Raw genomic sequence first — 57,671 nt, 5'->3', positions numbered from 1 at the left:
TATTACATGTCATTGAAGAACGTCTAACCAATAATGAACGTAAATTAAAAGAGTTATTTGAAGAGCTCTATCGTGTCCGTGAAGAACGTATTATTGAAATTAAGGACATGACCAGTGATTATTTAAAATCACTTGAAAGCGCAATGTCGATACGTGATTATTTATCCTATATTTGGACGGTCACTTATGGTGCATCCCTACTCCTTAATTCGACGCATTATCAAAAATCAATCGGTTCACGTGAACGTTTAATCAAGCTATATATTAATCAGGCGCTGATGACGCCAGATAAAATTTCAGCCGTATAAAATTGATTGAGAAATAAAAAAGCCGAACAACTTTTCGGCTTTTTTATATATTGCACAATATCTAAGTTATGCAATCACAGGTGGGAAACCATCTTCGGTTAAAGCGCTAATCAATTGCTCTGCACTAGCACTGGATTCAACCTCAACTAATTTAGTGGCTACATCAATAGTGACCGTTGCATTTTCATCTAAGTCTTTAATCGTTGCTGTCACGCTACGTGCGCAACCACCACATGTCATATTATCAATACGAAATTTCATGCTGTTCATCCTTCTTTTCTAATAACAACACTATAAACCTTGCCACGATTGTAAGGTCAAGCGGGTTTAAATCTTTGCTGTATGGCAGCACTCAGCCATGCCCGTTTCGATTTGATTTAAAATCGTACAATCGGCTTGATCATTACCGGCACAGCCATCGACGGACTGTTGCAAGATCTCAACCATGGCCTGTAAGTCTGCGATTTTTTGATTTAAGGTCTGGATGTGTTTTAACGCCAATGCTTTAACTTCTACACTTTGCCGACTTTGATTTTTCCAAAGCCCAAGTAAATCTTTCATTTGTTCAGAAGAAAAACCTAAATCACGCGCATGTCTTAAGAAACTCAAGGTTTTAATATCGGCTTCCGAGTAAATTCGATAGCCTGCATCAGTGCGCTGCGCATTATTTAACAGCCCAATCGATTCATAATAGCGGATCATTTTTGCAGAAATGCCCGATGCTTTCGCTGCTTGTCCAATATTCATCTCAAGACTCCTGAAAAACTGGCCCTTTAAATGCTTTTAAACGCAAGGCATTCGACACAACAAACACCGATGAAAGTGCCATTGCACCTGCTGCGAACATAGGTGAAAGCAGTATGCCAAAGAATGGATATAACACACCTGCAGCGACAGGAATCAATGCTGCATTGTAAATAAATGCCCAAAATAGGTTTTGGCGAATATTATTCATCGTCGCTGTGCTCAGTGCGATTGCTGTCGGTACCATTTGTAAATTACCCGACATGAGCACCACGTCCGCAGCCTCTATCGCCACATCTGTCCCTGTACCAATCGCCATGCCCACATCTGCTTGCGCAAGTGCAGGCGCATCATTAATACCATCGCCCACAAAACATACAACACCATGTTCTTTTTGCAATTTTTGTACAAATTGCACTTTTTGATCTGGCATCACTTCAGCAATCACATGATCAATTTTCAACTGTCGTGCTATCGCAGTGGCAGTGTGTCGGTTGTCACCTGTAATCATGGCCACTTTCAGTCCTAAATCATGCAAAGCTTGAATGGCTGCGAAGGTTGTGGCTTTGATCGGGTCGGCAACAGCAACAATGGCAGCAAGCTGTTGATCGATCGATACATAGAGCGGGGTTTTCCCTTCATTGCCCATGCGTTCCGCCAGTGATGAAAAGATTTGTGTATCTAAACCAAGTTTATGCATCAAATGATCTGCACCGATATAAATGCTTTGTCCTTCAACAACCGCCTGAATCCCCGCACCAGTCACGGAATCAAACTGTTCAACCTCTAAAAGTTGCACTTGCATCTCTTTCGCAGCTTGAACAATGGCATAGGCAATCGGATGCTCAGATTTCTGCTCTACAGAGGCCAATAACTGAAATACGCGATCTTTATCAAAAGCTTCAGTGACTTCAAAATCAGTCAGTTTAGGTTTACCTTCCGTCAATGTCCCTGTTTTATCAACTGCAACCACTTGTGTATTTTTGAGTTGTTGTAAGGCTTCACCTTTACGGAACAAAACTCCAAGTTCTGCACCACGCCCTGTACCGACCATGATAGATGTTGGCGTTGCCAAACCCATTGCACATGGGCATGCGATGATCAGTACTGCTACAGCATTGACTAAGGCATAGGTTAAACTCGGTTCAGGTCCAACTACATACCAAACTAAATAGGTGATCAAGGCCAACGCCATCACCACCGGTACAAACCACAACGTGACTTTATCCACCAAAGCTTGAATCGGTAATTTTGAACCCTGAGCTTGTTCAACCATATGGATAATTTGTGCCAAAACAGTATCTTGACCTACCGCAGTGGCTTGTATTTTCAAGGCCCCATTTTGGTTAATCGTTCCACCGACAACTTGATCACCGGCTTTTTTCTCGACAGGAATTGGCTCGCCACTGATCATGGATTCATCAATATAACTGTTCCCAGACACTACAGCACCATCGACTGGGCAACGTTCACCAGGCCGAATTTCAATCAACATACCTGTTTTAACATCACTAATCGGCAAATCTATATAGCTACCAGATTGCTCAACACGTGCTGTTTTGGGCTGCATGCCGACTAAGTATTGAATAGCTTGCGATGTTTTACCTTTGGCTTTCGCCTCCATAAAACGCCCCAAAAGAATCAACGCCACAATTACTGCGGCTGCTTCAAAGTACACATGAACGGTACCTTGCGGTAATAATTGCGGAGCAAACGTGGCAACACAAGAAAAACTATAAGCAGATAAAGTCCCGACTGCGACCAAAGAATTCATATCTGGGGCAAGTCGCGCAAGTGCTGGTATGCCATGCTGATAAAAGCGTCTTCCGGGTAGGATTAACACCAAAGTAGTTAATATAAACTGAATATACCAACTATTTTGTGTCCCTAAATTATGTGCAATAAAATGATGAAAAGCTGGAATCATGTGTGATCCCATCTCCAAGATAAAAACAGGAACAGCGAGTACCAATGCGATGATTAAATCACGTTTGAGTAACCGAGCTTCGTCGGCTTTTTTTTCTGCCATTGTCGGTTGTTGCTGCGTAGCAACGGTCGCATTGTATCCCGCTTTTTTTACTGCCGCGATCAATTCTTGTGTTTTTGAAACTGGCGCCTGAACAAAGGCTTTTTCACTGGCTAAATTTACCGTTGCTTTACTGACACCGTCTACAGCGTTTAAGGCTTTTTCAACCCGTGCTACACATGAAGCACGGGTCATACCGTCAATATTTAATTCAATATTGGGCTGTGCAATATGAAAACCTGCTTTTTCTACGGACTTCGCCAATGCAGAATTTTCAACAGATGCCAATGCCGTAATTGTGGCTTTTTCAGTTGCCAAATTCACTTTTGCATCGATGACTTCTGGAACTGTCTTTAAGGCTTTTTCAACACGTGCAACACACGATGCGCAAGTCATTCCTTCAATTTCAAGTTCAATCTGCTTTTGTGCAACGCCAAAACCTGCCTTTGCAACGGCCTGAATTACAGCAGAATAATCCACATTTTTATCACTCTGAACATGTGCTGTTTCAGTGGCTAAATTCACTTGAGCATCAGTGATGCCATCGACTTTTTTTAAGGCTTTTTCCACCCGTGCCACACAAGAAGCACAGGTCATCCCTTCAATAGCAAGTATGCCATCAAAAAGTTTGCGTTCTGTCGAATCTGTCATGGCAACATCCCAATCATATGTGCTTGTTTTAGGCTATAGCTTAAACTTTACCACAATGGGAAGGTCAAGTTTTTCTGACTCACAGCAAGGCTTTTCTTTAAGGTATAAAGAATTGCGAAGATTTAAAAACATAATCAATAATATTGAATAATGATTATTCAATTAGTTTATTTTTCTGATATTAAAACTACACATTTCCTCATTATTCAGTAAGATAGAGATTCGTGACCGCCAAACGAATTACTCTCTTTCGCATGTACAAACTGTCGAACATTTGCTTTAACTGCGCATATTTGTGTGCTTTTTTATTTTTAATTTTAAGTTGGAGTCTAGATCATATTGATGTTTGGCTCACTCAAGTGGTTATCCCTGCTGTCACGATATGCATACTCTTAGGCTTCCTGTTTAAATACATCGCTCGAAAGTTAGGACATGAACCACCTAAACGAAAAATTAAACAACAAAATGCCAAAAACGATGATCAAGACGCGGCTTAAGACACTTATAAATAACAAAATCATCAATAAAAAAGCCCATTCAAATGAACGGGCTTTTTTTCATGTCAGAATTATTAGTCAGCACTAATATCTTCAAATAAAACTGAAGAAAGATAACGTTCACCGCCGTCTGGTAAAATAACAACAATGGTTTTGCCTGCATTCTCAGGACGTGCAGCAAGTTTTGCCGCAGCAGCCATTGCAGCACCACTAGAGATACCCACTAAAATACCGTCATGAGTAGCCGTTTTACGCGCCCACTCAATTGCTTCAGCACTTTCAATACCGATCACTTCATCAACTAGGTCTAGATCTAAGTTACCCGGAATAAAGTTAGCACCAATCCCCTGAATTTTATGCGGCCCAGGAGTCAGTGTTTCGCCTTTTTTCGCTTGGGCAATAATCGGAGATTCAGCAGGTTCTACCGCAACAGAATAAAGCGGCTGATTTTTCACTTTTTCAAAATAACTTGAAATGCCCGAAATCGTACCACCTGTACCCACACCCGATACTAAAATATCGACTTTACCACCGGTCGCTTCCCAAATTTCTGGGCCAGTGGTCAATTCATGAATTTTAGGGTTTGCAGGGTTTTCAAATTGTTGTGGTAAATAATACGTTTCCGGATGTTCAGCAACGAGGCGCTGTGCTTCTTCGACCGCACCTTTCATGCCTTTTGCAGGTTCGGTCAATACGAGATTTGCACCAAAAGATTTTAATACCTTACGGCGTTCGATACTCATACTTGCTGGCATGGTTAATGTAATTGCATAACCTTTCGCTGCTGCAACAAATGCCAAAGCAATCCCTGTATTACCACTTGTAGGTTCTACAATATGCATACCCGGTTTTAATAAACCTTTTTCTTCTGCATCTGCAATGAGAGCTGCACCCACACGACATTTCACAGAAAATGCTGGGTTACGGCTTTCAACTTTAGCCAAGACCGTTGCTTCTGACTGAATCGCACGATTAATACGAACTAAAGGTGTATTACCAATCGCTTCAGCGTTATTACTATATACTGCGATACCTAAATTACTCGTTGCTGGAAAAGCTGAATCTGTTGTCATGACTATTTATCCCTTGTGTATTTATTGAATACGATCTTTAGATGATACAATTATTTTCAAAGTGTGCATGATTTTTTAAGCTAATGTCTTATATTGATGTGCATTTTGTGAAAGCTTGCACTAAAATCAAGCAATAAATTTAACTGATTAACTAAATTTAAACTTATAAAAATTAATGATATTTGATTTCATAAAAAACCATAGAAATTGTCTTATTTATTCAATGTATTAAGCCGTGATATCCGTATACTTGAGCTGTTGTTAATCGTATGGACATATCCAATGAATACCGATCTGGAAATCACTACTATGCGTGATTCTGCCGAATTAGTCGTGGGCGTTTTAAAGTCGCTGGCAAATACGGATCGTCTACTAATTTTATGTCATCTAGCACAGCAAGAATTGAATGTGTCTCAGATTGAAGAAATCACTGATATTAAACAGCCAACCCTCTCACAACAACTGATGATGTTACGCAAAAGTGATGTTGTGACCACGCGTCGTGATGGAAAGCAAATTTATTATTCAATTAAAGATGCAAATTTAGTTCAAGTTCTCAATACTCTTTACCAATTGTATTGCAACCAATCTTATAAATAACACTCAGTTATTTTAAAATTTCAAGCCAGACATGCTGTTCTTGCACCACTATAGATGAATTATCGCAATGGACAGCAATTCAATACCTTAATTTACCCTCCAGACTTCTTTTAAATATCAATAATTATTTCGCATATCCTAAGCTTTAAATCAGCTCATACTTTTCATTAATTCATTTAAAATGATGGCTTCTTAAATATCCCCTTAAATTTCCTGCAATATTGTACGGTCAAAATTTATTGCACAAGACTTCTTAGCATTTTTTATGCATAATATATATGAAATTGTGATTTAGATAAGTTTATGTCAGATTTAAAACCTCATTTCTTACAGAAATTTCCTGCTTGGCAGTGGTTACAGCACTACAGCACTGTGAAATTTAAATCTGATGTACTTGCTTCGCTGATCGTGATTGCCATGTTAGTCCCTCAAGGTATGGCGTATTCCATGCTGGCAGGTTTACCCCCAATCATGGGTTTATATGCCAGTATTTTACCGATGATTGTCTACGCACTCATTGGTGGAAGCTCAACCTTATCGATTGGCCCTGTGGCAATCATTTCGATGATGACTTTCGCCACGCTCAATCCGCTATTTGAAGTTGGTTCGCCTGTTTATATTGAAGCCGCTACACTTTTGGCCTTAATGGTCGGGCTGATTTCTCTTATGCTAGGTGTACTACGTTTTGGTTTTTTAATTCAGTTGATCAGTCATCCTGTCATTAAAAGCTTCATTATTGCTTCGGCACTGCTCATTGCACTTGGTCAGTTTAAGTTTCTTGTCGATGTCCCGCTAAAAGCCAACAACATCCCTGAGTTTGTTTTAAGTCTGTGGGAATACCTGAGTTTAACTCACTTTGCTTCACTCATCTTTGGTGTGCTGGCCATACTGTTTTTAATCTATGTACCAAAAATGTTGGCCACTCAATCAATTCAATCTCGATTCGGCTCTACTGCCTTTCTAAGTAAAGCACTTCCATTGATACTCGTGGTGATCTCAATTGCATCGGTGATGTTATTTGACCTGCAAAATGTCGGCATTAAAACCGTCGGTGAAATTCCTTCAGGTTTTCCACCCTTAAGCTTTCCACATTGGAACTGGGAACTGGTACAAACCTTACTGCCCGGTGCAACAATGATTGCCATGATCAGTTTTGTTGAGTCACTGTCTATTGCCCAAGCCACTGCCTTACAACAACGAAGCCAACTCAACAGTAACCAAGAGTTGGTCGCTCTAGGTTTAGCCAATCTAAGCGCTGGGGTTAGCTCCGCCTTTCCTGTGACAGGTAGCTTATCGCGTACAGTGGTTAATGCAGATGCAGGTGCGAAAACACCGATGGCTGGCGTGTTGTCGTCATTGCTGATTATCGTTGTCAGTCTCTACTTCACTGGGTTTTTCCAAGACTTACCCTTAGTGATCTTGGCGGCCACGATTATTGTTTCTATTTGGAAATTAGTCGACTTTAAACCTTTTGTGGATACATGGCGTTATTCAAAAGCTGACGGGATTGCGATGTGGGTGACCTTTTTCGGTGTGGTGTGTATCGACATTTCTACGGGTCTCATTATTGGTATTATTTCTACCTTTATTCTGTTGTTATGGCGCATTAGTCGTCCACATATTGCGGTGATCGGTTTAGTCGAGGGCACACAGCACTTCCGCAATGTACAGCGCCATCATGTCTATACCGCACCACATATTCTCTCGCTCCGTATAGATGAAAATATCTCGTTTTTAAATGCAAATACGCTTAAAGGTTTCCTGATCAATGAAGTCAGTGAAAATATTGACCTAGAACATGTTGTTATCAACTGCTCAAGCGTCAGTTCAATTGACCTCAGTGCCTTAGAAATGTTGGAAGATTTAAATGCTGAATTATCAAAATTAGATATTCGACTGCATTTTTCCGAGGTCAAAGGTCCTGTCATGGACAAATTGCAGCACTCAAAATTACTCACGCATTTGAGTGGTCAAATTTTTCTCACCCACTATCAAGCCGTTACTGAGCTTGCGACAGCCAGTTCTGAGTACCAAATTTAAAGGCCTATTAGCTCACTGTTTAATCAATGCGAATTTGATAAACAGTGAGTTTTGAAGGGTTTACATTTTAATACACAAAAATAGATTATAAAAAACAAAGGTTTATTTTTAAATTAAATTATTTTTTAAGCATTCCACATTTTCGTATAAAATACAGGGCTAATTTTCATCATTTTGTCATTGTAATTCTGACAAGGCTCTCCTATGTTTTCAGCATTTACACGCTTGAGTTTAGTAACCCGAATTATTATCGCCATTATTTTAGGTGTATTGGTTGCTGTCGTCGCTCCGAGCGTTGCACCCTATTTAAGTTTGCTTGGTGATTTATTCATTAAGGCATTGAAATCCGTAGCACCGATACTGGTCTTTGTACTTGTACTGTCATCCATTGCAAATTTCAAAGTGGGCAGCAGTAATTCTTACATTAAACCGATTATGTTGATGTACGCTATTGGTATGTTCCTTGCTGCTTTAAGTTCAGTAGTAGCAAGCCTTTTATTCCCAAGTACATTAATTCTTGATGTTGCTGCAGAAAACCTTGTGCCGCCAGGCAGTCTTGCTGAAATATTGAAAAACTTATTATTAAGTTTTGTCGCAAACCCTGTTACAGCAATTTCTGAAGCAAATTTCATTGGTATTTTGGCTTGGGCTGTTGCCTTAGGTATTGCATTTCGTCATGCATCAGAGAACACCAAAGTCTTTTTATCTGACGCTGCTGATGCAGTGAATAAAGTAATCCGTTTAGTGATTAACTTTGCACCTGTCGGTATCTTTGGTTTGGTTGCTGTTACATTTGCCGACTCAGGTTTGAAAACACTGATCAGCTATGCACACTTACTTGCAGTCTTAATTGGTACCATGTTCTTTGTTGCCTTGGTCGTCAATCCACTAATGGTGGCATTTATGACCCGCTCAAATCCGTTCCCATTGGTTTTCCAATGTTTACGTGAAAGTGGTATCACTGCATTCTTTACGCGTAGTTCTGCTGCAAACATTCCTGTAAACCTTGACCTTGCGAAGCGTCTTGGTGTCCCAGAATCGACTGCAAGTGTTGCAATTCCACTTGGTGCTGCAATCAACATGGCAGGCGCATCGGTCACAATTACAGTCCTCACACTAGCAGCAGTTCATACTTTGGGCATTTCTGTTGATTTCAGCACCATGTTGATTTTATCAGTCGTTGCTACCGTTTCTGCATGTGGTGCTTCAGGTGTTGCTGGTGGTTCATTGCTGCTTATTCCAGTGGCTTGTGGCCTGTTTGGTATTTCAAGCGATATCGCGATGCAAGTTGTTGCCATTGGTATGGTCATTAGTGTACTTCAAGATTCAACTGAAACAGCTTTAAACTCTTCGACTGACGTATTATTTACAGCTGCAGTAGACCGTGGTTTAAGATAATATCTTGATATTGGATACTTTTTAAGGCGAGGCCATGCCTTTTCAAACTTTACCGCTTTGGATACAACTGGGTGCTTTTTTTCTCGCAGTGAATGCAGGAATGATTAATGTACTCGGGCTGGTGACGATCTTGCACCAGTCGGTATCTCACATGACGGGTAATGTCAGTATGTTAGCCATGGCCTTCATTGCATGGCAGCCAGCTACGATTATTTATTTGATTTTAGTCTTGCTCTGTTATGTGATTGGCTCATTTTATAGTGGGCTTATTCTTGGAAATAGTCACTTTAGCTTAACCCGACGTTATGGCGTCCCATTAAGCTTGGTGGCTTTTTTTATTGTCCTGTGTTGGCTGCTATTACCCTATTTTCCACGTTATGCTTTGCTTTGGGCATGCGTGGCGATGGGGGTACAAAATGCAATGGTCAGCCACTATAAAGGCACCATTATTCGTACCACACACCTCTCTGGTGTTTTGACGGACTTAGGTTTGGCTTTGGGTTATAAAGCTCGTGGACTTTCGGTTGAGTCTAAACGTGTGGTCTTACATTTATTAATTTTAGCGGGATTTATCGTCGGTGGCATACTTGCCAGTTGGCTTTATCCTTATTTAAAATTAAACGCATTCCTGATTCCTGCCGCACTCAGTTTAGTCATGAGCGCAGTATATTGGATCATCTATTTTCATTATCGACATATACACGATTAGTTGGAACGTACTATGGTTAAAAATGCATTACAGGCGCAACTGCTTAAAGCAGGTCTGGTCGATAATAAAAAGGCAAAAAAATTGTCTAAACAAGCCGTACATGAAAAACGTACTGGTGAAAGTAAAGATGCTGAAATCAAGGCGAAAATTGAGCAAGATCAGCAGCAGAAAATGGCCAAAGATCATGCTTTAGAGCAAGATCGTAAAGCCGTTTTGCAAGAAAAAGAATTAAAAGCTGCCATCATGCAAATGATTAATCAGCATAAAATTCGTGATACCGATGGCGAATCGACCTATCAATTTATCGATGATGCCAAGATTAAAAAGCTTTATATCAATCAGCAAATTTATAATGCCCTGGTTGCTGGCAGTCTTGTTATTGCACGTGAAAATAGCAACTATGCTTTTTTACCAAAAGAATTAGCCGACCGTATTAATGCGAAAATGGAAGGCTTTATTATTGTGAATAATTCTGAAGTCAATGAACAAACCACGGATGAAGAAGATCCATATGCAGCTTATGTAATTCCTGATGATTTAATGTGGTAAGCATTTCATATCGCTAATGAAGCTCCTAATTAGGGGGCTTTTTTTAGCTCAACATTTATTTATTTTAGTTCATCAATTAGGTTATACCTTCAAAAAATCATTTTTAGCACAAAATAAGTAACATTATGGACTATACATGTCGTAACTCCGTAAAGTTTACGAGTATAAAATTGCTTATATAATCATCATAATTACAATAGTTTGATCATTAAACCTTTCATTTACTTCAATAAGAGTAGGATAATTTTGGAAAAATTTCAGTTCATTAAAAATATTCAAGACTGGTCAGATCAATATCCGTGGCTAGAAATGCTGACTTCGCTCAGTCTTATTATTATTTTTGCCATTATCGCAAATTTTATCGCCAAGCAAATTGTGGTACGTGGTATTCGTAAGCTCGTGTCTAAAATGGCCTTTAGCCACAGTCAAATTTTGTCAGAACATAGTGTGATTAAACGCTTTGCCAACATTGTTCCAGCAATTGTAATCTTAAATGGCATAACCACAGTCCCACATTTATCTGTGAAGTTTATCTCAATCGTTCAAATGGCTTGTCAGGCCTTTATCTTCCTGACCATTGCTTTAGCCATTTCTGAATTACTAAATATTTTTAATCTGATTTACCAACGTAATCCAAAATCTAGAAACAAACCGATTAAAGGCTATTTGCAGTTGGTCAAATTGATTATTTTTTTGGTGTGTGGCCTGATGATTTTAGGTACTTTCTTGAAAAAAGATGTATTTACATTACTCGCAGGCTTTGGTGCTATGGCGGCCGTGCTCATGTTGGTTTTTCAGAACACCATTTTGTCACTGGTGGCTTCGGTACAAATTTCTTCTTATGACATGGTGCGAATTGGTGACTGGATTGAGATGCCTTCGCTTAATGCGGATGGCGATGTCATTGATATGTCATTACATACTATTACCGTGCAGAACTTTGATAAGACCTTTACCACGATTCCAACCAATAAACTGGTGACTGACACCTTTAAAAACTGGCGTGGTATGGCACAGTCTGGTGTGCGCCGCATCAAACGCTCGCTTTATATTGATCAAAGCTCTATTCATTTCATGACTCAGGATGAGCAAAACAAACTCAAAGAATTTTTATTATTAGATCAATATCTTGATCATAAGCATGAAGAGCTTGCTCAGTTTAATCAGCAACTTTCAAATCAATCGAAATATAATCAGCGCCGTTTAACCAATCTTGGGACCTTTCGTGCCTATGTAGAATTCTACTTACAACAGCATTCAGGCATTGCCCAACACCAAACGATTTTGGTGCGTCAGTTACAACCCACGAGTGAGGGCATACCTTTAGAGATTTATGCTTTTAGTAAAACCATTGCATGGAAAGATTATGAAGCGATTCAATCTGATATCTTTGACCATCTGATTGCAATCACACCTGAGTTTGGTCTTAAAATCTATCAAGCCCCTTCTAGTGCCGATTTTAAAGCCCTCGTTCAACCAAATGTTGATAAAAGCTAAGACTTAATTGCGCATCTCCCCATGTATATTTGAAGAAGAAATTCTTTAGGTTAAAGAATTCACAATGTCGATTGAATATATATTGGGGGCGTTTTCTTTAAAAGCTATTCGACATCTGCTAGTGCTTGTTTATCGCGCAATGCAAGGATTTAGAGCAGGCTAGATAAATGCGCTGATCGTATAATTTCCTAAAAATATAATGCATCTGAAACAACTAAAAATAATTAACTGATGTTACGCACATAACAGTAATTTCACATTTTAAAAATGATTTTTAATTCTATTCGACGGAGTCTTACATCTAGGGGGTGAATAAAGGGATTAGCCTTCGGCTGGAGGTACTTTTGTTTTGGCAAAAGCACCCAAAACCATTGTCATCCGCAAAACTCGTTCACTAGCGTCAAATTATTCAAAGTATCGCAAAAACATTTTTGATTAGAAGAAGTGCTGTCTCAAACACTTGCGGATGACGTTACCGCGTATCATACTTTTATTTAAATCAAATTACGCTTCTGGTGTTACTGCGTAACATCAGTAATTAAAAAAACCCAAACAAATACTATACAAATGTAGACAATTTTAGATACTATTTGTTAACAGTTGCATAAAAACGCTTCTAAAATAGGAACTTGATCATGGAAGGCCTCAATCAACCTTCTCAGAAATCAGTTAAAAACGAATCACAATTACTCATTGAATCGATGAATCGCACTTCTGCCAAACATACGCTCATACAGGCAGAAGCATGTGACCTAGAGAATCGTGTCCGTATTGAGCGTGCTTTATCCGACCCGATTGCACGTATTCCGGCACAGTTTAAAAATGCTTATTACAAGTTTTTGTACTATAACCAGAAAGACTATTTAAAACAGGTCAACTATTTCGCTCAATTGGCCTTTTTAATCTATTTTTGGGCAGATCACTATGTGCTGCCAGACGTAGAAATGCTTTCAGGTGTGATTCGTATCATTGCCATTATTGGTGCATTTAGCCTGAACTATGTTCTGTTTAAATATATCAAACAGATTAAATTGCTCGATTTGATTTTGCCACTCTCCACTTGCCTTTCAGCGATACTCTGGTTTGAGATATTACTTCAGTCGCAAAATGAACTGGTGCATAGTTATCAATATGCTGCCATTATTTTGATTGTATTGGGTAATTTAAGTATTCATGTGCATTTTCGCCCTTCGATCATCACCTCTGCCATGATCTCGGCAGCGATCCTTTTTGGCGCATGGCGCATTAATGATTTTGGTGATTTTACAATATTTTTATTGGTGTACGTTCCTGTGCTGCTGTTCAGTATGTATATCTGCTGGAACTCTACGCTCAACTCTCGTAAAACGTTTCTAAGAGCGCTGCTAGATGACTGGAACTTTCATACCCTGCGCAAAATTGCCCATACGGATGAATTAACCCAGTTAAGCAATCGTCGCCAATTTGTACATGCTGCAAATAAAAAAATCCAAGAAACCCCTATGACGGTCTGTACCAGTCTTTTGATTTTTGATGTCGATCATTTTAAAGCGATTAACGATCAATACGGACATGATGTCGGCGATCAAGTGTTATGCCAAATTGCTGAAATTGCACGGAAAGAAATGCGTTTTTACGATATATTGGCGCGTTTCGGGGGTGAAGAATTTATTGTACTTTTGCCTTATACCGTCCCAGAAGATGCATTAAAAATTGCTGAACGGTTAAGACATAAAATGGAACAATACCAGTTTTATATAGATGGTCAATTGGTGAAATTTTCGATCTCCATTGGTGTTTCCAAAATTGACCCTAACCACGCCAAACTTGATCAGTTAATTAAACAAGCCGATATTGCTCTATACGAAGCAAAACGCCAAGGTCGTAATCGGGTTGTACATTTTAATTCTATGAACTTTTGCAGCCAAGCTTTTAAGTAAATAAACAAATCAAAATGGAGAAAAACCAGCGAATCCATTACACTCAGAGCTGAAGAAAGAAAGATTAATTACAGCAAAATTCTCAGGTTATCTGCATGCTTAAATGGTTTGAAAATTTAGTTGACGCTTATCCTGAACAGGACTTGAATAAACCATTGCCGACAAAATTTTTCCCCTTTGTATGGCAAGCTGCGACGGGTGTAAAAAAATACCTATTGTTATTGGTACTCTGTACAGCAGGTGTAGCGAGTTTTGAAGCACTGCTTTATTCCAAAATTGGCGAATTAGTCAATTGGATCAGTAAGTCTCAACCTGAAACCTTTTTACAGCAGCACCAGACGAATCTGACCATTTTAAGCTTTATTTTATTGGCAAATATCTTCTTTTCTTGCCTTCAAACCATTATTAAACATCAGATTCTATATAGCACCTTTCCAATGCGCCTACGTTGGAGATTTCATAACTTATTACTGAAACAAAGTTTAGATTTCTTCCACAACGACTTTGCAGGTCGTTTATCTGCCAAAGTCATGCAAACTTCACTGGCTGTACGTGAGTTTTGGATTATTCTTGGTGACATGTTGGCCTATGTCTTCATTTACCTGATTTCGATCACCGTGATTTTAGGTGCTATATCGCCACTGTTGATTGTTCCATTATTACTTTGGCTGGCTTTATTTATTGGTTCTGCATGCTATTTCATCCCAAAATTAAGCAAAATTTCAAATGAACAAGCCAATGCACGCGCAGTAATGACTGGTCGTGTCACCGATGCCTACACCAATATTCAAACAGTGAAATTATTTGCCCATGCGGGCCGTGAAAGCCAATATGCCAAAGCCTCAATGAAAGAATTTATGGTGACGGTGTATAAGCAAATGCGACTTGCTGCAAAATACAACATCGCGACGAATTTGCTGATCATTGTTTTATATGGTGGCGTACTTGGAACAGCCGTTTGGCTCTGGATGGATGGTCAAGCTGAGCTTGGGGTCATTGCAGCAGCGACCGCCATGATTTTAAAACTCAGTAGTATTTCCGAGTTTATGATGTGGCAAACATCTGCCCTATTTGAAAATGTCGGGACCATTCAAGATGGGATGAAAACTATGGGCCGCCCAATTCATATTCAAGATAAAGCTGATGCAACCGACTTAAAAGTACAGCAAGGCGAAATTAAATTTGAAGATGTCAGTTTTGCTTATAATGATAAAAAGGTCATCAATCAATTTAATTTAACCATTCGACCAGGTGAAAAAATCGGTATAGTCGGGCGTTCAGGTGCCGGAAAATCGACATTAATTCAACTTTTACTCCACTTTTATGATATCAATCATGGTCGTATTTCGATTGATGGCCAAAATATAGAAGATATTACTCAAGATAGCTTGAGAAAAAATATTGCTTTGGTGACCCAAGACACCTCGTTATTGCATCGCACGGTTGAAGAAAATATTAAATATGGCCGTCCGAATGCGACTGATGAAGAAATGTATGATGCAGTACGCAAAGCGAAAGCTGATGAATTCATTCCTCAATTGATCGATTTACGTGGTCAACGTGGCTATGACGCATTTGTTGGTGAACGTGGTGTTAAATTATCTGGCGGTCAGCGTCAACGTATTGCAATTGCTCGAGTATTTTTAAAAGACGCACCAATTTTAATTTTAGATGAAGCCACAAGTGCGCTCGATTCAGAAGTCGAAGCTGCGATTCAATCGAGTTTAGATGATTTGATGCAAGGCAAAACTGTGATTGCCATTGCGCATCGACTGTCAACAATTGCGCAAATGGATCGATTGATTGTCTTGGATCAAGGACGTATTGCTGAGCAAGGCACCCATGAAGAGCTTGTCGCTTTGAATGGTATTTATGCACACTTGTGGCAGCGTCAAACCGGTGGATTTTTAATAGAACAACATAAAGTAGAATCAAAGGAAGATGAAAATGCTGTATCTGGAAGACCTTAAAGTTGGTGATCACTTTAGCAGTCGTGAATATGAAATGACTGTTGAAGAAATCAAGCAATTTGCCAACGCTTTTGATCCTCAGGAATTTCATACAGATGAAGTCAAAGCCCAACAGCACCCGATCTTTCAAGGATTAGCGGCAAGTGGTTGGCATACCGCTGCTGTAACGATGCGCTTATGGACTGAATGTTTCCCTGTGGCTTATGGCTTAATTGGCTCTGAGTCAAGTCTGCGTTGGCCGCGCCCAACACGTCCGGGAGATAAAATTCGTGTAGAAGTTGAAATATCTGCAATTACTCCGTCGAAAAGTAAGACAGACCGCGGCATTGTGACCTATGTTACGCAAGCGCTTAATCAGCACAATGACGTTCTTTATATGTCTACGACCAAAATTGTGGTCTTTTCCAAAGATTTTAAACCGAATTAATCCTTAACGGCCTACTTTACAACGCTAAGGTAGGCCGCTATAAATAGTTGAGCCTAGTCAGTTTGTCCAACAATTTTTGTGGGATACAACACGGAATCATGCCAATATAACCTTGAACAGAAGAAAAACCCGCATTGCAACGGAACGCTATGAAAACAATTAATTCCCGTCAGGATCAGGGTATTCCCGGAGTGTATGGATTGCTCCTTTTAGATGTGGTCTCTCGATGGGGCTACACTGCAGAAACATTATTTAGTCCCTTCGGATTAAACAGCGAACAATTGGCTGAACCAGATTTCCGTATTCCAACACCCATCGCCAATCAATTGGTAGAGCACGCACTACGTTTAACTGGTGAGCCAACATTAGGTTTTCATTTAGGCAACCAAATGCGCATCTCGATTCATGGTTTTATTGGCTATGCCATCATGACGGCGAAGGACATAACCGATGCCTTAGTCTTGGCAAACCGTTTTATTCAGTTACGCATGCCCTTTTTACAGCTTTTTTTCTCGACTTTTGGAACCAAAGCGACTGTTCAACTACAAACCGACGTTACGATAGAGCCTTTACGTACTGAGATTTCAATTGCCTTAATTTTTGGCATGATCAGCATGGGCAAAGCAATTACCGGTGTGGATTATTCTGCTGGTGAAATTGATTTTGATTTCCCTCAACCTGAAGGTTTTGAGCGGTTTATTGCCAAATATCCACGGCACCAATTTAGATTTGATCAGCCACATCTCTTACTTAGTTTTGATAAGCAATATTTAACCAATAAATTGGTCCATGCAGACCCGATTGCCAGTCAAATCGCCATTAATCAATGTGAAGCTGAACTTTCTGCTTTGGGCGAACGCCACCGTATTGCCATGCGCGTTCGTGACATTTTAACCAACTCTGAGCAGCACTATTTAAGTATTGAAAGTGTTGCTGAACGGCTACACATGTCCGATCGAACCCTTAAACGCCAACTTGCTGCCGAAGGGACTTCATTTTCAACATTGGTTGACGAAGTTCGCTACCGTCATGCTACTTCGCTTCTATCACGGACTGATTTTACCTTAGAGCAAATTGCTGATGAATTAGGCTATAGCGATGTCGCCAATTTTAGCCGTGCTTTTAAGCGTTGGAGTGGTCGTAGCCCAAGCAATTGGCGTAAAGATCCGTACTTATAAGTCTTTTGTTTTACCTAAAAAGCATGTATAACTCATGCCAAAAATGAATTTAATGGATTTAAGGAGTTATCAATGAATCATCCTTCAGATTTAAAGTACGCAAGTACACATGAATGGGTGCGAATTGAAGGTGACCTTGTTGTTACAGGCATTTCTGATCATGCACAAGACGCATTGGGTGATTTAGTTTATGTTGAAGCACCAGATGTGGGCCAACATATCACTGCTGGTGAACAAGCGGGTGTGGTCGAGTCGGTAAAAACCGCTTCTGATATTCATGCACCGATTTCTGGTGTGGTTGTTGAAGTCAATCCAGACCTTGAAGATGATCCTGATTTTGTAAACGATGCACCTTATAGCAAAGGTTGGATTTATAAAATTAAACCAGACAATATGGCTGATGTAGATGCTTTATTGACCAGCGAACAATACGAAGCTGGTCTGTAAATATTTCTAATATCTAAAAAATCAGCCCTCAGGCTGATTTTTTTATTTCAATTTGATAGCTAAATTGGCTTATATACCATTTGCATGAATATGCAGCTTATATTTCTTCCGAAGCTTCGGTGCTTTCAGGTTCTTCTTTCTTTTCTTCAACCATACTAAACGATTGCGCAGCCGCTGAAGTACCATTTGCACGTGAACTTTTTAGTTTAATTTGCAAACGTAGTTCATTGGTTGAATCAGCATTTCTTAAGGCCTCTTCATAAGAAATTGCGCCGTCATTATATAAATCAAATAAAGCTTGGTCGAAAGTTTGCATCCCAAGTTCACGAGATTTTGCCATGATCGCTTTTAATTCATGAAACTCACCTTTCAAAATCAAATCTGAAATAAGCGGCGTGTTTAACATGATTTCAACGGCTGCACGGCGTCCTTTACCATCTTCAGTCCGGATTAAACGCTGCGAAACAATCGCTTTCATATTGCTCGATAAATCCATAAGCAATTGATTTCTTCGCTCTTCTGGGAAGAAGTTAATGATTCGATCTAGGGTTTGATTGGCATTATTTGAATGTAGCGTACCTAAACATAAATGCCCTGTTTCAGCAAAGGCAATCGCATGTTCCATAGTCTCGGTGTCACGAATTTCACCGATTAAAATCACATCTGGCGCTTGTCGTAGTGTATTTTTCAAAGCGTTATGCCACGAATGACTATCTACACCAACTTCACGATGCGTAATCATAGATTTTTTATGCTTATGCACATATTCCACTGGGTCTTCAACAGTGATGATATGCCCTGCGCTGTTTTCATTTCGATAATCAATCAGCGCCGCTAAAGAGGTTGATTTTCCTGAACCTGTTCCCCCAACCACTAAAACCAAACCACATTTTTCCATAATTACATGCTTAAGCGAAGCCGGTAATTTAAGTTTTTCAAAATTTGGAATTTCTGCGGTAATGGTACGAATGACCATACCTACATGTAACTGTTGCTGAAATACATTGACACGAAAACGTGAAACGTTTGGCACACTAATCGCAAAGTTACATTCTAATTCTTTCTCAAATTCTTTGCGCTGCTTCTCATTCATCAAACTATAGGCGAAAAGCTTTGTTTTCTCAGCATCAAGCGCTTGCTGCCCAAAAGGTTTCATCATGCCTTGATGTTTAATACTTGGTGGAAAATCTGCCGTAATAAATAAATCAGAACCACCATATTCAACCACTTTTGTTAACATGTGGAACATAAAACGGCGTGCTTCTTCCAACAATTCAGCAGTGTACATCAACTTCCCCAATATAAAATTTCAAACACCCAAGCACAGATTGTCATTATTTCAGGCGCTGTATTGGGCTTAGATATTATTGTGCATAAAAAGTGTGATTCACTCAAACATAAAATACTGAATTATCAGTATATATTCTAGGAAATATGCCATTTTTCAATTTTTATATCGCAGTAAACAATAAAGTAAATTTCAAAATAAAAGCCTTAGAACAATCAATGTTCTAAGGCTTTGGGCTAAATCAATTCAGACTGAGTATGCTCTGGATTGTTAAGCACTACGTTTGATTTGTGATGCACGAAGTTCATTCGCAACCTGTTGAATCAAATCAATGGTTTTGTCCCAACCTAAGCATCCATCTGTTACAGATTGACCATAAGTCATGTCACAACTAATTTTTTGATTACCATCCACTAAATGACTTTCCAACATCACACCACGCACTTGGGTATGCTCACGCTCCGCAACAATTGTGCGTAATACTTCAGGTTGCTTCATTGGGTCTTTATGGCTATTACCATGACTACAATCGATCACTAAAGCTGGTAAATCGCCTTTTACTTTACTGCGAATTTTGTCTATTTCAGCCAAACTATAATTTGGACCTATATTGGAGCCACGTAAAATCAAATGTGCTTGCGGGTTGCCAACAGATTCTAAAACACACGGTAAGCCAGTTTGACTCATACCTAAAAACTGGTGTGGATGCGAAGCAGATTGAATAGCATCTAGAGCAATTTGGATTGAGCCATCTGTACCGTTTTTGAAACCGATGCTGTATGGCATATGACTTGAGATTTCACGATGAATTTGTGATTCGCTGGTACGCGCACCGATTGCACCCCAAGCCAAAAGGTCATCAAAATAACCCGTCGCCATTGGGCTTAAAATTTCAGAGGCGATCGGCAAACCCATTTCAATAATTTGTAAGTACAGCTCACGTGATTTTTCTAAGCCCAACTGCATATTAGATGAACCATCTAAACTTGGGTCATACATATAGCCTTTCCAGCCCACTGTAGTTCGTGGTTTCTCAATGTATGCGCGCATCACAAGAAAAATTTGATCTGAAACTTGTGTCTGTAATTGTTTTAATTTTTCGGCATATTCCAAAGCAGCAATTGGATCATGAATTGAACATGGGCCTGTAATAATCATTAGACGCGGATCTTGACCCGTCAAAATATTTTGAATCGTTACACGATGTGCAGCAATTTGTTCCGCTGATTGAGCAGATAAAGGTAATTGTTGTTTCAGTTGATGAGGCAAGCTCAAAAGTATTTCTTTCGACTGCGTAGATTTCTGTTGAATTTCTGAATTTTGAGTTTGTTGTAAAGCTGTATTTAGCGCATTCATTGGTTTTATTCCTTTGGACTGTGTACACAAACAGTCCGATCTTTTATCTGAGCGTTATGGGACTTTGGGACTTCAAGGCTTTAGACATAGACTGACTAAAGTAAAACCAATAACCGTTGCTAAAATATGAATTTTTTACTGTAAACATGAGATTTCTCCAAAAATATTATAAAAATCAAGACATAAAAAAACCTGATCAGGGTTGCCGATCAGGTATAAACTTGGTGGGCAACCTTTTTCATGCCCGAACGCGTTCAGGCAATTATCTAAACTGCCAAAAGTAATAATATGCGTTTGAGATTAAAGGTTGCTTTAACATCTTGATTTCATCAAAAAGTATCTGTCTGAAAATTAAAATACGCTGTATTCAGCAGTTTGACAATAGTTTTTTGCTATTTTGTTGTATTAAATAACTCTACTTTCAATTATTGCGACCTACTTTTAAAATTTGATGTATTGATTAATAAATAAACATTTATTAGACTGCACAACATTAGGCTGTCTTAAGCTTTTTTCCATTTATTTTTAATTCGAGTATTTGCCAATGAAGTAAGCCCTGTTTTTTTCATCATCAAATCCATTTTTTTGATGTGCGAACACATGGCTAATGACTTCGACTGCATTTTCTCAAATATTGTCTTTTTTATAGAATAAAATTAGTTATTTGTATTGCGCATCTTTGCTATCGCAAGGTGCATCTATGACTCAAACAGCTTGTACAATTTCCCAATTAAGTTTGGAATTTCCTTCTAAAACACTTTTTAAAAACCTGAAATTTAACCTCAATCAACAACAACTTTCGGCATGTATTGGTCGCAATGGTTTAGGAAAGTCCTGCATCCTTAAAATCTTACATGCGCAAAATCTGAAAGATCTCCCCTATGAAGGGGAAATTTCATGGAATGTACCACATGCTTATTTATCACAATTTTCTCGACTAGAAGCTGACACGATTGCTTCTGCACTCGGTGTGGAAGATTTATGTAGCGCATTTCAACGTATCGAAATAGGCAGCGCAAGTTTTGAAGACTTTGAACTGACTGAAAACCAGTGGCACCATCCTGCACTATGGCAGCAACAACTTAAGCAGGCTTCACTTCCAACAGATTTAAATTTCCCAGTCGCTCAGCTGAGTGAAGGTCAAAAAACCAAATTGGCATTGTGTGCATTATTTTTAAAACCCGACCATTATTTGCTTTTGGATGAGCCAAGTAATCATTTAGATGTATCTTCACGTTTATGGCTCATCGATCGCTTAAAAAACCATCCTGCCGGTGCATTTTTTGTCAGTCATGATCGAGAGTTGCTGCAACATGTAGAGCATATCTACGCTTTAAATGAGTTTGGAGTCACGCATGTTACTTGTAACTATGAAGAATACATTCAACTGCAAAATAAAGCCTTACAGCGTAATGCTATGCAGCATCAGCGTGAGTTAAAACAACTCAAATTACAACAACACGAAACACAAATGAAAGCACAAAAACGAGAACAACAAGGTCATGCACTACGCAAGTCAGGCTCCCAAGCTAAAGTATTACTCGATTTTAAAAAGGAACAAGCAGGTCAAAGCCTAGCGACAGTTCAAACGCAACAGCAGAAGCAATTGGAAGAAAAGATATCTCAACTGATTCAGTCACAGCAACAACTTGAGCATGTCAAAGAGCAGAAATTCGTTTTTCAACATCACGCTGAAAAAACAGGAGAAATTTTAAGAGTTAAACATTTTCATCGCAAAACATCTCAGCACCTTCCTTTCGATTTGGCCTTACAGGCAGGTGAAAAAATTCATTTAAAAGGAAAAAATGGTATTGGTAAATCTACATTTCTAAAGTATTTGAGTCAGACCACATCACAGTCTAACCATGAATTATTTTTGTCTGTGCATACCCTGTATTTAGACCAAAACTTGAATGATTTATCACCTGAATTGAGTGTTTTAGACAATCTAGCAAAGTTTAATCATGAGGTTTCATCAACGGAATGGCGTAATCAACTCGGTCAACTTAGAATCCGTGGTCAAAAAGCGGAACTGCCATTTCACTGTTTAAGTGGTGGTGAGCGTTTAAAAGTGACCTTATTGGGCTTAAATTATTTAACACCGAATATTGAGCTTTTATTGTTAGATGAACCTGAAAACCATTTAGATATAGAGTCTAGAATGTTATTGGCTCAAGCCATTCAGCATTATACAGGTGCAGTGATCCTCGTTTCACATGATGCATATTTTGTAGAATCTTGTGGCATTCAGAGTAGCGTGCAATTCGTAGAATAGCTCTTATTTTTTTAGAAATATCTAAAATTACCAAAGTAGATGAAAGCTACTTTGGCGAATTTACTGCTTTAGAAATCGTTCTTATTTAACTGATATTACGCACGTAAAAGTAATTTCGCATTTTTAAAATGCTTTTTCAGTCTATTCGACGGAGTCTTACATCTAGGGTTTAGATAAAGAGATTAGCCTTCGGCTGGAGGTACTCTTACGAAACGATGTTTCTCATTAGGCAAAATGAGAAGCAAAGCTTCGCAAGGAAACCATCTTGCGGTGCAATGCACCTCACCGACTAAACTCGTTCACTAGCGTCAAATTATTCAAAGTATCGCAAAAACATTTTTGATGAGAAGTAGTCCTGTCTCAAACAGTTGCGGATGACATTACCGTGTATCGTTCTTTTATTTGAATCAAATTACGTTTCTGATGTTAATACGTAGCTTCAGCTTCTAATTTAAGATCTCTTAGGACAATATTGCTAAACAATACTGTGTTTTAACGCCCGATTTTCTTCATGATTTTTTGTTTAACATGCTGTTGAAGTGATGCTGAACGTTCCTTGATTTCGGCTCTCCAGTCATTCGGCACTGAGCATTTCGCGAGGCGAACCCAAACGCTTGCAAATTGTTTGATAAAACTGGCTTCGTTATAGTGAATACCATATTCGTCACAAAGTGCTTTAATTTTAGGTGCGGCTTCTGCATAGCGATTCGCAGGCATATCTGGAAATAAATGGTGTTCAATTTGGTGACTCAAATTACCACTGAGTATATGCAACCATTGTGTTCCACTAAAATTACTTGAGCCACGAATTTGACGGAGATACCACTCTGCTCGAGTTTCATTTTCAGTATTATCCATCTCAAAGTTTTCCGCATCTTCTGTAAAATGGCCATTAAAGATGACAGCGGAAGCCCATAAGCTACGAATCACGTTGGCTACAGCATTTCCTGCAAAGACAGGAATCGCATTGGGACCTGCAATAAGCGGAAAAAACACATAATCTTTAATCACTTGGCGCTTAATTTTCTGACGTACATCGGCCGCTTCATGCCATACATCTTTCCAAGTTTTGGTTTTATACGCAATAACATCTTCTAAATGTAAACGTTGAATGCCGACATACCACTCAAAGAAAACCATGAGTTGGGCAGCCAGTGGAATATTAAATAGGAAGCGTGGCTCCCACTTTTGCGATTCGCTCACACGGATCAAACCATAACCGACATCATGGTCCATACCCACAATATTGGTATAGGTATGATGCACATAGTTATGGGTATATTTCCAGTCTTGACCCGTGGCAATAGTATCCCAGTCATAGTTAGCACCATTTAAACTCGGGTCATTTAACCAATCAAACTGACCATGCATCACATTGTGTCCGAGTTCCATGTTCTCTACAATTTTAGAAATACCCAATAGGCCTGTGCCGAGTAACCACACTGGTGGAATCCAGCCTGCAAACATCAACATGCCACGAGATGCGATCTCGCTATAACGGACAAAATTGCGAATTTTATAAATATACGCTGCATCTTTTTCACCCACACTCTGGATGATTTCACGGCGAATTTGCTCAACTTTTTCGCCAAATTCAGCAGTTTGTTCGGGTGATAAATAACGTGACTTACTATTCGGACTAATATATATCGATTGATTCATGATGACGCCCCTGATTTGTTTTTATGCGGCTTGGGTTAGAGTTGAATGCGTACGGGTGAAATTGCCTGAGAGACACATAACTTGATTTGTGTGTTATTCGCATGATCCATTTCGCCAGTGAGTAAGTTTTTCACTGAACCCTGTAATTTGGTACACGAACAGGTATTACAAATACCCATCCGACAGCCATGCGCAGGTTTTAAACCAGCTTTTTCAGCACTTTCCAGTAAATTTCCCTCTGCCAAAAAATCTTGCTGGGCTAAACTAAAAGTAACAGGTTGAGCAGGTACTGAATCATCAGCAATCATCTGAAAATATTCAGTATTTAAATATTCTGAAAGCCTTAACTCACGATACAATTGCTCAATGCTTTGCATCATTTGCGTTGCACCACAGGCATAGCAATCTCGCAGCTTAAAATCAGGAACCATGTGATTTAGCACCTCTGGTGAGATATGCAATTTGGTTTTCAGCGTATTAATCGCATGTAAATGTACATGGTTAGATTGCTTCGCTAGTTGAATCAATTCATCCAAATAAGCATCATCTCGATTGAAGTAAATCAGGTCAACTGTACGTCCAAGCTGAATGGCTTGTTTAAACAAAGCCATGATTGAGGTAATACCACTCCCTGAAGCAAGCAGTAAAATTGGGCGATCCGAATTTAGCTTTAGACCAAACACACCTTGCGGTTGGGATAATTCAACAACATCACCTGTTTTTAATTGCGTCAGGCAGTTGGACACTTTGCCTTGTTGTTTGACGGCAATCACCACATGACCTGATGTATTGATTTCGACGATGCTATAGCTACGTTGATGACGTACACCATCTTTGACAACTGTCACCAGAACACATTGGCCTGGTCGATAGTTTGCTGCTTTAAAATTTTGATTCGCTAAAAAACTCAGTTCATAAAACCCGATCCCCACACAACGTGATTTGACTAATTGTGCTTTTACACGTTTGTAGGCCCAAATTGCATCAAATTTTTCTGCAATAAAATCAATAAAATCTTCCCGAATCCACTCAGGCTTGTAACTTGTAGTTGTCATTTTTTGCCTCGGATAATGCATTAATATACATTTGTTTTTTAAATTATGCTTACATTAAGTTTAGTGCTAATTCCCCACCATGTGAATTCGGGACAAAATCTATCATTTGGCATTTTTTATCATTTTATGTCTAACAATCTGTCACTTTTTGCAAATCCAAATTTGAAGTTCTGATTTGTCGTAACAACACAAATAAAAAAAACTAGGCCAAAGCCTAGTTTTTAAAACAGTGAAAGTTAACGCATTAATATTTAATGATTAGTAGATAAATCAATAATATTTAAATCAATGTTTAGTCTTCAAAATGCACAACAGAGCGAATTGATTTACCTTCATGCATTAAATCAAACGCTTCATTGATTTTATCCAACCCCATGGTATGGGTCACGAATGGTTCAAGTTTGATCTCACCTGACATGGCTTCTTCTACCATACCCGGTAATTGTGAACGACCTTTAACACCACCGAATGCAGTGCCTTTCCAAGTACGACCAGTAACCAATTGGAATGGACGGGTTGAAATTTCTTGACCTGCACCTGCCACACCAATAATCACAGATTGACCCCAACCACGGTGAGCACATTCCAAAGCAGAGCGCATCACATTGGTATTGCCAATACATTCAAATGAATGGTCGACGCCCCAGCCCGTCATTTCTACAATCACTTCCTGTACAGGACGTTCATAATCTTTTGGATTAACAAAATCTGTAGCGCCAAATTCTTCAGCCAGTTTGAATTTGTCAGGATTGGTATCTACGGCAATGATACGACCTGCTTTGGCTTTTTTAGCACCTTGTACCACAGCCAAACCAATACCACCTAAACCAAAGACTGCAACTGAGTCACCTTCCTGAACTTTAGCGGTATTTTTAACTGCACCAAGGCCTGTTGTTACGCCGCAACCCAACAAACATACATGTTCGTGGTTCGCTTCAGGGTTAATTTTTGCCAAAGACACTTCTGCAACCACAGTATATTCAGAGAATGTTGAACAGCCCATATAGTGATAAATCGGCTGACCATTATACGAAAAACGTGTTGTGCCATCCGGCATTAAACCTTTCCCTTGTGTCGCTCGTACAGATACACAAAGATTTGTTTTACCCGATTTACAGAATAAACATTCACCACATTCTGCGGTATAAAGTGGAATAACATGATCACCTGGTTGCACTGAAGTCACACCTTCACCGACTTCAACCACAACACCTGCACCTTCATGCCCTAAAATTGCTGGAAATACGCCTTCAGGATCATCACCTGACAATGTAAATGCATCTGTATGACACACACCTGTATGGCTAATTTTGACTAAAACCTCACCTGCTTTAGGTGGTGCCACATCAATTTCAACAATTTCTAAAGGCTGACCCGGTCCAAAAGCAACGGCTGCACGTGATTTCATGTCTAAAAACATCCTGTATGGCTTATATTAACAGATGAGTTACAGTAACCTCTTTTTAAGCCTAGATACAACCTTAAAACATGATGTTATGATGAATTTTTCAAGGAATGATTAATGCTATTCGAATGATACAATTACGTGAAATAAGTTGTACTGTCGGTTTAACTGTTTCCATCAGCCTATTAACTGGATGCAGCTTACCTAGCAATCAGTCAAAAAAAGATGTCCCTATACAATCACATGCAGAAAAATGGATTACGTCTGCTACGGATTTAGAAAAATTAGAACAAAAACAAACGGCTTATTTAGCCTTAGATGATGCTTTCTTAAGCATTGCTTCTCGCCTACATTTAATTCGAAATGCAAAATACACCATCGATTTGCAATATTACATTTGGGAAAATGATGCTATTGGGCATCTGATGTTTCAAGAATTACTGCATGCCGCTGACCGTGGGGTAAAAGTCAGGCTACTAATTGATGATCAAAACGGGACGAAACTCGATCCGACCTTACAAGCCCTTTCAGCACATCCCAACATTTCAATCAAACTATTTAATCCTTATAAATTCAGAAAATTACGTGTCATTGATTATGCATTTCGCTTAAAGCACATTAACCATCGTATGCATAATAAATTAATTATTGCTGATGGTTTTATGGGCGTAACTGGCGGTCGTAACATCAGTAATGAATATTTTGATGCCAGTGAAAGTTTTCAATTTACAGATTTGGATATCCTTTTCTATGGGGAAGCTATTCAACAAGCCAATCAGGTGTTTTTGAACTTTTGGAATGATGATTTAAGTTATTCTGTTCAGCAATGGATTGGTGCAGGTACAAAAGAAGAATTAAGTCAATTAAGACAACAATACCAAGAAAACTCTACAACGTTGACTAAAGATCAACAGCGCATTAACTATGCACAGCAACAACTGGCGGCTCAGCTTAAACTAATACCGGTGAATTGGGCCGAAGCACATTTCATTGCGGATAGTCCGAATAAAATTCGTGGTGAGGCTAAAGAGCAAGAATTAATTTATAACCAATTTTCTACTTTGATGGGACAGCCCAAGGAACGTATGGAATTGGTTTCAGCTTATTTTGTTCCCACGCAACAAGGAACTGACTTTTTGACGGGTCTTGCAGGCAAAAATGTAGAAGTCCGTGTGTTAACCAATTCATTTTTAGCCAATGACGTCGCTGTCGTTCATGCGTTTTATCAAAAATATCGCAAAGATTTACTCGAAAATGGCGTGAAACTATATGAATTTAAACCTTATATAGAGCGTTCAAAACGCACATGGTATGAGGTCATGACGGGAAATATCATCCCTGCAAAAGGCAAAAATGCCTCTAGTTTGCATGCAAAATTTTTCGATATCGACGGAATGGTGTTTATTGGATCGTTTAACTTTGATCCACGTTCCGCAAATTTAAATTCGGAAGTTGGCCTTGTCGTTAAGTCTGATCGATTACAAAACGATATTTCTGCCGCATTAAACGAATATTTACCGCAAATTGCGTATGAATTAAAACTGGATGAAAACGGCGAAATCATTTGGTTAGAGCATCAAAAAAATGGAAAAACCAAAACCTATACCCATGAACCTGAAACAACTCGATTCCAACGATTTAGTATAAAAGCAGTATCATACCTCCCGATTGAATGGATGATGTAATGACAACGTACTGCTAAATGATTGAATTGCCCTCGTCGAGGCTATTTATTGAAATAATCTGATAAGTTCGATCAAGTCAAAAACGGTCTTAGTCAGTCTCGTTCATATGAGTGCTGGCTTTTGAAAAGAACCAAACCATTGACTTCACCCAGACATTCCACTTGGCCATAATTGGCTGCTTTCAGCGCGGCTAAATGTTCCTCAACTGACATATACAACTCATGATTTTGCTGTGCATGTGGTGCATATAAATGATCACATACAAAATACACGCCTTGTGTATTTAACAACGTTTTTACAGTCCGATGAAACTCTGCTGCATACGCCTTATGCCTCAACTCATGTAAAGCTTGATGAATAACAATCACATCAAAGGTGCTTTTCTCATTGAAATGAAGAGGTTCTTCCCAATTAGATTGTTTGAAATCCCCTGTTGTAAAATTACATTTTAAGCGTTGCGATGCACTTAGTTTTCCTTTTGCCAAGTCATGCATAGCTTCGGAAAAATCAAATGCTGTGTAATCTATATTTGGACAATGATTGATTAAAAACTCAGCCAAATAGCCTGGGCCTGAACCGAGTTCAAGCACGTGCACATTCGTGTTGAAAGCCAAAATAGAGTCGACATACATTTGAAAGATGTCATAACGCCACGGACGTTTAAGATTGACTTCAGCAGCCCATTGTTTAGCTTGGATTGGATCTTTTAAGTCTATGGGGCTTGGTACATCGTTTGTGTGTATATTATTTTCGCAATTCATTTTTCTTAGACTTAATTTAGATAGATTGAATGCTATTTATACATAAAATATCTCAATAAAAGCAAAGGTTTTACTCAAACTTGATGATGCTTTAACATCCACCTCTTATTTTGTTTTATCTCCTCCTAAAGTTTTCTAATGCAATTTTTTGATTTAAGCCGCCAATTTAATTTAAGTGATATTTTAACGCCTTTTACGACACTTCCTGAACTTGGTCATCAAGAATGGTTTTTGTCGAAAGTTCGGGTTGAGCATGACTGCTTATCTGACAATGACATGATTGAAGGCCAAGCTGTGCTTAAATCTAATCACAATATCCAAATTGAGTTGGAATGGTTAATCCAAGATACAGGTCATGGATTACAGCTTTTATTTAAAGGCATTGAAACTGCAGCTAGCGAAGAAACTTTGGTGATCGTGAAAGGCGCACAAATTTTAAATGATGCAAACAAAAAAGTTTCATCTCAGACACTGAGTTTATGGATCGATGGTACTTTACTACCTATGCTGCCGAATATTCGCAAAGAAATTAAAGCGCGTTTAAACCTTTGGGATTATGTTGAATATGATGGCTAATGCCTCGCCTGAAAAACTGTTTGGCCTTAAAAAAGGTAATCAATCACAGACCTGAAATCTGCATCATTTTTTAGTTAAGCTGTATCTTGCAATTTCAGCTCATTCAGACACTGCTGCAAAACATCAAATACTTTTTTGTCGATGCACTGCGCGACATTAAAACGCATGTATTGCCCTGCGTTCTGTGCTGAGCTGAATGAATTGCCTGGTGCAAGAATGATACCTTGCGTCAAACAGCTTTTTGATAGCTGTGCTGCATCAATATTTGCAGGTAATTGACACCATAAAAAAATGCCAGCTTTGGGCATAACGACTGGATGAATGTCTAGAGCTGCAAGTTTCTTTACGGCATCCATCATATGTTTTTGTAGCTGTTTTTTGACCCATTCAATATGCCTTATATAACTACTGTCCATAAGGGCTTGATAAATAATCTCTGCATTTAAATGACTGGTATTAAAATGAGTTGCAATATTCAAATCAATCAGCTGATCAATTATTGATTCGTGAGCAATGATATAACCACAGCGCACCGCAGCAGAAAGCGTTTTGGTAAAACTGCCAATTTGAATTACCTGCTTTAAACCCAATAAAGTTAAATAACGTGGCGCATGTAGATACTCAAATTCGGCAAAAATATCATCTTCAACGATGATTAACCCACTTTGCTCTGCCAATTTAGCAATTTCAAATGCCGTTTGCATAGAAAGTGCTGCACCAGTTGGGTTGTGTATGCCTGAGTTGGTTAAATAGATTTTGGGCTGAAACTGCAGCACTTGCTTAAATACTTCTACATCTGGACCATTTTTGCCATACGGTAATGTAATGCAATTCAGCCCATGTGCCTTAATCAGTGCCCTAAAATTAAAGTAACATGGATCATCGATCAGAACCGTATCACCAGTTTTAAGTAAATGCCGAAAAATCAGATCAATAGAATGTGTTGCAGAATCACTAATGAAAATCTGCTTCAAATTAAGCATTACATCATAAACCTCACCTTTACGAGCAATATAGCGGCGTAAATTTGTATGACCGTGTGGCGCCGAATAATCTATTAAGAAACTGCTATCAGATTTAGCAGCCGTTTTTAAGGCTTTACGTAAAGTCTGCTCTGGCATCCATTCTTTTGGCAGCCAGCCGCAACCGGGAATCAGCATACCTTCATGAGCATCTAGCGATTGGCGTGAAATCCACAACGGATCGACCTCTCGGTTATATTCAATAGCATGCTCACTTAATAAAACATTTGCAGTAGAACGTTTGCAGACATAATAGCCAGCTCCAATTCTTGACTCCAATACACCGCTACTGACCAACCGTGCATAGGCTTCTACAACAGTTGAAACCGAACAGCCCAACTGTTGGGAAAATTGACGTACCGAAGGAATGCGGCAGCCTTCAGAAAGCTGTTTCTGATCGATCAGTGTTTGGACTTGCTGCATGACCCATTCGATTTTTGTCATCTTTTCATTTCCTTATTCATGCAGTTTTAGTGAAATATTACGACACACTTTGAACTTATTAACTGACAGTTCAGTCTATTAATCGTTCTAAATCTTGGCTTTACAGCTTATTCAAAGATGGCTATAGATGCAAATTGTATGGGTATTTTATCCATAACAGTTCTTTTTAATTGTATTTGACTGTATCTATTTCAGTCATACAGTACGGTATAAATTTTATTACATATCTTTAGACCAAAAATATGGAATGAACATGCAATTTGACCTCAAAGAAGTTCATCAGGGCTGGCTCAACGGTTTTATTGGCGTTGTTATTTTTGCAGGTTCTATGCCTGCAACCCGTGTTGCCGTTCAAGGCTTTAGCCCCGAATTTCTGACAGGCGCTCGCGCCTGTATTGCAGCTATTTTAGCATTGATACTTTTATTCGTTTTAAAGCAGCCTAAGCCATCTATGCTGCAAATTAAATCCTTATGTATTGTTTCAACAGGTGTTGTCATTGGTTTTCCATTATTTACGGCACTGGCTTTACAAACAGAAACTGCGGCTCACTCTTTAATTTTTGTAGCTTTACTACCATTGGCCACGGCTTTTTTTGCAGTGCTACGTGCCAAAGAAATCCCTAAAAATGCCTTTTGGCTGTTTGCAGGTGCAGGCAGTGCTTTAGTCATCTTTTTCATGCTACATCAATCTGGTGTTAAAGGAATTTCTCTCGGTGACATCTATATGATTATTGCTGTTCTGCTCTGCGGATTGGGCTATGCCGAAGGTGGCGTACTGTCTAGAGCTTTAGGTGGATGGCAGGTCATTTGCTGGGCTTTAATCATTGCTTTGCCACTGATGCTGCCACTCTGCTGGCTCTATTTCCCAAACGATTTTCAACATATTCCTCTCAGCGCATATATTGGCTTAGCGTATGTGTCATTGTTCAGCATGTTAATCGGCTTCTTTTTTTGGTACAAAGGCTTAGCTTTGGGTGGAATTGCCAAAGTCGGTCAAATCCAGCTAGTACAGCCCTTTATTGGCCTTATGCTGTGCGCCGTATTATTAAATGAACAGATTAGCCTACTGATGATTGCGGTATCTTTAGCTGTAGTGAGCTGTGTTGTTCTAGCTAAAAAGTACGCTTAAATATTTTTTAAATTGCCTAATTTTAAAGCAAATACAGTGGCATGAATGACCAGTTTATTGCCATTGTTTAGCACAAAAATAGTGAAAAACTCTGATAGAGTGATATGCATAGACAATAATAAAAAAGGCAAAATCATGAATCATCAGAATTGGACTCAAATTCGTAAAGTCGTTGCAAATGCCCAACGTGCGTCTATGCATTGCTCGATTGCTACGGTTGATCAAAATTACCAACCAACAATCACCCCAATTGGCACTTTATTTTTACATGAATCAACCTTTTCAGGTTTCTTCTTTGATACTTATTCAGCGTCACTGCGGGATAATTTAACAATGAATCCAAAAGCCTGCATACAAGCGATAAATAGCAGCAAAGCCTTTTGGCTAAAATCATTAATCAATGGTCAATTTCAAGAATATCCAGGGATACGCCTATATGCTGAAATTGGTGAGTTACGGCCAGCAAGTGAAACAGAATTCGCTTTGGTTCAACAAAGAATTAAGGCATTAAAATGGACTAAAGGTAGCCGCCTAATTTGGAATAATTTTCATCAAGTGCGTGATTTTTCTGTACATGACTTCAAATGGGTACAATATCCTGCAATGATGCCTAAATCATCTTTCTAAGGAAAGCAACCATTGATAAAAGATTACACCAAAGCTTTCTTATAGTAAGTCAATTTCTTTAAATAATTTACTATACGCTTCGGCTTTTTTTTCCAATGCTAGTGGATAAGCTCTAGATGATGACGGCATACGGTATAAAGTCAAATCTCTGCCTGCAAATTCGGTACGAACAGCATGCCCAATGCGTGGTTTTTCAGTATTTTCTGGCATCGAGAGCATCAACGTATCAGTCGCCTTGTCTCCCGTCGTCATAATACTGCGGCAATTCGGCATCTGCGTGAGTAACTTCGCAATATCGGTTGGCTGATAAATCTGTAAAAACTTGTCTGATGCATTACCTTTCAAACGAATCACTTGATAGGCAGTATCAAAAATGCCTATACCTTTTTCATTTAAAAAATCTCGAATGAGCTGTTCTTTAAAAGTCTTGCTCTCTAGATTGAGAAAATGATTTTTATCCTGAAAAAAACATAGGCCAAAGATTTTCCACATGTCATTTTGAAAATTTGGATAATAAAAATCCATCTTCCAGCGGGTTTTTGGAGGTGGAAAACTCCCTAACATCAAGAGTTTCCCATTTGATGGCAAAAATGGCGCTAAAGGATGTGTTTCGATTTGCGGATTCACGCCTGAAATATCTTTGCTCATGTAAATTTAACTTCGCCCAGTGGTTGAATCATAAAATGTCTATGAAAATTGTTCAGTGATTTGTTTTGCTATTTTTTCAGCCCATAACTGATAAATTTCTTTGCTCGGGTGAAAGCCGTCTTTTGCCATTTGTAAATTTTTTTCACGATATTCTTGTAAATCGTATTCAATTAGCCTCGTATTAGGCTTTGTTTTAATAAAATTTTTTAACAGCGCATTCATCTTCTGAGAATATTGTCCAAACAGCCATGACAATGGAAACGGTAAAGCTGGAAACTCATCCATTGGTGGCACACCTGAAATGATCAATAGCTGTGGTTGAAACTTTTCCTCGACAGTTTGATATAAACGCTGCTGGAGCTTCAACCACTGGTCTGGTTGTTTTAATGCTGTGACATCATTGACACCAACAGAGCTGATCACGACATCAAAGTTCTGCGTTGTGACATTATCCAAAGCATTGATGATTTGCTGGCTGTTAAGCCCCGTTGTGGCTTCAAGGCAAAAGTGAACTTGATAATCAGGCGATAAAATTTTAAGCAATTGTCCCAATAGCGCATCTGACTGATGCTCGACGCCGACACCTGCTGCTGCTGAATCACCTAGTATTAATAGCGATAATGGTCGATTACCCTGACCACTCATCCCACAACGTTCTCCCATCGGTTCTGCTAAACGTGGGGTATTTTTTTTCACACGGTAACCTTGGATCAGTAACGCAGGTAACAGCAGCAGTGTTGATACTTTGACTAGCATAATATTTGGGTAATGATTTAAAGCTTATCGTCTTCATTATTTTAAATAGTTTAAGAAACAAAGCATTGACTCTATTGTTATTTTTCTACATTTTCTTTTATTAAAAGCATCATTCTGGGGCATATTGCTAGTTTTTTATATTAATAATGATTATCATTTATTGGTTTTCATCCTACCTATTTTATTATTTCAATGAAAGAACTTTCCCCACTTTTTTTAGCTTGCTCAATTAGCTTTGCTGTTACTTCTGCTTTTGCCCAAACTCAAAATTCACCCGCTTTAACCGATACAATAGAAAAAAAACATTTTCCCTATGCTGCTGCATGTGAAGATGTCAAAGCGCAAAGCCAAATATTATTAAACCTACAACATCAGTTAAATCAAAATCCAAAACAACATGCTCAAATTATTGAAGATTTTTGGAAGCGTGTAGAGCTTATAGGTACACCAATCATTGAAAACTATGATGAAAAACATGACCGTATAATTTTTTTATGGAAAGGTGCGCAGCATAATGTACGCCTTATTGGTGGCCCGAGTAATGACCATGAATGGTTAACACGCCTACCAAATACCGATATTTGGTTTAAAGAATCGATTATTGATCATCGTTATATTGGCTGTTATAGCTTTGCTGTCGACTTACCGAACTTAGAAGGTTATCTGTCAAATTATTGTCCGCATCTGAATCCTAAACTTAAAGAATCAAGAACGCAGCGTCGTGCTGTGATACAAGTGCAACGGATTGATCCTTTCAACAAAAACACTTATCTCGCAAGTAATGATACATCAGGCTTGCGTAATGAAAATTTAGTGGCGCTTAAAGATGCCCCGCCTTTTATTGATCCAAAACAATATCCAAATGTGAAACAGCCCAAATTACTAGAGTTTGTTCTAGATAGCAAAATTTTGAATAACTCACGTAAAATCCTAATTTACCAATCTAAAGCCAAGAAAAACCAAAGCTATATCACTGCTATATTTTTTGATGGTCAGCAATATAACGAGTTGCTTAATGTTCCAAAGGCATTAGATATATTAGTTGAGCAAGGTCAGTTACCGCCAATTCAAGCCATTTTTGTTTCTCCACCGAATGATCAGGAACGACCGAAAGAATTAACACCCAATGCTAAATTTTCAGCATTTTTTAGTGATGAACTGATGCCTTGGATTCAAAAAAATGCACCGGCAAAAGTCGATTCGAAAAAAACGGTATTACTCGGCTCAAGCCTAGGCGGTTTAAGTTCAGCTTATTTAGCCTTAGAAAATCCAAATCAAATTAGTCACGTCGTACCGTTATCTGGATCATTTTGGTGGCAAAATGAAGCGACAGACCTCCCAAATGGCATGAGTAAAATCATTCGTGATAAAACCTCACAACCTAAACAGCATTGGTTTATTACTGCCAATAGTTATGAAAGCTCACGAAATAATAATGAACTGAGTATTTTAGAGACTTCGCCTATTGTTGCAGCCGACTTAAAAAATAAAGGTCATGATGTGCATTATCAATCGTATATCGGCGGACATTCCTACGCGGTATGGCAAGTTGCCTTGCAAGATGCACTCAAACATTTTTTTGCGCAAAAGTAGTTTATAAACGTTTAGATCATAAAAAAGCCCTCAATTGAGGGCTTTTTTTGAAGATTGTATTTAATTAATTCCAGCGGTTTATGCGTTTAAAGGTTCCAAAATCATTGAAACGCACACCAACTTCACGCATGACTTGGTGTGCAGTTCTTGCAGTTAGGTGACGAATATAAAATGGTTCTTTAACCACAAAATGGTGGATAGCATGGGTCGAACCGAAGTTAAAGCAAAACAATTGCATTGGGAACAACCACCACGGATTTAACACCTGAGTTTGTTTAATGACATCACGTGGGTCAATATCACCATAATAATGCATATTTGAGCTGATAAATTGTAAGCAGAAAGAGCGTATAAAGTTCGGAATAATCCAAACCACGGCTAGAAAATTAATCGTTGGAATTAACTTCACTAAATTAACTGACCAACTAATACTTTGTCCTAACATTGGACCAATACCATTCACCACATGATAAATGACAAAAACATACCAAATGCCGTAATAAACAAAACTTAAAGGAAAAAATCCAGTCAGTTGAGAGATCAATGCAGTTTTACGTTCTTTTTCAGGTTGTTTTTCAATGAATTTCCCAATCATTTTAAACATTTGAAATGGGCGCAAATACACCGTCATCAATTGATCGCTAATGACCAATAGACGACGCAATCCCCACGGCATGCCATTACTGATGCCCCGTTCTTCCAAATCGTATTCGGAACCTGAATACTTGTGATGATTGAGGTGCAAACGACGACGTGCCCAAGGACTAATGGTATTGGGACGTGCTAACCAAACCAAAGCCAACATGAGATGGTGAGCCCATGGCGTCTTTTTAAAATACATATAATGAATCAGGTCATGTTCTAATTCATGTGTCAGTGAAGCAAACATCGCCACCAAAATCACACAAGCCCATGCCGGTAAAATGCCAACAGCAAACGCCCAAGCTGAACCCAACATTCCCAGTAGCGCAAAAATAAGGATGGCTGCGCCTATAAAGTTTTGATGTTTTAAAATGGGATATTGCTGACGTAAGTCTTCACCAGCTTTCGTTACGACAGTTCTGACTTTGTTAATTCGCTGTTGATCTGTCATATCGGAAGACATAGACATAGTACAAACCTAAAAATTAATGAACAGTTGTACATTAAAGCAAATTAAAAAAAAGGAAATCGCTATTTTGAGAACAAATCATCGTCTGTTCAAATATTCAACATTTTATTTATTTTCAATATCTTATTTATAAATAATCTGAGTAATTACTCCAATTTTTCTTTGCAAAATCGGCTGCTTTTAATGTCTTTTGATCACAGGTTTTATGTATTCCTTTTTAACCTACAGAGGAAGGTGAAGATCATTTGAGAATAAAAAAGCCCCAAAATTGGAGCTTTATTATTGAATAAAGGTTTAACCCAATTTATTCACAATTTTCAACGGCAATACTTTCATTGCAAGACCTAAAGGCAACCAGGGCCATTGTGGTACATAAGCTTTAACCGGTGCTTTCTCAATGGCTTTTGCTAAAAGATGTGAACCAGTTTTTTCATCGACTTCAAATGGCAGTTTTTTCGCACCTTCATTGATCTCTGTACGAATATAACCAGGGAAAATAGTCGTCACTTTAATTGGGGTATCAATCAGTTCTGCACGAATACCTTCAGCTAGAGCAGCAACACCTGCTTTACTCGCACCATAAGCCGTTAAATGTTTAGGCATGCCGCGCATAGCACTCATCGAAGAAATCACCACCAAATGCCCTGCATTTTGGCTACGGAAAATTTCAACCGCAGCTTCACATTGCGCTAATGCAGAGATAAAGTTAGTTTCAACTGTGGCACGGTTAATTTCAAAATTGCCTTTACCAATACGACGACCTTCACCGATACCTGCGTTGACAATAACACGGTCAATACTGCCAAAATCTGCTTTAAAGGCACGGAACACTTCAAACACTTGATCGTAATTTGTGACATCGAGGGTTTTCGCAATCACTTTGATGCCATATTGGCTTTCCAGTTCATTTTTTAGCGTTTCTAGACGCTCTAAACGACGTGCACAAATGGCTAAGTTGTAGCCTTTTTGTGCAAACTCGCGTGCCATTCCTGCACCAATCCCTGAGCTTGCACCTGTAATTAAAATTGTTTTAGCCATGATAATTCCTTTGTTTATCTTAGATCCAAGTTAATAAATTTGGATCAACTGCTTTTATAAAATGGTGTTCATTTAAACTGAGTAATTGCGGTTCATTTCCAACCAAACGCAGTGTTGTCATACTGGTATTGGCAATGGCCCAATTAAGTGCAAATGTTTTTTCAGGACTCAGCCCTAAAATTTTACCGACTGCAACGGAGATCACTCCACCTGAACTAAACACAACGGCATAACGCGGTTTGGTTTCAGCCAGTTGAGTGCATAACTTTTCTAGCGCTGTTTCGACTCGACTTTTAAAATGTGGCCAAGATTCATCATATTCATGATGAAATTCTCCGCCTGTCCAACGTTCAATAGCGCCTTCAAAAATTTTAGATAAATAAGCACGCGGGTTTTCATGCTTAGATACATCTTCTTTTAATAAATGCGGCTGGTTAAATCGAGGTTCATACTGAGCAAAAACTTGCTGATGATTAAATTCATTCCATGCGTTATCTGTATCAACTTGTGCTTCTGGAAAGCATTCAGCCAATGCAAGATTGGCTGTTTGTTGATGACGTTGCATGGAGCCCGCAACCACATAAGGACTTTCTTTTAAAATACGGTCGAAATACTGTCCCAGCACCTTAGCCTGTAGCTCACCATTGGGAGAAAGCTTGTCATAGCTTTCTGCACCAAAAGAAGCCTGACCGTGCCGAATTAAATATATCGTGGTCATTTCCCTAAAATATCCTTCATTTTTTCAATATATTTTTGTGCCACTTCATTGGCTTCAAGTTTTTGCAAACCGATAAGTTTTAAGGCACGAATATGTAAAGCATGAATCACAATCCAAAAATCTTTAAATGCTGGATTATTGGTTTGCTTGTGGTAAAAGCGGTAATAAATTTGCTGTGCGATTACCGCTAAACGGAAAATGCCGAACACTTCATAAAAGGTCCAGTTGTCTGTTTGTAGACCAGTTTTATCCAAATAATATTCAACGACTTCTTTACGGCTAAACATGCCTTTCAAGTTGGTCGGCTGACGGCGTGTGGCTTTAAAAATTGCGTTATCGCCACTTTCAACCCAATACGCCAAAGCTGAGCCTAAGTCCATCAGTGGATCACCTAATGTTGCCATTTCCCAATCCAATACACCAATCACTTGGGTAGGATCATTTGGATCTAAAATCACGTTATCAAAACGCCAATCGTTATGAATTACACAGGTTTTAGAGTCAGCAGGAATATTGTCTTTGAGCCAATTACGGACATATTTAAAAGAAGGAACATTTAAGGTTTTGGCTTTTTCATAGCGTGCGTCCCAACCTTCCACTTGACGACGACAGTATCCGTCGCCCTTGCCTATTTTTTCTAGAGCTGTGCCTTCATAAGGCACTTGATGCAGTTCAATTAACTTGTCGATGACGTTGGTACACAACGCTCGAACTTGAGTTTCATCAAAATTGATTTCTTTGGGTAAGTTTGCACGTGGAATGATGCCTTCTACGCGCTTCATCACGTAGAAATCACAGCCAATCACTGATTCGTCCTGACATAGTGCCACCATTTCAGGGAGCACAGGATAAAATTCAGATAATGCTTTCTGTACGTTATATTCACGTGCCATATCATGTGCAGACTTGGCTTTGGTGCCTTTCGGTGGACGACGTAAGATTAAATCAGCATTGTCGTATTTTAAGCGATAAGTCCAATTTGATGCACCGCCTGAATATTGAGTGACTTCTACAGGCCCTTCTATTTCAACGCCATGTTCAATCAACCAATTGCCTACAGCACGTACATCCAGTTCTTCACCCTCACGAACTGAACCGCCTACATCGATCACTGACATGCTTTTCTTCCTAAACTTGAATCTATCATGATGATAAAAATATAATTTTCTATAGTTTTATAGCATGGACAACTCCGGGTTGCCATGCCAAATATGTGGCTACAACTTGTTTATTTTTTACGACGGCTGCTGTAACCGCGCTTAGCCAATTCTAATTTAGCAATCATGCCTTTATGTACTTCATCAGGGCCATCAGCTAGACGCAGTGAACGTGCTTGGGCAAAGAAACCTGTGAGCGGTGTATCTCGAGAAACCCCAGCACCACCGTGAATTTGAATCGCCATATCAACGACTTTTTCTAAGACACTTGGCGCAACCACTTTAATTGCCGAAATCTCGGTTAATGCAGCCATATTCCCTAGAGTATCCATTTTATATGCTGCATAGAGGGTCAGTAAACGTGCTTGATCGATCGCAACACGTGCTTCTGCAACACGCTCTAAATTGCCACCGAGTTTTAAAATTTCTTTACCAAAAGCAGTACGGCTCATACCGCGGTCAATCATCAGTTCTAGCGATTTTTCGGCAGCACCAATACAACGCATACAATGATGAATACGGCCTGGGCCTAAACGACCTTGTGCAATTTCAAAACCTTGACCTGCGCCGCCAATGAAGTTTGCAACAGGAACACGAACATTTGTGAAGCTAATTTCACCATGTCCATGTGGCGCATCATAGTCGCCAAAGACCGGAAGCATACGTTCTATTTTGACTCCATCCGTATCTACTGGAACTAAAACCATAGAATGCTGATGATGACGGTCTTTGCTTTCATCTGGTGTATGCGCCATAAAGATAATAATTTTGGCATTTGGATCACCTAAACCTGAAGACCACCATTTACGGCCATTTAACACAATTTCGTCGCCATCAACGACAGCCGTTGCTTCCATGTTGGTGGCATCACTTGAAGCAACAGCAGGCTCTGTCATACAAAATACTGAACGGATTTTGCCGTCCAGTAATGGTGTTAACCACTGCTGCTTTTGTTGTTCCGTGCCATAACGCCAAATCACTTCCATATTGCCGCTGTCAGGTGCGTTGCAATTGAATACCGTGGGTGCAAGTAGGCTACGGCCTGAAAGTTCTGCGATGTGTGCATATTCTTGTACAGATAAGCCTTGCCCAAGTTCAGGACAAGGTAAAAACATATTCCATAAGCCTACAGCTTTGGCTTTATCCTTTAAAACCTCTAACTGTGCTGGCCATTGCCATTTGGTCCAATCACCACCTTGGTTCAGCTCATGAACTTCTGCCCAAAACTCAGTTTCTACTGGCTCAATTTCATCTTTAATAAATTTTTTTGTTCTTTCAATATAATCTTGTGCACGTGCTGAAAGTTCAAACATGATAACATCCTTTAAATATTATGTTCTTTACGCTTTACAACACCATAACCTGAAATCTAATATGAACAAAATGATTTAATTCAATAGATGAACATGAATAGTATTCATAAAAATACCGTCATCGATATGGGTGTTTTCCACCGTATGGATATCAATTTATATCCACTTTATATCGCAATTTATGAACAAAAAAGCATTTCAAAAGCTGCAAAAATTTTGTGTATTACTCAGTCTGCAGCGAGTCATGCACTTCAACGGTTAAGACAACATTTACAAGATGACTTATTTGTACGTGCTGGAGCAAAAATGCTTCCGACACCATTTGCCGAGCAGATTTATCCTGTAATTAAAAATGCGCTAATTGCGATTCAAAGTATTTCTATCCAAAAACAACAATTTACTCCTTCAATGGTACAGAGCTTAAAAATCGCGGTACATGATGAAATTGAACCGATCATTTTTCCCAAGTTAGTTGAACACTTTCAACAGCAACAGTTTCAGATCCAATTTTCCAGTATCAAATTAGATCGCAAAACCATTGTGGCTGATCTTGCTGCACAGCAAATCGATTTTGCGATTGACCTTGAGCAAAACTTTGGTGAAAAGATCAATTTTCAAACCTTGGTTGAAGACCAATTCGTGATTTGTAGTCAACACCCTAAGATGGATGAGTCTATTTATCTTTCTGCTCCTCACATTGGGGTTTCTTCCCGACGTGCAGGTGTATTAGTTGAAGATATTTATTTAAATCGTAAAAAACACTCTAGAGAGATTTTTTTACGCTGTCAGCATTACTCTACTGCGCTACAAATTTTGGCACAGCAACCCAAGGCAATATTGACGATTCCGCAAAATATTTTGACGCATTTACAGGTTGCTCCCGAACTGAATATTTTTGATGTACCTGTAGACTTGCCGAAAATTAAATTAGGGATGTATTGGCATAATGATTTGGAATTAAATTCACGGCATGTCTTTTTGCGAAGCCAAATTTCTAAAATTTTTACTTAGGCTATTTTATGATGATATATCAGCTTGCTTAGGCTATTTACATGGATTTAGATTTAATTCTGCGTGATGAAACTTGCTGTATATTTATAGATCAAATGCTGATTATTTAATGTATTTTTAACTGACCGTCGGTTTATTCGACAGCCATAAATCATGAGTTCTTATAAAATCTAAATTCCTGTTTTTATGCGATATGAGCTCGTTCATATCATTTTGTATGCTTTCAAATCTCTCCGCGAATTGGCTCATGGCGTTAGGTGCAGTACTGTGCCTGATCACAGTCTATGTTCTCTATAAAGTCTCCATTTTCCTAAAGGATTTTTTCCAGCCTTTTAAGAAAGGAAAATCTTACCTCTGCCGTGTATCCGATATTAGTGATGGCGATACCCTCACCTGCTATCGGATGAATCTGAGACGTTCTAAAACCAAACTTCGCTTTGCTTATGTGGATGCGCCAGAATCGACACAAGCCTACGGTAAAGAGTCAGCCCGCCTGATCAAATCCATGGTTTATAAGAAATTTGTCCGCGTAAAAATCACTGATGTAGACCGTTATGGCCGCTGCGTTGGGGTTATTTATCGCTATCGTAAATGCATGAATGAAGAAATGGTAAAACGTGGTGCTGCGTGGGTGTACGAAGAATACATCCGTGACCAAAAGCATTTGCACTATATGATGAATTTACAAAGTAAAGCACGTAAACAAAAGAAAGGTTTGTGGAAAGCCAGTCGTCCAATGCGCCCTAAAGAGTATCGTAAATTACATAAATAACAGACCACATTACAGCATGGCTAAGGAATATTTGATGACTTAGCCATGTCTAATATTTGACCTTTTTTTACTTCGCTATACAATAATGCTGCCCTTTTGGGTATAGAAAATAAATTAGATAATTAAAATTGGAATAATAATGACTGAACTTACTTCAAGCGAATTGAATCCGTTTCAACAAGATCAAAATATTCAGCCTCAAATTCAAAAAGCCGATCATCCCCTGTCTCCTGAGGGACGTTTTGGCCGCCTGTCCTATTTAGCGTGGTTATTTATCATTAGTATGATTTATACCTGCCTATTGGGCATCAGCGTCGCGCTGGGTCTTTTTGCATTTTTCAATTCAGCAGAACGTAGTATTGATTCACTTTTTAATTCATTCTTAGGGCTCAGTGCAATCGCTCTGATTGTCGTTTCCATCGTTGCAATGTTTGTCGCAATGATCTGCATTACGATTCGTCGTTTACATGATCTAAATAAAAGCGGTTGGCTCTGTTTAATTTTTCTCATCCCACTCGTCGGTACCATCTTTAGCATTTATGTGATGGCTGCAAAAGGCACTGATGGTGAAAATAAATATGGCTTTAAACGTCCAACGGAACAAACAGAGAAAGTTATTGGGTCACTGTATCTGATCTTGATGATTGTTTATTTATTGGTCATGATCCCATTGATGTTCAATATGCAAAGTATGATGAGCAATTTAGAACAAGCGCAATTACAAGAACAAGCAATGATGTCTGAAGGTGAACCTGAAGAATTAACAGATGAACAACTTGCGGCTTATTTAGAGCAAGCTGAATCAGAAGGTGAAGAACTTGCTTATGCAGATGGTGAAAGTGTAGAAATTTCAGAAAATGCAGACAGCTCAGCGGAAGATGCAGCAATTGCAGCTGCAGAAGCTTCTGTAGAATAAACACGTATTGTTTAAGGTATCAATTCATCGATATGCATTGAACGATAAGCTTTAAATGAAATGTTATGCAAGAAAACCTGTGCGCACACAGGTTTTTTTTATACCTGATTTTTATGCTTTGAGTTGTTCACTTGAATTGAAAATAAATTAGGCGTAAAGTTGCGATAATTTAGTTACCCTAGTTAACTATCATGAATTCCACATTAGGTTTCCGCTCTTCACTTCTGCGCTGTGCGCGTCTGATGAGTGATGAAATCAACACGATTTTACTGCCCTATCAATTGAACTATTCGCTTTGGCAAGTCATGTTTGTCATCCGTGAAAAAACCGCTTGTACATCTATTGAAATGGCTGAATATTTAAATGTATCCAAGCCATCCATCACTAAGCGTGTCAAAATTCTTGCGCAGATGGATATTTTGAGTCATGTACAAACTGACGATAAACGTCAAAAGAAAATGATGCTCAGCGAGACTGGACGTGAGTTATTTCAGCAATGTGCAAAAGACATAGATGCCTTTGAGCAGCGCCTGATCGCGCCATTAGCTAGCCAAGATATCCAACACTCCATTCAAATTTTACACCGTGTCATGCAAGAACTTGAACAAAACACTGTAGGTGATGATCATGCAAGATAAAGCACCACTGTGGACTCGAAATTTTATTTTAGTCAGCGCCATTAACTTCCAATTGGTTTTAACCTTTTATCTCTTGGTTGTGGTGATCGTGGGCTATGCGGTGGCTGAATTGGGTGCGACTACAGCCCAAGCAGGTTTAGTTTCAGGCTTGTTCATTGTCGGCACATTGGTCGGGCGTTTATTGGTGGGTAAGTTCCTAGAACGTTTTGGTCGTAAAACAACACTGATCGTTGGTTTAATTGGCTTTTTAGTCTTTTCTGGTTTTTACTTCATTCAGTTTGGCGTCGGCATGTTGCTCTTCATACGCTTTATGCATGGCTTTATGATGGGTATGGCATCAACAGTACTGGGTACCTTAATTGCCCAAATCTTACCAGCGACACGTCGCGGTGAAGGCATTGGCTACTACAGCATGAGTAGTACTTTAGGTACAGCTATTGGGCCATTTCTTGCCATTTGGATGATGTTACACATTGGTTATCACGCGATTTTTATCGTTTCTACGATTATCGCATTGAGCTGCTTATTGGTTGCCTTGCTGATTCAAGTGCCCGATTTACCCAAAATCAATAAACCCTTAGATACTGTTGAAGCTGTCAAAAAACCGAGTTGGATTGCTCAATTTGTAGAACCTAAAGCATTACCGATATCGTTCATCATGCTTTTCGCTTCAATCTGCTATTCAGGTGTTTTGTCTTTCATTAACTTCTATGCCAAAGAAATCGATTTGGCTGAAACAGCCTCGTTTTTCTTTTTGATGTATGCCATTGCGATTTTAATTTCTCGCCCATTTACAGGCCCGTTAATGGACCGTAAAGGTGAAAATGTAGTGATCTACCCTGCTTTTGTGATTATGGGCGTGGCATTGGTATTACTCAGCATCACTCAGAGTTCATGGATGCTTTTACTTTGTGCAGGCCTACTTGGACTCGGTTATGGCAATATTCAGTCGGTCTGCCAAACAGTTGCGGTAAAAAGTGCTCCGCTTGAACGTATGGGCTTTGCCACTTCGACTTTCTTTATCTTTTTGGATGCCGGCTTAGGCTTTGGACCATACTTTATCGGTAAATTGCTCGACCATATTGGCTACTCACAATTGTATTTGTATAGCGCATTTGCTGCCTTTGCATGTATTGGCGCCTACTATATTTTACATGGTCGTTATACTGTTCGAACTGCTTAAACTATAGCTAAACATCAAATCGTCGGCTGAAACGTCGACGATATTCTAAGGGGCTCAGCCCCGTTTTTTTCTGAAATAACCGTCGAAATGAGCTTGGATCACTATAGCCGACCTCTCGCATAATCAGATCTAAAGCGTGTCCCGTTTCTTCTAAACGCTTTCGTGCAGCTTCAATCCGTATTGATTGTAAGTATTGATTGGGAGGAATATCCAAAGCCGCTTTAAAATGTCGAATCAATGTCCTCGTTGTCACATTAAACTGCGCCGCAAGTTCATCTAAGACAATATTTTCATGATAATGCTGTTCTAACCAATCTTGAACTTTTTGCACCAAACCATCCTGATGCGGTTTAGATATTTTCAATAATGAATAGGACAACTGACTGTCACGACGATAATCCAGTACAAATGATTTTGCCGTGTGGATTGCCGTTTCAAAACCATAAAAACGTTCTATTAGGTGTAGTCCCAAATCAAACCATGCTAAGCCGCCGCCTGCACAGTAAATATTTTGGTCATGGCTAATGAGCTGATCTACATTCAGTTTGACCAAAGGATAGCGTTCACGAAACATTTGCTGAAAGCCCCAATGCGTCGTTGCCTGCTTACCATCTAAAAGCCCTGCTTCTGCCAGAAAAAAATTACCCGTACAATTTCCTGCGATCAGTCCGCTTTGTAATTGACGAGTTTTTAATAACTCGATCAGTGCTGCATTTTGCGCTAAAACATCCAAGATCGGCGCGCCTATCGTTGGGACAATGATGATATCTGCATCTGTTATTTCAGAAAATGCTAAATCTGCATAAAGCTTGATGCCATTGATACATTGCACAGCTTGAGCATGTTGTGAGGCAATTTTGACCTGAAATAGCCGCTGCACATTTTGTTTTTGGATCCGATTCCAACTGACACCCGCCATTGCAAAGAGATCAACAACCCCAGTAATCGCAGAAGCCAAAGCACCATCAAATGCTAAAATTATGATTTTCTTCATTTAAATTTCAAATTATCAAAATGTCATTTTTGACTTATTAAGTGTCATTATTGACAATTCTATATCTAAAAATCAACTGCTAGGCTTAAGCCATAAAATTCGACCCGATTAGAGATTGATCAATGGCGCAGTTAATCAATGACAAAGATTTAAATTTTTTGCTATTTGACGTGTTTAAAGCGCAAGACTTAACGCATTACCCACGTTTTGCTGAGCATGATGCTGAAACTTTCAAAAGCATCCTAGAAACTGCACAAGGTATTGCTCAAGACTTTTTTGCACCCCATAACGCAACAGCCGATCAAAACGAACCTACGTTTGATGGTCAACAGGTTAAAACCATTGCTGAAGTCAAAACGGCATGGAAGCAATTTGCAGATGCCGGCTTGCTTTGTGCACAGCATGATTATGATGCAGGCGGTATGCAACTTCCGACTTTGATCAACATGGCTGCAAATGCTTATTTCATGTCAGCAAATCCTTCATCAGTGGCTTATTCATTTCTAACCGCTGCGGCTGCAAATGTGATTCAAGCTTTCGGTACGACTGAACAAAAAGATAGGTTTGTACCGCATATGTTCAGTGGTCGCTTTGCAGGAACGATGGCCATGACTGAACCTGATGTGGGTTCATCTTTAGGTGATTTGACCACAAAAGCTATACCGCAAGCCGATGGTACCTACCTCATCAAAGGCCAAAAGATGTTTATTTCAGGGGGTGACCAAGACATCACTGAAAATATCGTCCATTTGGTCCTTGCTCGCATCCAAGATGCACCTCAGGGCGTAAAAGGTATATCTCTGTTTATTGTTCCGAAGTTTAAAACCCTGAGCGATGGTTCACTTGCAGGCGCCAATGACGTTCAACTGGCTGGCTTATTACATAAAATGGGCTACAGAGGTACAACATCGACAGTACTGAGCTTTGGTGAAAAAGACCAATGTACAGGCTATCTGATTGGTGAAGCAGGTGCTGGTCTTAAATATATGTTTAAGATGATGAATGAAGCGCGAGTCGGAGTCGGCTTAGGTGCAGCCATGATTGGATACCGTGGCTATTTAGAATCGCTCGAATATGCAAAGAATCGTCCACAAGGCCGCTTAGTTTCAGATAAAAACCCTGCCTCAAAACCTGTCAATATTATTCAACATACAGATGTTAAACGGATGCTTTTGGCGCAAAAATCCTATGTCGAAGGCGCACTTGCATTATGCCTATTTGCTGCACGTTTAATTGATGAACATCAAGCCGCTAACAACGAAGACAGTGCGCTGTTATTAGATTTAATTATCCCTGTCGTCAAATCATTCCCTTCTGCCTATGGACCAAAAGCCAATGATTTAGCCATTCAAGTTTTAGGTGGCGCTGGCTATACGCGTGAATATCCGCTTGAACAATGCTATCGTGACAACCGCTTAAATCCGATCCATGAAGGCACATTTGGGATTCAGTCTTTGGATTTGTTGGGTCGTAAGCTTTGGCAGCACAACAGCAAAGGTTTGATGCTGTTATTACAACGTATGCAAAATACGATTGATCAAGCTCAACATCCAAAAACTCAAGCGCTTGCAGCAATTTTTTCAGGGCATTTAAACACGGTGAAGAAAACTACACAAAGTTTGGGACAAGTCCTCGCACAAGGTCGTGTCGATCAGGTACTGGGTAATTCTGCCTTGTATCTAGACATGATGGGCAAAGTCATCATTTCATGGCTATGGCTTGAAATGGCTAATCAAGCTCTTGTGAAATTTGAACATTCAGATTTAGCTGAAGATCAACAATTCTTAGCCGGTAAATTACAAGCCGCGCAATATTTTATCCGCTGGGAGTTACCTGAAATAGAACATCAAGCCAAGTTATTGCTAGAACTTGATGATACTTGCCTCAACATGCAAGAAAGCTGGTTCTAGCCACCCGTTTAGCTCAGTCCTCAATGGGCTAATTTGGACAAGGTTTTCACGGATGAAGATCTTGTCCAACCCTATCTATTTCAATAAAAACTACAATAAAAAAGGAACTTAGTTTTCGTTCCTTTTTTATCGAAATTGTGTGTTATACGCTGCAATTATTGAAAGATTTTAAAACGAGCTGCATCATCCATATAGCCTTTTTCTTTCGCTTCACCTTCCACTGAACCAAAAACCAATTGAGCACGAAGTTTCCAATGCGCGGGAATGTCCCATTCAGCATGCACTTGTTCATCCACAATTGGGTTGTAATGCTGTAGTGATGCGCCTAAACCTTCGGTGTGTAACGCAGTCCAAGTCGCAAATTGGGCAATGGCAGTTGAGTATTCTGCCCAAATTGGAAAGTTTTCTGCATAAGAAGGAAACTGTGCTTGTAGAGCACTGACCACATCCAAATCTTCAAAGAACAGAACCGTACCCAAACCTGCTGCAAAACTTGCCATTTTCGCCGTGGTCTTCGCAGCACTTTCTTCATCTTTTGCATAAGATTTTAATTTGTCAGCGACTAAGCCCCAAAATTTTTCGCTTTCACCAGTAGAGTCTGTTGATATTTAATTATGCTCATCTAGAGATATTTATGCAGCTGATTTTAAATTAATTTCTGTATGAATAATCGTGCAGCCTTGCTGAGAATGAATTTTGAAATTTCCGCCTATCCGTTCTACACGCATTTTCATACTTCGCATGCCGATACTCATGCCATGATTTGAAACACTCTCAACATCAAAACCTACGCCATCATCTTCAATGGTTAATAACAATGCGCCATTCTCGAACTGTGACAGCGTGACATTGACATGATTAGCTTGGCTATGTTTCACAATATTGGTCAGGCTTTCTTCAATTACTCGTATTAAAGTCAGGCACTGAATTGCCGTTGGTTTGATCGCCCACTGCGAAGGAATGCACCATTTGGCATTCATTTCCACTTCATCCATCAACTGGCTAAAGCGATGTCGAACTGGTGCGATCCAGAGCAAAGGTGAATCTGGCACTTTGCTGTCCAAAGATGATCCACTATCAATAATTTGCCTTAAATCATCCCGTAGTAATTTCAACATCGACAAGAACTGTCTGTTTGGAATATTACTTTCACACTGATCAACCAAGATCATCGAGCGCACAATAGATGCGCCCAGACCGTCATGTAGATCATGTGATAATTTAATTCGTTCTTGTAGGCGTACATTACTGAGTTCAAGCTGATGTTTATCGTTTAGGCTACTGCATAATTCATCACTGACTTTCTGAACTTCAAATGCCAAATCATCATTATATTTTTCAATTTTCTGAATATTACGATTGAGCCTCGCCCCCAAAATCACCACGATAAATAGGGTAATAATCGGTGAAGTAAAGGGAGATAACGGTGTAAAACCTTCTTTTGGAAAGAATACCAAGGCTGTGATGTCTGCAATAACAATCACAATGATCGCAGTCATACACATTGCTAATAAAGTGTAGTCTCTACGTTTTTCTTTAAAACTAATCCAACAAAGATAAATGTAAGTGATAAAAAAGAGGATGCAATATAATAAGAAAATGAGGCTCGAAATTTCCGCATTTTGTTCAAATGGCCAAATACACACTACACCAATCAGAGATGCTGTCAGCATGGTAAATGACAGCTCAATGCGAGGAAATTTACGCCCAAGAAAGCGCAAAATATAGATGCTAAAACACTGAAAGTACAGCATTGAAAATATCAAATTAGCTTTGGTGGAAAAAACCGAATTTGGATATGGAAAGGTTTCAGTGGTCAGAGCATTACTGAGAAATAGAATCCACAAAACAGTTGAAAGTGCAAACCAGCCAAAACTAGTATCCCGACGTCGCATCAACCAAATAATGAAGCAAATTAGACCCAAGACCCCAGAAAGAAAAATATTTAATTGTAATATGGTTCGACGAGTCCAAGTGGCTTCTTCGGTCTGCTCTATTGTTGCCATGACATTGTTAAATTTCACCGGACCCAAGCCAGCATTTAGACTCGAGTAGCCATAAACATAGATCAAGGTTTCATTATGATCATGCTTGATTCCACTTATCGGTAAAATCCAATAGCGTGCAACATTCCAACTTTTAGAGACCGGTTCTTGAAGATTTTTATTGGTCCACAGCAAGTCGCCATTCAGAAAGACTGAACCCGTATTAATGATATAATCAATATATAGTGCGATGGGTTCTGCCAAACGCGCATTATTTTTACAGTACCAAGACCAGTCTAATTTATACCAAGCACCACCTTGATAACCCTCCCAGTCTTTATCTTCTTTCCAACGGTCAGGTAATTGCGTGGTTTTCCATCCAGTTCTGGGTAATTCTTGATTGGATGGTGTCTTCACCCGTGAAATGCTATTCACAGTTACATTACATTGATCATTTACAGGGAAAACTTGCTCTGCATGACTCAAGCTCCCCCATACTAAACAGAGGATAAATAAGAAAAAATATCCTCCTTTACGCATTATAGAATACCCATAGATCTTGCTGTACTCACGGCTTTGGTTCGTTTCGTTACGGCTAATTTGCGATAAATATGTTTAATATGGCTTTCTACCGTATAGCGAGAAACAAAAAGCTGTTCAGCAATCTCACGGTTACTCAAACCTTGAGCAACCAAACATAAAATTTCTTTTTCACGACTGGTCAAGAGGTTCAAGTCTGCTTCATCGGCGACTGTTTGTTCTGGACTTGGCGCTTCGGCTTCGGATATTTGTTTAAGGATTTCTCGTGCAATAAATGGGTCAATCGGCGCCCCACCACGTAAAATACTCCGAATAGATAAAAGTACTTCAGCATCATCACGTTCTTTTAATACATAGCCCGTTGCACCTGCTTTAATTGCGGCAAATAAGCTTTCTTGTGTACTCCATGCAGAGACAACCAAGATCATGGTATTACTTTCGAGGGAACGTATTTTTTCAATAATTTCGATACCACTACCATCAGGCAAACCTAAGTCAACTAAGGCTAAGGATATCGGTTGGGTCTCTACGGCTTGAATAGATTCTTTAACATTTTTGGTGAAGATAAGCTCTTCCCGCTTATAACCCAGCTCTGTCAAAATTTGACGTAAACGTAATTGAATAATTTCCTCATCTTCAACGACGAGCACCGGTACGGGTAGTATGACTTCTTGTGGTGACATGATTTACTTCCCCCGAAAAAATGAAATGTCTTTTACATTAATGAGTTTAATCCTTTTAGGATATCCCTATAATTAAGTAAATTTCTTATTTTTTAACAATTTATTCTAATTCAATTGATGCAGCTATGATGCATTTTTCTTCTAATTTTAAATCCATTTAACATTACAATATGTGTATAGCCATCAGTCTGACTATACACTGCACTTAGCTTAAACTTGAGTGTGATTAGCTCAAATATTGCTTCTTCAGATATTTTACAATTTTTTCAGATTCAAAAAGTTCTACACCAGTATTAGGATCTTTCAAATATGGCACTTGAATATTGTTCCCCATGATTTTTAACACTTGTTCACGCTTGCCACCTTTCAGGGGTACATATTTACCCGGTTTTAAGCGCATTACCGCTAATCCCTGATCTTGCCAACGTTCCTTAGCCACATTATGAAAGGTATATGCCAATTCCATTTCAGACAATGCGCTACGTACGATGCGTGTATATGGACTCGCTTCAAAACCCCATAGTTCTAAGAGTTGACTTGGAGCATCACGATGAATGACTTTACGGTGCACCCACACGCCTTGAGCCCCATTAATTAAGGTTCCAACATAGGCAACATACGGAATTTTAGGATAATTGGCATATTTCTTAGGAGTCTGACCTGTTTTGCCATAATGTTTAAATAGATGATGAATTATTTGCTGAGATTCGTACAAACGATCCCCAGTATTGTCATCCACCAAGAAAGGGAATTGCTGTTTTCCACCCAATTTTTGTACCTCTAAACGGTACTTTTTAGCCCCTTTGGGACATGGGTAAACCTCATAATCCAAATTAAGTGTGGTCAAAACTTCACGCACACGACGGCAATACGGAGAACCTTCAAATTCGTACAGTTTAAGGGCTTTATCAGGTTGTTTGGGATAAGACGTCCCATTTGTACCTCGTCCGCCCTCTGCTACGCCTGAGAGCAACGCTTGCGCCACTTTTAATTGATGCAACAACATATATTCTTCCTTTCTTCTTTTATTTCGTATTTTTATACAACAGCCGAGAGTCCTCAGCTGAAGTTTGTATTTTTTCCAGATTTATATCGTCGTATATAAGTAAGCAATGCCAACTGATTCCATGACTAAAAACTCAAACCCACTTAAAGAACAACCAATTGCTCTTTTGAAACAACAATGCCGTTATTGTCAGCATAAATAAAATCACCAGACTGAATGTTTACACCACCAAAACTTAATGGAATATCTGTTTCACCCACGCCTTTGCGGTTACTTTTTTGTGGAATCGCAGCCAAAGCATGCACACCTAAATCAAGTTCGGCAATCGCATCAACATCACGCACGCAGCCGTAAATAATGACGCCATTCCAATGATTGTTAACTGCAGATTCAGCAATCATATCACCCATCAAGGCACAGCGCATCGACGCACCACCATCCACAACCAATACTTTACCCGTACCATCGGTTGCCAATAATTCTTTAACACGAGAGTTATCTTCAAAACATTTGACCGTCATCACCTGACCGCCAAAACTTTTTCGTGCACCATAACTTTGAAAGAATTTACCATCCAACGACGGGATCACCACTTGTAATTCTTTATCTGGATGATCATCAAGTAAATCACAGGTGACGAATGGAACTGTAGACACGGTATTTCCCTCATTTAATTGTTAGTATGCGTAAATTATCATAAATCTCGAACTTTTCAGTCTGAGTTTGTGCTGCATCGACCATAGTATGAGCCACTTGCTGTGCTGTCACTGGCTTAAATTTGAAACGGTCTGGTACAAAATGCGAAAAGCGCATATAAAGTTTCTGTGTCGCATCTTCTAAACGTCGAGATTCATGACGCTCGCCAAGTAACAGCGAAGGCTTTAATATCGAAAGTTGATTTAACTTTAAGGTTTTTAAATAATATTCCAATTCCCCTTTGACTCGATTATAAAAAAATGCGGAATTGGCGTCAGCGCCCATAGCACTAACTATGATCAAATGGGTTTCTGTATATTCTAATAATTCAGCAAAATGCGCATTGATGCTAAAATCGATCTGATAAAAATGATCTTTAGACCCTGCTTTTTTAATGGTCGAGCCTAAACAACTAAAGGCATGACTATAATCTCTCACATCATCCTGAGTCAGAGAAAGAAAGTCACTGATCACCATTTGTTGAACTTTTGCCAGTCCATTCAGTTCATGGTCACGCTGACGTACCACAGCCGTAATATTCTTACATCTTGCATTTTGACTGAGCTGACGAACCAGCTCCCGCCCGACCAATCCTGTTGCTCCGATGACAATCGCATTCTCTATACTTTTAGTCATTTTTCATACAATCTCAATCACTTTAGACTAATCTAACGTTTTCTTTAAAATTTTTCTGCATCTAAAATGTTGTCAAAGCATGTCAAGACTTGACTTAAGCGCTTAGTTTAATCACAATATGGCACTTGTTTACGGGCTGGTGATAGTTCTTCTGATGTTGGTTTTCAGATGTAATTTCAGCCCGCCCAGACCAATCTATTTCAAGGAGTGCACGAGTGGCAAACTCTGCTCAAGCAAAAAAACGTGCTCGTCAAAACGTTAAAGCACGTCAACACAACGCAAGCTTACGTTCTATGGTTCGTACTTATCTTAAACGCACAGTAGCTGCTATTGCTGCTGGTGATTATGCTGTCGCTACAGAAGCTTACAAAAAAGCTGTTCCTGTTATCGACCGTATGGCTGATAAAGGCATCATCCATAAAAACAAAGCTGCTCGTCATAAGAGCCGTTTAAATGCACAAGTTAAAGCTTTAGCTAACTAATTTGTTGCGATAAAAAAAGCCCTTTTTAGGGCTTTTTTTGTGCCTATAGATTTTTAAAAGCAAAAAAATAAGGTCCTTATTGGACCTTATTTTTCTATCTACAGATTATTTATTAATCAGCTTCATATTCGTCGCTGATAAATATGTCCATAATAAGTTTTGGCTTGCTGTCAAATTTGTCCAACGTTGATTGCCACCGTTGGTACAGCTATATCGAATTAAATCCGCACGGTTATTTTGCAAACGTCCCGTATTTAAATCCATACATTGACCACTTTGACGAATCGTTGTAGTCGCAGGGTCCATGGTCCAAATTTGATTGGTTTGGTTTAACACGCAACGTTCTAGCGTCACTTTAGCTGAACCACCGTTGCCTGTTACGCATTGATCTGGATTTGACTTACTGTGTATACGACCAATGGCATCATATACCCACTGTTCAGTATCATCCGCAGTACATCCGCTTGGACCACTGATGTACAAATTTAATGCTCCATCAGTTAAGGTTTCAGATTTCAAACAGTTGTTTCCATTTTTGATCAATGTCGCCTGCTCGAACAGACCTTCTTGAGTGACTGAAAGCTTTTTCATAAATGCTTCGAGTGCGCTTTGCGCCTCAGGTATTTGATTGGTTAGGTCTTGTGCATACACATTCATCCAACGATTTAGTCGGTATGCGGTGTTTTGTTGCGACTCATAACGGGTTAATTGCTGACGCGCCACACTATTCATCAATGACATGTCATTTTTATATGACTCATATAGCATTTTTTCAGTTGGATTAAGAGCAACAACAGCATTTGCAGCTTGCGCTTCCAAAGCACTTTCTAAGTGAGGAAGTTCGATAGCACGCAAAGCACTATAACCATGCTGACGTCCAATTTTGACGGCCGGCTTGATCGCTGTGCTGTAAACTGGAATATCAATATTTGCTAATAATTTGGCTTCTTCACCTGCTTTTTTACAATATAAATTGACCTTCTGTGGTTGATCTGCCAAAGCTAAATTGACATGCAGTTTATTGGCATTACTACCTAGTCGTACAGCTGCTAAAGCAATATTGTTGACTTTATTCGTGTATTGCACATTCAACCAACATGCCGCTTGATCCAAAGCGGTATTGGCAGCATTTAAGTCATACACATTACCCCAGTTTGAACGTGCCGCAGGATACAACAAACCAACTTGATTGACTGGATCATAGCCCCCTAAAATGGTAATTACGGGCTGACCAAAGACCCGTGGTCGTGGATAATTTTGATCTGCGTTATACCAAACCGGAGCCGTAGAATTTGGCATCTTCGGTTGAGCGACTTCCATTTCACGAGTGGTTTTATTCCACTTTTTGTAGCCGGTAGGTGATGTTTCATCCCAGACATAACGGTCAAAGTGTGGTTGAATTTTCAGGAATGTGCTGTAACCCGTATAGTGTGTGTAGCGTGATACATTACTATCAGGATACCCGCCGGACATGGCATCTTTTCCGTACGGGAACAAATTTTTAAAATTTGGGATACCATTCGCTCCATCCCACTTCCATGTCGCCGTCCATGATAGATTTCCGCGCATCATATTGCGATTGGCAATATAACCCCATCCACTGTCCGCATGATGTGCAGCCCAAAATAGATTGTCACCTACCTGACCAGGGTAATGTCCTAAACCATAGTGATGGCCAATTTCATGGCTAAATTCATTCCCTACAGAATCATAAAGCGTGAGCATGCCATTACCACCACTCAGTCCATGAGTATGCACACCATTGGCATAGTTCCCCTTTGTATGATGGACAACTACTGTTTGGGTTAATTGTGGCTGACTTTGATTGGCCATAGATGCACTGGTAATACCCCAGTTAGCAAGGTTTATACCAACACTAAAGGTTGATTTACCGACATCCTCACGCATGTCTCCTGCATAAACACCACCATCTCCGGCACTTTTACTGTCATAAATAACACCTGAAGATACCATTGCACGTGTTAACTGAATATCATCATATTGTGCAACGGTCATTTCTGCTGCAGGAATGGTTTGGAAATAATCTGTGCCCGCTTTTTCAGGCTCTAGTAACATATAGTGGCCGGTAGAATTTGGCTTATCTGCCAACATACCAACACGGATATTATTTAAAACCAATTCCCCTGGTGCAGCAAAATCGATTTTATCCTCAGCCAATTCACCGCTGACTTTATTTGCGTCAATAAATTTTAATCTTAGACCGGGTTTAACTTCATCCCAATTGAGTTTCGTGGTCCACGCACGTTTACTGTACCAAACATCTGGACGACCTCTTTGCCCACTCTGGTCTGAAACAGGCATCTGCGTTGGATCATCCAATGTCGCAGTGCGCACTAAGCGATTGTTTTGATAGATTTCTACTTTGAGTTGCTTGATGTTTTGCATATCAAGTGTTGGCGTCACGATGAGCAGTGCTTCTTTTTCACTGGTTAACCTTGGCATTTTCTTGGCTTCATTCGCATTCGGGTCGACGACATGACTTTGACCAAATTGAACTTGTGCTGAAAAGTTACCGACTAAATCATTTCGTATTTCACGAACAGCAT

General features: G+C 39.3%; 50 protein-coding genes and 2 pseudogenes (2 of these 52 cut by a window edge). 25 read left to right on the top strand and 27 right to left on the bottom strand.

Features of this window, described 5'->3' with window-relative positions; genetic code table 11:
* Positions 1–308: the 3' portion of a TetR/AcrR family transcriptional regulator gene (locus FTU79_RS03575; protein WP_078190941.1), read on the top strand. Its footprint begins 298 nt before the window's first position; the window shows 308 of its 606 coding nt (coding positions 299–606); its start codon lies beyond the left edge, outside the window; its stop codon occupies positions 306–308.
* Between the two features lie 66 nt (positions 309–374).
* Here the strand turns inward: FTU79_RS03575 and FTU79_RS03570 are convergent, their stop codons facing one another.
* From FTU79_RS03570 to cysK, 5 genes and pseudogenes are all read right to left on the bottom strand, one after another.
* A complete protein-coding gene (locus tag FTU79_RS03570) occupies positions 375–569 on the bottom strand; it encodes a heavy-metal-associated domain-containing protein (protein WP_180003680.1) in 195 nt (64 codons plus the stop codon).
* Positions 570–635: 66 nt separating this feature from the next.
* Positions 636–1,055: a Cu(I)-responsive transcriptional regulator gene (gene cueR, locus FTU79_RS03565; protein ID WP_180003682.1), complete on the bottom strand. Its 420-nt coding sequence runs from the start codon at positions 1,053–1,055 to the stop codon at positions 636–638.
* A 1-nt stretch (position 1,056) separates the two neighbouring features.
* Positions 1,057–3,495: a copper-translocating P-type ATPase gene (locus FTU79_RS03560; protein WP_373685644.1), complete on the bottom strand. Its 2,439-nt coding sequence runs from the start codon at positions 3,493–3,495 to the stop codon at positions 1,057–1,059.
* Between the two features lie 72 nt (positions 3,496–3,567).
* A pseudogene (locus FTU79_RS16720) lies at positions 3,568–3,675 on the bottom strand (cation transporter); the annotation flags it as partial.
* A 625-nt stretch (positions 3,676–4,300) separates the two neighbouring features.
* Positions 4,301–5,299, bottom strand: coding sequence for a cysteine synthase A (gene cysK, locus FTU79_RS03555; protein WP_111884368.1), 999 nt, complete (start codon positions 5,297–5,299; stop codon positions 4,301–4,303).
* Positions 5,300–5,581: 282 nt separating this feature from the next.
* On the opposite strand from cysK, the gene FTU79_RS03550 reads away from it, so the two are divergent.
* From FTU79_RS03550 to gcvH, 11 genes are all read left to right on the top strand, one after another.
* A complete protein-coding gene (locus FTU79_RS03550; RefSeq protein WP_078193801.1) occupies positions 5,582–5,899 on the top strand; it encodes a helix-turn-helix transcriptional regulator in 318 nt (105 codons plus the stop codon).
* Between the two features lie 303 nt (positions 5,900–6,202).
* Positions 6,203–7,939, top strand: coding sequence for a SulP family inorganic anion transporter (locus FTU79_RS03545; RefSeq protein WP_078193802.1), 1,737 nt, complete (start codon positions 6,203–6,205; stop codon positions 7,937–7,939).
* A gap of 204 nt (positions 7,940–8,143) precedes the next feature.
* Positions 8,144–9,337 (top strand): serine/threonine transporter SstT, encoded by a 1,194-nt coding sequence (gene sstT, locus FTU79_RS03540; RefSeq protein WP_180048934.1) that lies wholly within the window; start codon positions 8,144–8,146, stop codon positions 9,335–9,337.
* Positions 9,338–9,371: 34 nt separating this feature from the next.
* Positions 9,372–10,046, top strand: coding sequence for a YoaK family protein (locus FTU79_RS03535; RefSeq protein WP_180003692.1), 675 nt, complete (start codon positions 9,372–9,374; stop codon positions 10,044–10,046).
* A 12-nt stretch (positions 10,047–10,058) separates the two neighbouring features.
* Positions 10,059–10,595, top strand: a complete 537-nt coding sequence (locus FTU79_RS03530) for a DUF2058 domain-containing protein (RefSeq protein WP_168377529.1) — start codon at positions 10,059–10,061, stop codon at positions 10,593–10,595.
* Between the two features lie 246 nt (positions 10,596–10,841).
* Positions 10,842–12,092 carry a mechanosensitive ion channel family protein gene (locus FTU79_RS03525; protein ID WP_180048933.1) on the top strand — a complete coding sequence of 417 codons (1,251 nt, stop codon included), beginning with the start codon at positions 10,842–10,844 and terminating at the stop codon, positions 12,090–12,092.
* 635 nt (positions 12,093–12,727) lie between these two features.
* Positions 12,728–14,011, top strand: coding sequence for a sensor domain-containing diguanylate cyclase (locus FTU79_RS03520; RefSeq protein WP_257224245.1), 1,284 nt, complete (start codon positions 12,728–12,730; stop codon positions 14,009–14,011).
* Between the two features lie 95 nt (positions 14,012–14,106).
* Positions 14,107–15,981, top strand: a complete 1,875-nt coding sequence (locus FTU79_RS03515; protein ID WP_078193808.1) for an ABC transporter ATP-binding protein — start codon at positions 14,107–14,109, stop codon at positions 15,979–15,981.
* The gene (locus FTU79_RS03510; RefSeq protein ID WP_180040342.1) at positions 15,959–16,408 is read left to right on the top strand and encodes a MaoC family dehydratase; all 450 of its coding nucleotides are present in this window, start codon (positions 15,959–15,961) and stop codon (positions 16,406–16,408) included. Before FTU79_RS03515 ends, FTU79_RS03510 begins: the two co-directional genes overlap by 23 nt.
* A gap of 149 nt (positions 16,409–16,557) precedes the next feature.
* Positions 16,558–17,586 carry an AraC family transcriptional regulator gene (locus tag FTU79_RS03505; protein WP_078190954.1) on the top strand — a complete coding sequence of 343 codons (1,029 nt, stop codon included), beginning with the start codon at positions 16,558–16,560 and terminating at the stop codon, positions 17,584–17,586.
* A 72-nt stretch (positions 17,587–17,658) separates the two neighbouring features.
* Entirely contained in the window at positions 17,659–18,033 is a 375-nt protein-coding gene (gene gcvH, locus FTU79_RS03500; RefSeq protein ID WP_180008881.1) for a glycine cleavage system protein GcvH, read from the top strand.
* Between the two features lie 97 nt (positions 18,034–18,130).
* On the opposite strand, the gene FTU79_RS03495 is transcribed toward gcvH, so the two are convergent.
* A complete protein-coding gene (locus tag FTU79_RS03495) occupies positions 18,131–19,321 on the bottom strand; it encodes a PilT/PilU family type 4a pilus ATPase (protein ID WP_180048932.1) in 1,191 nt (396 codons plus the stop codon).
* Positions 19,322–19,591: 270 nt separating this feature from the next.
* Positions 19,592–20,677 carry a 3-deoxy-7-phosphoheptulonate synthase gene (locus FTU79_RS03490; protein WP_180048931.1) on the bottom strand — a complete coding sequence of 362 codons (1,086 nt, stop codon included), beginning with the start codon at positions 20,675–20,677 and terminating at the stop codon, positions 19,592–19,594.
* Between the two features lie 700 nt (positions 20,678–21,377).
* Here FTU79_RS03490 and FTU79_RS03485 point away from each other — a divergent pair.
* On the top strand, positions 21,378–22,952 hold the full coding sequence (locus FTU79_RS03485) for an ATP-binding cassette domain-containing protein (protein WP_180048930.1): 1,575 nt from the start codon (positions 21,378–21,380) through the stop codon (positions 22,950–22,952).
* Positions 22,953–23,444: 492 nt separating this feature from the next.
* On the opposite strand, the gene FTU79_RS03480 is transcribed toward FTU79_RS03485, so the two are convergent.
* The 3 genes from FTU79_RS03480 to FTU79_RS03470 all read right to left on the bottom strand — a co-directional run bounded on the left by FTU79_RS03480 (position 23,445) and on the right by FTU79_RS03470 (position 27,077).
* Entirely contained in the window at positions 23,445–24,614 is a 1,170-nt protein-coding gene (locus FTU79_RS03480; RefSeq protein WP_180048929.1) for an acyl-CoA desaturase, read from the bottom strand.
* 35 nt (positions 24,615–24,649) lie between these two features.
* Positions 24,650–25,669 carry a flavin reductase family protein gene (locus FTU79_RS03475; protein ID WP_168377537.1) on the bottom strand — a complete coding sequence of 340 codons (1,020 nt, stop codon included), beginning with the start codon at positions 25,667–25,669 and terminating at the stop codon, positions 24,650–24,652.
* A 292-nt stretch (positions 25,670–25,961) separates the two neighbouring features.
* A complete protein-coding gene (locus FTU79_RS03470; RefSeq protein ID WP_168377538.1) occupies positions 25,962–27,077 on the bottom strand; it encodes an S-(hydroxymethyl)glutathione dehydrogenase/class III alcohol dehydrogenase in 1,116 nt (371 codons plus the stop codon).
* Between the two features lie 125 nt (positions 27,078–27,202).
* On the opposite strand from FTU79_RS03470, the gene FTU79_RS03465 reads away from it, so the two are divergent.
* Complete coding sequence (locus tag FTU79_RS03465) at positions 27,203–28,759, top strand: phospholipase D family protein (RefSeq protein WP_180048928.1); 1,557 nt, start codon at positions 27,203–27,205, stop codon at positions 28,757–28,759.
* A 92-nt stretch (positions 28,760–28,851) separates the two neighbouring features.
* On the opposite strand, the gene FTU79_RS03460 is transcribed toward FTU79_RS03465, so the two are convergent.
* Positions 28,852–29,520 (bottom strand): class I SAM-dependent methyltransferase, encoded by a 669-nt coding sequence (locus tag FTU79_RS03460; RefSeq protein ID WP_180048927.1) that lies wholly within the window; start codon positions 29,518–29,520, stop codon positions 28,852–28,854.
* A gap of 138 nt (positions 29,521–29,658) precedes the next feature.
* Here FTU79_RS03460 and FTU79_RS03455 point away from each other — a divergent pair, with 138 nt between their 5' ends.
* Complete coding sequence (locus FTU79_RS03455) at positions 29,659–30,096, top strand: hypothetical protein (RefSeq protein WP_180008896.1); 438 nt, start codon at positions 29,659–29,661, stop codon at positions 30,094–30,096.
* A gap of 74 nt (positions 30,097–30,170) precedes the next feature.
* Here the strand turns inward: FTU79_RS03455 and FTU79_RS03450 are convergent, their stop codons facing one another.
* A complete protein-coding gene (locus tag FTU79_RS03450) occupies positions 30,171–31,562 on the bottom strand; it encodes a PLP-dependent aminotransferase family protein (protein ID WP_180040324.1) in 1,392 nt (463 codons plus the stop codon).
* Positions 31,563–31,815: 253 nt separating this feature from the next.
* Between FTU79_RS03450 and FTU79_RS03445 the strand changes: the two genes are divergently transcribed.
* Positions 31,816–32,691: a DMT family transporter gene (locus tag FTU79_RS03445; RefSeq protein ID WP_180007797.1), complete on the top strand. Its 876-nt coding sequence runs from the start codon at positions 31,816–31,818 to the stop codon at positions 32,689–32,691.
* Positions 32,692–32,823: 132 nt separating this feature from the next.
* Positions 32,824–33,318: a pyridoxamine 5'-phosphate oxidase family protein gene (locus tag FTU79_RS03440; RefSeq protein ID WP_180007801.1), complete on the top strand. Its 495-nt coding sequence runs from the start codon at positions 32,824–32,826 to the stop codon at positions 33,316–33,318.
* 39 nt (positions 33,319–33,357) lie between these two features.
* On the opposite strand, the gene FTU79_RS03435 is transcribed toward FTU79_RS03440, so the two are convergent.
* Complete coding sequence (locus FTU79_RS03435; protein ID WP_180007796.1) at positions 33,358–33,966, bottom strand: uracil-DNA glycosylase family protein; 609 nt, start codon at positions 33,964–33,966, stop codon at positions 33,358–33,360.
* Between the two features lie 39 nt (positions 33,967–34,005).
* Complete coding sequence (locus tag FTU79_RS03430; protein ID WP_180007795.1) at positions 34,006–34,722, bottom strand: SGNH/GDSL hydrolase family protein; 717 nt, start codon at positions 34,720–34,722, stop codon at positions 34,006–34,008.
* A gap of 192 nt (positions 34,723–34,914) precedes the next feature.
* Here FTU79_RS03430 and FTU79_RS03425 point away from each other — a divergent pair, with 192 nt between their 5' ends.
* On the top strand, positions 34,915–36,315 hold the full coding sequence (locus FTU79_RS03425; protein WP_180048926.1) for an alpha/beta hydrolase-fold protein: 1,401 nt from the start codon (positions 34,915–34,917) through the stop codon (positions 36,313–36,315).
* A 64-nt stretch (positions 36,316–36,379) separates the two neighbouring features.
* Here the strand turns inward: FTU79_RS03425 and FTU79_RS03420 are convergent, their stop codons facing one another.
* The 5 genes from FTU79_RS03420 to FTU79_RS03400 all read right to left on the bottom strand — a co-directional run bounded on the left by FTU79_RS03420 (position 36,380) and on the right by FTU79_RS03400 (position 41,652).
* Positions 36,380–37,426, bottom strand: coding sequence for a fatty acid desaturase (locus FTU79_RS03420; RefSeq protein ID WP_180048925.1), 1,047 nt, complete (start codon positions 37,424–37,426; stop codon positions 36,380–36,382).
* A gap of 294 nt (positions 37,427–37,720) precedes the next feature.
* Positions 37,721–38,464: an SDR family oxidoreductase gene (locus tag FTU79_RS03415; protein WP_180007792.1), complete on the bottom strand. Its 744-nt coding sequence runs from the start codon at positions 38,462–38,464 to the stop codon at positions 37,721–37,723.
* A 19-nt stretch (positions 38,465–38,483) separates the two neighbouring features.
* Positions 38,484–39,182, bottom strand: coding sequence for a histidine phosphatase family protein (locus FTU79_RS03410; protein ID WP_078193820.1), 699 nt, complete (start codon positions 39,180–39,182; stop codon positions 38,484–38,486).
* Complete coding sequence (locus FTU79_RS03405; protein WP_180007791.1) at positions 39,179–40,300, bottom strand: phosphotransferase family protein; 1,122 nt, start codon at positions 40,298–40,300, stop codon at positions 39,179–39,181. Before FTU79_RS03405 ends, FTU79_RS03410 begins: the two co-directional genes overlap by 4 nt.
* Before the next feature lie 110 nt (positions 40,301–40,410).
* On the bottom strand, positions 40,411–41,652 hold the full coding sequence (locus FTU79_RS03400; protein WP_180048924.1) for an acyl-CoA dehydrogenase family protein: 1,242 nt from the start codon (positions 41,650–41,652) through the stop codon (positions 40,411–40,413).
* Positions 41,653–41,745: 93 nt separating this feature from the next.
* Between FTU79_RS03400 and FTU79_RS03395 the strand changes: the two genes are divergently transcribed.
* The 5 genes from FTU79_RS03395 to FTU79_RS03375 all read left to right on the top strand — a co-directional run bounded on the left by FTU79_RS03395 (position 41,746) and on the right by FTU79_RS03375 (position 46,172).
* Complete coding sequence (locus tag FTU79_RS03395) at positions 41,746–42,663, top strand: LysR family transcriptional regulator (protein ID WP_180048923.1); 918 nt, start codon at positions 41,746–41,748, stop codon at positions 42,661–42,663.
* 217 nt (positions 42,664–42,880) lie between these two features.
* Positions 42,881–43,435 carry a thermonuclease family protein gene (locus FTU79_RS03390; protein WP_180048922.1) on the top strand — a complete coding sequence of 185 codons (555 nt, stop codon included), beginning with the start codon at positions 42,881–42,883 and terminating at the stop codon, positions 43,433–43,435.
* 139 nt (positions 43,436–43,574) lie between these two features.
* The gene (locus tag FTU79_RS03385) at positions 43,575–44,351 is read left to right on the top strand and encodes a DUF805 domain-containing protein (protein WP_180048921.1); all 777 of its coding nucleotides are present in this window, start codon (positions 43,575–43,577) and stop codon (positions 44,349–44,351) included.
* 191 nt (positions 44,352–44,542) lie between these two features.
* Positions 44,543–44,989, top strand: a complete 447-nt coding sequence (locus FTU79_RS03380; RefSeq protein ID WP_180048920.1) for a MarR family winged helix-turn-helix transcriptional regulator — start codon at positions 44,543–44,545, stop codon at positions 44,987–44,989.
* Positions 44,973–46,172, top strand: a complete 1,200-nt coding sequence (locus FTU79_RS03375) for an MFS transporter (protein ID WP_180048919.1) — start codon at positions 44,973–44,975, stop codon at positions 46,170–46,172. Before FTU79_RS03380 ends, FTU79_RS03375 begins: the two co-directional genes overlap by 17 nt.
* A gap of 7 nt (positions 46,173–46,179) precedes the next feature.
* Here the strand turns inward: FTU79_RS03375 and FTU79_RS03370 are convergent, their stop codons facing one another.
* Positions 46,180–47,166, bottom strand: coding sequence for a GlxA family transcriptional regulator (locus FTU79_RS03370; protein WP_180048918.1), 987 nt, complete (start codon positions 47,164–47,166; stop codon positions 46,180–46,182).
* Between the two features lie 122 nt (positions 47,167–47,288).
* Between FTU79_RS03370 and FTU79_RS03365 the strand changes: the two genes are divergently transcribed.
* Positions 47,289–49,076 (top strand): acyl-CoA dehydrogenase, encoded by a 1,788-nt coding sequence (locus FTU79_RS03365; protein ID WP_180048917.1) that lies wholly within the window; start codon positions 47,289–47,291, stop codon positions 49,074–49,076.
* Between the two features lie 155 nt (positions 49,077–49,231).
* On the opposite strand, the pseudogene FTU79_RS03360 reads toward FTU79_RS03365, so the two are convergent.
* From FTU79_RS03360 to FTU79_RS03335, 6 genes and pseudogenes are all read right to left on the bottom strand, one after another.
* Positions 49,232–49,666, bottom strand: a pseudogene (locus FTU79_RS03360) (nitroreductase family protein); the annotation flags it as partial.
* A 42-nt stretch (positions 49,667–49,708) separates the two neighbouring features.
* Positions 49,709–51,547: an ATP-binding protein gene (locus FTU79_RS03355; RefSeq protein ID WP_257224244.1), complete on the bottom strand. Its 1,839-nt coding sequence runs from the start codon at positions 51,545–51,547 to the stop codon at positions 49,709–49,711.
* Positions 51,548–51,600: 53 nt separating this feature from the next.
* On the bottom strand, positions 51,601–52,284 hold the full coding sequence (locus FTU79_RS03350; protein ID WP_078188703.1) for a response regulator transcription factor: 684 nt from the start codon (positions 52,282–52,284) through the stop codon (positions 51,601–51,603).
* A 226-nt stretch (positions 52,285–52,510) separates the two neighbouring features.
* The gene (locus FTU79_RS03345) at positions 52,511–53,290 is read right to left on the bottom strand and encodes a glutathione S-transferase N-terminal domain-containing protein (RefSeq protein WP_180048916.1); all 780 of its coding nucleotides are present in this window, start codon (positions 53,288–53,290) and stop codon (positions 52,511–52,513) included.
* A gap of 143 nt (positions 53,291–53,433) precedes the next feature.
* Positions 53,434–53,946, bottom strand: coding sequence for a ribonuclease E activity regulator RraA (gene rraA, locus FTU79_RS03340; RefSeq protein ID WP_168377554.1), 513 nt, complete (start codon positions 53,944–53,946; stop codon positions 53,434–53,436).
* A 10-nt stretch (positions 53,947–53,956) separates the two neighbouring features.
* The gene (locus tag FTU79_RS03335) at positions 53,957–54,622 is read right to left on the bottom strand and encodes an NAD(P)H-binding protein (RefSeq protein WP_180021724.1); all 666 of its coding nucleotides are present in this window, start codon (positions 54,620–54,622) and stop codon (positions 53,957–53,959) included.
* Positions 54,623–54,837: 215 nt separating this feature from the next.
* On the opposite strand from FTU79_RS03335, the gene rpsT reads away from it, so the two are divergent.
* On the top strand, positions 54,838–55,104 hold the full coding sequence (rpsT, locus tag FTU79_RS03330) for a 30S ribosomal protein S20 (protein ID WP_078188707.1): 267 nt from the start codon (positions 54,838–54,840) through the stop codon (positions 55,102–55,104).
* 105 nt (positions 55,105–55,209) lie between these two features.
* Here the strand turns inward: rpsT and FTU79_RS03325 are convergent, their stop codons facing one another.
* Positions 55,210–57,671, bottom strand: the 3' portion of a protein-coding gene (locus FTU79_RS03325) for a M66 family metalloprotease (protein ID WP_180048915.1). It continues 133 nt past the right edge of the window; only the last 2,462 of its 2,595 coding nucleotides appear in the window; its start codon lies off the right edge, out of view — the gene reads right to left on this strand; it ends in the stop codon at positions 55,210–55,212.

The organism is Acinetobacter sp. YH12144 (assembly GCF_013418345.1).
Lineage (GTDB): Bacteria > Pseudomonadota > Gammaproteobacteria > Pseudomonadales > Moraxellaceae > Acinetobacter > Acinetobacter amyesii.
This window is presented reverse-complemented; position numbering and strand designations above follow the sequence as displayed.

Excerpts from the sequence above, each read along its gene's own strand:
- FTU79_RS03570 (WP_180003680.1), bottom strand. The coding sequence starts at position 569 with ATGAAATTTCGTATTGATAATATGACATGTGGTGGTTGCGCACGTAGC.
- cueR (WP_180003682.1), bottom strand. The coding sequence starts at position 1,055 with ATGAATATTGGACAAGCAGCGAAAGCATCGGGCATTTCTGCAAAAATG.
- cysK (WP_111884368.1), bottom strand. The coding sequence starts at position 5,299 with ATGACAACAGATTCAGCTTTTCCAGCAACGAGTAATTTAGGTATCGCA.
- FTU79_RS03550 (WP_078193801.1), top strand. The coding sequence starts at position 5,582 with ATGAATACCGATCTGGAAATCACTACTATGCGTGATTCTGCCGAATTA.
- FTU79_RS03545 (WP_078193802.1), top strand. The coding sequence starts at position 6,203 with ATGTCAGATTTAAAACCTCATTTCTTACAGAAATTTCCTGCTTGGCAG.
- sstT (WP_180048934.1), top strand. The coding sequence starts at position 8,144 with ATGTTTTCAGCATTTACACGCTTGAGTTTAGTAACCCGAATTATTATC.
- FTU79_RS03535 (WP_180003692.1), top strand. The coding sequence starts at position 9,372 with ATGCCTTTTCAAACTTTACCGCTTTGGATACAACTGGGTGCTTTTTTT.
- FTU79_RS03530 (WP_168377529.1), top strand. The coding sequence starts at position 10,059 with ATGGTTAAAAATGCATTACAGGCGCAACTGCTTAAAGCAGGTCTGGTC.
- FTU79_RS03520 (WP_257224245.1), top strand. The coding sequence starts at position 12,728 with ATGGAAGGCCTCAATCAACCTTCTCAGAAATCAGTTAAAAACGAATCA.
- FTU79_RS03515 (WP_078193808.1), top strand. The coding sequence starts at position 14,107 with ATGCTTAAATGGTTTGAAAATTTAGTTGACGCTTATCCTGAACAGGAC.
- FTU79_RS03510 (WP_180040342.1), top strand. The coding sequence starts at position 15,959 with ATGCTGTATCTGGAAGACCTTAAAGTTGGTGATCACTTTAGCAGTCGT.
- FTU79_RS03505 (WP_078190954.1), top strand. The coding sequence starts at position 16,558 with ATGAAAACAATTAATTCCCGTCAGGATCAGGGTATTCCCGGAGTGTAT.
- gcvH (WP_180008881.1), top strand. The coding sequence starts at position 17,659 with ATGAATCATCCTTCAGATTTAAAGTACGCAAGTACACATGAATGGGTG.
- FTU79_RS03495 (WP_180048932.1), bottom strand. The coding sequence starts at position 19,321 with ATGTACACTGCTGAATTGTTGGAAGAAGCACGCCGTTTTATGTTCCAC.
- FTU79_RS03490 (WP_180048931.1), bottom strand. The coding sequence starts at position 20,677 with ATGAATGCGCTAAATACAGCTTTACAACAAACTCAAAATTCAGAAATT.
- FTU79_RS03485 (WP_180048930.1), top strand. The coding sequence starts at position 21,378 with ATGACTCAAACAGCTTGTACAATTTCCCAATTAAGTTTGGAATTTCCT.
- FTU79_RS03480 (WP_180048929.1), bottom strand. The coding sequence starts at position 24,614 with ATGAATCAATCGATATATATTAGTCCGAATAGTAAGTCACGTTATTTA.
- FTU79_RS03475 (WP_168377537.1), bottom strand. The coding sequence starts at position 25,669 with ATGACAACTACAAGTTACAAGCCTGAGTGGATTCGGGAAGATTTTATT.
- FTU79_RS03470 (WP_168377538.1), bottom strand. The coding sequence starts at position 27,077 with ATGAAATCACGTGCAGCCGTTGCTTTTGGACCGGGTCAGCCTTTAGAA.
- FTU79_RS03465 (WP_180048928.1), top strand. The coding sequence starts at position 27,203 with ATGATACAATTACGTGAAATAAGTTGTACTGTCGGTTTAACTGTTTCC.
- FTU79_RS03460 (WP_180048927.1), bottom strand. The coding sequence starts at position 29,520 with ATGAATTGCGAAAATAATATACACACAAACGATGTACCAAGCCCCATA.
- FTU79_RS03455 (WP_180008896.1), top strand. The coding sequence starts at position 29,659 with ATGCAATTTTTTGATTTAAGCCGCCAATTTAATTTAAGTGATATTTTA.
- FTU79_RS03450 (WP_180040324.1), bottom strand. The coding sequence starts at position 31,562 with ATGACAAAAATCGAATGGGTCATGCAGCAAGTCCAAACACTGATCGAT.
- FTU79_RS03445 (WP_180007797.1), top strand. The coding sequence starts at position 31,816 with ATGCAATTTGACCTCAAAGAAGTTCATCAGGGCTGGCTCAACGGTTTT.
- FTU79_RS03435 (WP_180007796.1), bottom strand. The coding sequence starts at position 33,966 with ATGAGCAAAGATATTTCAGGCGTGAATCCGCAAATCGAAACACATCCT.
- FTU79_RS03430 (WP_180007795.1), bottom strand. The coding sequence starts at position 34,722 with ATGCTAGTCAAAGTATCAACACTGCTGCTGTTACCTGCGTTACTGATC.
- FTU79_RS03425 (WP_180048926.1), top strand. The coding sequence starts at position 34,915 with ATGAAAGAACTTTCCCCACTTTTTTTAGCTTGCTCAATTAGCTTTGCT.
- FTU79_RS03420 (WP_180048925.1), bottom strand. The coding sequence starts at position 37,426 with ATGTCTATGTCTTCCGATATGACAGATCAACAGCGAATTAACAAAGTC.
- FTU79_RS03415 (WP_180007792.1), bottom strand. The coding sequence starts at position 38,464 with ATGGCTAAAACAATTTTAATTACAGGTGCAAGCTCAGGGATTGGTGCA.
- FTU79_RS03410 (WP_078193820.1), bottom strand. The coding sequence starts at position 39,182 with ATGACCACGATATATTTAATTCGGCACGGTCAGGCTTCTTTTGGTGCA.
- FTU79_RS03405 (WP_180007791.1), bottom strand. The coding sequence starts at position 40,300 with ATGTCAGTGATCGATGTAGGCGGTTCAGTTCGTGAGGGTGAAGAACTG.
- FTU79_RS03400 (WP_180048924.1), bottom strand. The coding sequence starts at position 41,652 with ATGTTTGAACTTTCAGCACGTGCACAAGATTATATTGAAAGAACAAAA.
- FTU79_RS03395 (WP_180048923.1), top strand. The coding sequence starts at position 41,746 with ATGAATAGTATTCATAAAAATACCGTCATCGATATGGGTGTTTTCCAC.
- FTU79_RS03390 (WP_180048922.1), top strand. The coding sequence starts at position 42,881 with ATGCTTTCAAATCTCTCCGCGAATTGGCTCATGGCGTTAGGTGCAGTA.
- FTU79_RS03385 (WP_180048921.1), top strand. The coding sequence starts at position 43,575 with ATGACTGAACTTACTTCAAGCGAATTGAATCCGTTTCAACAAGATCAA.
- FTU79_RS03380 (WP_180048920.1), top strand. The coding sequence starts at position 44,543 with ATGAATTCCACATTAGGTTTCCGCTCTTCACTTCTGCGCTGTGCGCGT.
- FTU79_RS03375 (WP_180048919.1), top strand. The coding sequence starts at position 44,973 with ATGATCATGCAAGATAAAGCACCACTGTGGACTCGAAATTTTATTTTA.
- FTU79_RS03370 (WP_180048918.1), bottom strand. The coding sequence starts at position 47,166 with ATGAAGAAAATCATAATTTTAGCATTTGATGGTGCTTTGGCTTCTGCG.
- FTU79_RS03365 (WP_180048917.1), top strand. The coding sequence starts at position 47,289 with ATGGCGCAGTTAATCAATGACAAAGATTTAAATTTTTTGCTATTTGAC.
- FTU79_RS03350 (WP_078188703.1), bottom strand. The coding sequence starts at position 52,284 with ATGTCACCACAAGAAGTCATACTACCCGTACCGGTGCTCGTCGTTGAA.
- FTU79_RS03345 (WP_180048916.1), bottom strand. The coding sequence starts at position 53,290 with ATGTTGTTGCATCAATTAAAAGTGGCGCAAGCGTTGCTCTCAGGCGTA.
- FTU79_RS03335 (WP_180021724.1), bottom strand. The coding sequence starts at position 54,622 with ATGACTAAAAGTATAGAGAATGCGATTGTCATCGGAGCAACAGGATTG.